Source organism: Microbacterium sp. (assembly GCF_031179285.1).
Classification (GTDB): domain Bacteria; phylum Actinomycetota; class Actinomycetes; order Actinomycetales; family Microbacteriaceae; genus Microbacterium.
In genome coordinates this window covers 1-43,601 of sequence record NZ_JAPSHY010000027.1, presented here as the reverse complement: position 1 = coordinate 43,601, position 43,601 = coordinate 1, and the positions used below count along the sequence as shown (strand labels likewise).

General features: G+C 68.7%; 46 protein-coding genes and 1 pseudogene. 29 read left to right on the top strand and 18 right to left on the bottom strand.

What is annotated here, in order from left to right; translation table 11 throughout:
* Nucleotides 1-249: 249 nt before the first annotated feature.
* The 3 genes from RIN18_RS14430 to RIN18_RS14420 are packed head-to-tail and all read left to right on the top strand — an operon-like array spanning nt 250 to nt 2,196.
* Complete coding sequence (locus RIN18_RS14430) at nt 250-972, top strand: winged helix-turn-helix domain-containing protein (protein WP_309104680.1); 723 nt, start codon at nt 250-252, stop codon at nt 970-972.
* A 41-nt stretch (nt 973-1,013) separates the two neighbouring features.
* On the top strand, nt 1,014-1,973 hold the full coding sequence (locus tag RIN18_RS14425) for a DNA-3-methyladenine glycosylase 2 family protein (RefSeq protein WP_309104679.1): 960 nt from the start codon (nt 1,014-1,016) through the stop codon (nt 1,971-1,973).
* A 19-nt stretch (nt 1,974-1,992) separates the two neighbouring features.
* Nucleotides 1,993-2,196 (top strand): hypothetical protein, encoded by a 204-nt coding sequence (locus RIN18_RS14420; RefSeq protein ID WP_309104678.1) that lies wholly within the window; start codon nt 1,993-1,995, stop codon nt 2,194-2,196.
* 14 nt (nt 2,197-2,210) lie between these two features.
* Here RIN18_RS14420 and RIN18_RS14415 read toward each other — a convergent pair whose 3' ends face one another.
* The 4 genes from RIN18_RS14415 to RIN18_RS14400 all read right to left on the bottom strand — a co-directional run bounded on the left by RIN18_RS14415 (nt 2,211) and on the right by RIN18_RS14400 (nt 6,077).
* Complete coding sequence (locus RIN18_RS14415) at nt 2,211-2,966, bottom strand: ATP-binding cassette domain-containing protein (RefSeq protein WP_309104677.1); 756 nt, start codon at nt 2,964-2,966, stop codon at nt 2,211-2,213.
* On the bottom strand, nt 2,963-3,997 hold the full coding sequence (locus RIN18_RS14410) for an iron chelate uptake ABC transporter family permease subunit (protein ID WP_309104681.1): 1,035 nt from the start codon (nt 3,995-3,997) through the stop codon (nt 2,963-2,965). Before RIN18_RS14410 ends, RIN18_RS14415 begins: the two co-directional genes overlap by 4 nt.
* A gap of 7 nt (nt 3,998-4,004) precedes the next feature.
* Nucleotides 4,005-4,991, bottom strand: a complete 987-nt coding sequence (locus RIN18_RS14405; protein ID WP_309104676.1) for an iron chelate uptake ABC transporter family permease subunit — start codon at nt 4,989-4,991, stop codon at nt 4,005-4,007.
* 69 nt (nt 4,992-5,060) lie between these two features.
* The gene (locus RIN18_RS14400; RefSeq protein ID WP_309104675.1) at nt 5,061-6,077 is read right to left on the bottom strand and encodes an ABC transporter substrate-binding protein; all 1,017 of its coding nucleotides are present in this window, start codon (nt 6,075-6,077) and stop codon (nt 5,061-5,063) included.
* A 105-nt stretch (nt 6,078-6,182) separates the two neighbouring features.
* Here RIN18_RS14400 and RIN18_RS14395 point away from each other — a divergent pair, with 105 nt between their 5' ends.
* The 5 genes from RIN18_RS14395 to RIN18_RS14375 all read left to right on the top strand — a co-directional run bounded on the left by RIN18_RS14395 (nt 6,183) and on the right by RIN18_RS14375 (nt 9,012).
* Nucleotides 6,183-6,950: a siderophore-interacting protein gene (locus RIN18_RS14395; protein WP_309104674.1), complete on the top strand. Its 768-nt coding sequence runs from the start codon at nt 6,183-6,185 to the stop codon at nt 6,948-6,950.
* Nucleotides 6,951-7,005: 55 nt separating this feature from the next.
* Nucleotides 7,006-7,410: a VOC family protein gene (locus RIN18_RS14390; protein WP_309104673.1), complete on the top strand. Its 405-nt coding sequence runs from the start codon at nt 7,006-7,008 to the stop codon at nt 7,408-7,410.
* Nucleotides 7,411-7,417: 7 nt separating this feature from the next.
* The gene (locus RIN18_RS14385; RefSeq protein ID WP_309104672.1) at nt 7,418-8,233 is read left to right on the top strand and encodes an acyl-CoA thioester hydrolase/BAAT C-terminal domain-containing protein; all 816 of its coding nucleotides are present in this window, start codon (nt 7,418-7,420) and stop codon (nt 8,231-8,233) included.
* A gap of 43 nt (nt 8,234-8,276) precedes the next feature.
* A complete protein-coding gene (locus RIN18_RS14380) occupies nt 8,277-8,675 on the top strand; it encodes a DUF1801 domain-containing protein (protein ID WP_309104671.1) in 399 nt (132 codons plus the stop codon).
* A gap of 70 nt (nt 8,676-8,745) precedes the next feature.
* Entirely contained in the window at nt 8,746-9,012 is a 267-nt protein-coding gene (locus RIN18_RS14375; RefSeq protein ID WP_309104670.1) for a thioredoxin family protein, read from the top strand.
* Here the strand turns inward: RIN18_RS14375 and thrC are convergent.
* The 4 genes from thrC to RIN18_RS14355 form a co-directional block, all read right to left on the bottom strand.
* Entirely contained in the window at nt 9,009-10,412 is a 1,404-nt protein-coding gene (gene thrC, locus RIN18_RS14370) for a threonine synthase (RefSeq protein ID WP_309104669.1), read from the bottom strand. The genes RIN18_RS14375 and thrC overlap by 4 nt on opposite strands.
* A 126-nt stretch (nt 10,413-10,538) precedes the next feature.
* Nucleotides 10,539-11,306 carry a 23S ribosomal RNA methyltransferase Erm gene (gene erm, locus RIN18_RS14365; RefSeq protein WP_309104668.1) on the bottom strand — a complete coding sequence of 256 codons (768 nt, stop codon included), beginning with the start codon at nt 11,304-11,306 and terminating at the stop codon, nt 10,539-10,541.
* Between the two features lie 394 nt (nt 11,307-11,700).
* Nucleotides 11,701-12,303, bottom strand: coding sequence for a response regulator transcription factor (locus tag RIN18_RS14360; protein ID WP_309104667.1), 603 nt, complete (start codon nt 12,301-12,303; stop codon nt 11,701-11,703).
* Nucleotides 12,300-13,505 (bottom strand): histidine kinase, encoded by a 1,206-nt coding sequence (locus RIN18_RS14355; protein ID WP_309104666.1) that lies wholly within the window; start codon nt 13,503-13,505, stop codon nt 12,300-12,302. The genes RIN18_RS14360 and RIN18_RS14355 overlap by 4 nt, the downstream gene beginning before the upstream one ends.
* A 153-nt stretch (nt 13,506-13,658) precedes the next feature.
* On the opposite strand from RIN18_RS14355, the gene RIN18_RS14350 reads away from it, so the two are divergent.
* On the top strand, nt 13,659-14,204 hold the full coding sequence (locus RIN18_RS14350) for a small multidrug efflux protein (protein ID WP_309104665.1): 546 nt from the start codon (nt 13,659-13,661) through the stop codon (nt 14,202-14,204).
* Between the two features lie 35 nt (nt 14,205-14,239).
* Here RIN18_RS14350 and RIN18_RS14345 read toward each other — a convergent pair whose 3' ends face one another.
* The 5 genes from RIN18_RS14345 to RIN18_RS14325 form a co-directional block, all read right to left on the bottom strand.
* Nucleotides 14,240-15,079, bottom strand: a complete 840-nt coding sequence (locus tag RIN18_RS14345; protein WP_309104664.1) for a sigma-70 family RNA polymerase sigma factor — start codon at nt 15,077-15,079, stop codon at nt 14,240-14,242.
* Nucleotides 15,080-15,093: 14 nt separating this feature from the next.
* Complete coding sequence (locus RIN18_RS14340) at nt 15,094-16,431, bottom strand: FAD-binding oxidoreductase (protein ID WP_309104663.1); 1,338 nt, start codon at nt 16,429-16,431, stop codon at nt 15,094-15,096.
* Between the two features lie 74 nt (nt 16,432-16,505).
* Complete coding sequence (locus RIN18_RS14335; RefSeq protein ID WP_309104662.1) at nt 16,506-17,678, bottom strand: glutamate--cysteine ligase; 1,173 nt, start codon at nt 17,676-17,678, stop codon at nt 16,506-16,508.
* Nucleotides 17,675-19,084, bottom strand: coding sequence for a M20/M25/M40 family metallo-hydrolase (locus tag RIN18_RS14330; protein ID WP_309104661.1), 1,410 nt, complete (start codon nt 19,082-19,084; stop codon nt 17,675-17,677). Before RIN18_RS14330 ends, RIN18_RS14335 begins: the two co-directional genes overlap by 4 nt.
* 86 nt (nt 19,085-19,170) lie before the next feature.
* On the bottom strand, nt 19,171-19,608 hold the full coding sequence (locus RIN18_RS14325) for an SRPBCC family protein (protein WP_309104660.1): 438 nt from the start codon (nt 19,606-19,608) through the stop codon (nt 19,171-19,173).
* A gap of 151 nt (nt 19,609-19,759) precedes the next feature.
* Between RIN18_RS14325 and RIN18_RS14320 the strand changes: the two genes are divergently transcribed.
* From RIN18_RS14320 to RIN18_RS14300, 5 genes are all read left to right on the top strand, one after another.
* Nucleotides 19,760-20,641, top strand: coding sequence for a manganese catalase family protein (locus RIN18_RS14320; protein WP_309104659.1), 882 nt, complete (start codon nt 19,760-19,762; stop codon nt 20,639-20,641).
* Nucleotides 20,642-20,651: 10 nt separating this feature from the next.
* Complete coding sequence (locus RIN18_RS14315) at nt 20,652-21,686, top strand: SDR family oxidoreductase (RefSeq protein WP_309104658.1); 1,035 nt, start codon at nt 20,652-20,654, stop codon at nt 21,684-21,686.
* A 147-nt stretch (nt 21,687-21,833) separates the two neighbouring features.
* Nucleotides 21,834-22,322 carry a DUF4383 domain-containing protein gene (locus RIN18_RS14310; RefSeq protein WP_309104657.1) on the top strand — a complete coding sequence of 163 codons (489 nt, stop codon included), beginning with the start codon at nt 21,834-21,836 and terminating at the stop codon, nt 22,320-22,322.
* Between the two features lie 24 nt (nt 22,323-22,346).
* Nucleotides 22,347-23,492 (top strand): zinc-dependent alcohol dehydrogenase, encoded by a 1,146-nt coding sequence (locus RIN18_RS14305; RefSeq protein WP_309104656.1) that lies wholly within the window; start codon nt 22,347-22,349, stop codon nt 23,490-23,492.
* Nucleotides 23,493-23,494: 2 nt separating this feature from the next.
* Nucleotides 23,495-24,058, top strand: a complete 564-nt coding sequence (locus RIN18_RS14300; RefSeq protein ID WP_309104655.1) for a hypothetical protein — start codon at nt 23,495-23,497, stop codon at nt 24,056-24,058.
* A 41-nt stretch (nt 24,059-24,099) separates the two neighbouring features.
* Here RIN18_RS14300 and RIN18_RS14295 read toward each other — a convergent pair whose 3' ends face one another.
* On the bottom strand, nt 24,100-25,530 hold the full coding sequence (locus RIN18_RS14295; RefSeq protein WP_309104654.1) for an MFS transporter: 1,431 nt from the start codon (nt 25,528-25,530) through the stop codon (nt 24,100-24,102).
* A 114-nt stretch (nt 25,531-25,644) separates the two neighbouring features.
* Between RIN18_RS14295 and soxR the strand changes: the two genes are divergently transcribed.
* Nucleotides 25,645-26,085, top strand: coding sequence for a redox-sensitive transcriptional activator SoxR (gene soxR / locus RIN18_RS14290; protein WP_309104653.1), 441 nt, complete (start codon nt 25,645-25,647; stop codon nt 26,083-26,085).
* Between the two features lie 12 nt (nt 26,086-26,097).
* Here soxR and RIN18_RS14285 read toward each other — a convergent pair whose 3' ends face one another.
* Nucleotides 26,098-27,018: an SDR family oxidoreductase gene (locus RIN18_RS14285; protein WP_309104652.1), complete on the bottom strand. Its 921-nt coding sequence runs from the start codon at nt 27,016-27,018 to the stop codon at nt 26,098-26,100.
* 102 nt (nt 27,019-27,120) lie between these two features.
* Here RIN18_RS14285 and RIN18_RS17655 point away from each other — a divergent pair.
* Both RIN18_RS17655 and RIN18_RS14280 read left to right on the top strand, forming a co-directional pair.
* Nucleotides 27,121-27,506 (top strand): annotated as a pseudogene (locus RIN18_RS17655) (epoxide hydrolase N-terminal domain-containing protein).
* Complete coding sequence (locus tag RIN18_RS14280) at nt 27,503-28,090, top strand: hypothetical protein (protein ID WP_309104651.1); 588 nt, start codon at nt 27,503-27,505, stop codon at nt 28,088-28,090. The pseudogene RIN18_RS17655 and the gene RIN18_RS14280 overlap by 4 nt, the downstream one beginning before the upstream one ends.
* Nucleotides 28,091-28,096: 6 nt before the next feature.
* Here the strand turns inward: RIN18_RS14280 and RIN18_RS14275 are convergent, their stop codons facing one another.
* From RIN18_RS14275 to RIN18_RS14265, 3 genes are read right to left on the bottom strand one after another with little or no spacing between them, the layout of a single operon-like run.
* Entirely contained in the window at nt 28,097-28,717 is a 621-nt protein-coding gene (locus RIN18_RS14275; RefSeq protein WP_309104650.1) for a DUF998 domain-containing protein, read from the bottom strand.
* 6 nt (nt 28,718-28,723) lie between these two features.
* Nucleotides 28,724-29,494 (bottom strand): ABC transporter permease, encoded by a 771-nt coding sequence (locus RIN18_RS14270; RefSeq protein WP_309104649.1) that lies wholly within the window; start codon nt 29,492-29,494, stop codon nt 28,724-28,726.
* Nucleotides 29,491-30,228 (bottom strand): ABC transporter ATP-binding protein, encoded by a 738-nt coding sequence (locus tag RIN18_RS14265; RefSeq protein WP_309104648.1) that lies wholly within the window; start codon nt 30,226-30,228, stop codon nt 29,491-29,493. Before RIN18_RS14265 ends, RIN18_RS14270 begins: the two co-directional genes overlap by 4 nt.
* Before the next feature lie 109 nt (nt 30,229-30,337).
* Here RIN18_RS14265 and RIN18_RS14260 point away from each other — a divergent pair, with 109 nt between their 5' ends.
* The 12 genes from RIN18_RS14260 to RIN18_RS14205 form a co-directional block, all read left to right on the top strand.
* Complete coding sequence (locus tag RIN18_RS14260; protein ID WP_309104647.1) at nt 30,338-31,438, top strand: histidine kinase; 1,101 nt, start codon at nt 30,338-30,340, stop codon at nt 31,436-31,438.
* Nucleotides 31,435-32,079 carry a response regulator transcription factor gene (locus RIN18_RS14255; protein ID WP_309104646.1) on the top strand — a complete coding sequence of 215 codons (645 nt, stop codon included), beginning with the start codon at nt 31,435-31,437 and terminating at the stop codon, nt 32,077-32,079. Before RIN18_RS14260 ends, RIN18_RS14255 begins: the two co-directional genes overlap by 4 nt.
* A 120-nt stretch (nt 32,080-32,199) precedes the next feature.
* Nucleotides 32,200-33,276: a LacI family DNA-binding transcriptional regulator gene (locus tag RIN18_RS14250; protein WP_309104645.1), complete on the top strand. Its 1,077-nt coding sequence runs from the start codon at nt 32,200-32,202 to the stop codon at nt 33,274-33,276.
* On the top strand, nt 33,273-34,232 hold the full coding sequence (locus RIN18_RS14245; protein WP_309104644.1) for a sugar ABC transporter permease: 960 nt from the start codon (nt 33,273-33,275) through the stop codon (nt 34,230-34,232). The genes RIN18_RS14250 and RIN18_RS14245 overlap by 4 nt, the downstream gene beginning before the upstream one ends.
* The gene (locus tag RIN18_RS14240; RefSeq protein WP_309104643.1) at nt 34,229-35,068 is read left to right on the top strand and encodes a carbohydrate ABC transporter permease; all 840 of its coding nucleotides are present in this window, start codon (nt 34,229-34,231) and stop codon (nt 35,066-35,068) included. The genes RIN18_RS14245 and RIN18_RS14240 overlap by 4 nt, the downstream gene beginning before the upstream one ends.
* Before the next feature lie 40 nt (nt 35,069-35,108).
* Nucleotides 35,109-36,404: a sugar ABC transporter substrate-binding protein gene (locus RIN18_RS14235; RefSeq protein WP_309104642.1), complete on the top strand. Its 1,296-nt coding sequence runs from the start codon at nt 35,109-35,111 to the stop codon at nt 36,402-36,404.
* 71 nt (nt 36,405-36,475) lie between these two features.
* Nucleotides 36,476-37,645, top strand: coding sequence for an ADP-ribosylglycohydrolase family protein (locus tag RIN18_RS14230; RefSeq protein ID WP_309104641.1), 1,170 nt, complete (start codon nt 36,476-36,478; stop codon nt 37,643-37,645).
* Complete coding sequence (locus tag RIN18_RS14225) at nt 37,642-39,009, top strand: ADP-ribosylglycohydrolase family protein (RefSeq protein ID WP_309104640.1); 1,368 nt, start codon at nt 37,642-37,644, stop codon at nt 39,007-39,009. Before RIN18_RS14230 ends, RIN18_RS14225 begins: the two co-directional genes overlap by 4 nt.
* Nucleotides 39,006-39,938 carry a ribokinase gene (locus RIN18_RS14220; RefSeq protein WP_309104639.1) on the top strand — a complete coding sequence of 311 codons (933 nt, stop codon included), beginning with the start codon at nt 39,006-39,008 and terminating at the stop codon, nt 39,936-39,938. The genes RIN18_RS14225 and RIN18_RS14220 overlap by 4 nt, the downstream gene beginning before the upstream one ends.
* Nucleotides 39,935-41,872, top strand: a complete 1,938-nt coding sequence (locus RIN18_RS14215; RefSeq protein ID WP_309104638.1) for an SUMF1/EgtB/PvdO family nonheme iron enzyme — start codon at nt 39,935-39,937, stop codon at nt 41,870-41,872. The genes RIN18_RS14220 and RIN18_RS14215 overlap by 4 nt, the downstream gene beginning before the upstream one ends.
* Nucleotides 41,869-43,056, top strand: coding sequence for a CoA transferase (locus RIN18_RS14210; protein WP_309104637.1), 1,188 nt, complete (start codon nt 41,869-41,871; stop codon nt 43,054-43,056). Before RIN18_RS14215 ends, RIN18_RS14210 begins: the two co-directional genes overlap by 4 nt.
* The coding region (locus tag RIN18_RS14205) for an aldolase/citrate lyase family protein (protein ID WP_309104636.1) at nt 43,053-43,601 on the top strand (549 nt) is incomplete at its 3' end. The genes RIN18_RS14210 and RIN18_RS14205, both read left to right, overlap by 4 nt.

Below are 43,601 nucleotides of genomic sequence, written 5' to 3'. Positions count from 1 at the left end.
TGACCACCAACGCACGCCCTTTGTCCGCCCAGGAGGCGAACGGGACTGCCGGGATGATGATGCCCGGTCGCGTTGGCATGTGTTGCCGAATGTGTCGCTGAACGATCAGCCACCCCGCCGGACTCGAATCCTCGCCATCTGCAAGGCCTGAGTCCCCGAGCATCCACCCTTGCTCGCTTCCCGGCTCGCCCGGTCATTCACGCAACGCATCAGAGCCGCATCGGCTCACGTCCTGAGGACCACATCATCATGTCGAACACCGCACTTCTCGAGCGTCCCGCCAGCAGCTCCCAGCCCCGCACGGTCCGTGCCCCGCAGGCTGCGACCTCCTCACCCGCGGCGGCACCCGCCGTCGCCGATCTTCCCTCCGCCCGATCCCCCCGGGGCTTCGCCCTCTACGTCGGCCTTGACGAGATCAAGGCGGCGGAGGCGGGCGTCAGCCTTCCCGTGCTCGTCGACGCGCTCCGCCGCACCCTTGCCGAACTCGCTCCGGGTGCCGAGACCCACGCCACCGTGGCCCTCGCACCGCACGGCTCGGGCGGTCGCGACCTCGATGTCGTCCGCCTCGCCCTGCAGGAGCCCGGTGCCATCGCCCGCACGAAGGCGGCGGCCGAGGAGGAGGCGACCGACGAAGACCGCGGAGTGACGGTCGACATCTCTCGCAAGCGCGTCGTGATCGACGGCGAGTCCGCGTCGTTCACCTACAAGGAGTTCGAGCTGCTGCAGTATCTCGTCCTCCGCGAGGGCCGCACGATCGAGCGCGCCGAGCTCGTCGGGGCGCTCTGGCAGGCCCAGGACGACGAGACGCCCGGCGAGCGCACGATCGACGTCCACGTCCGGCGCCTGCGCGCGAAGCTCGGCCGCTACGAGGACATCGTCCGTACCGTGCGCGGGATCGGCTACCGCTTCGATCGTCACGCCGACGTCGTGATCCGCTACGGTCACGGCACCCCCTCGCCCGACCGCTTCTGACCCACCGGGGCGGTGTCAGGTCCTGCGCGTAGGGTGGGCGCATGACGTTGACAGTGGATGCCGAGCCGGCCGACGCGGTCGACGCCGACGGGCCGCTCGAGACGACATACCGCCCCGCGCATCCGGTCGACCTCATCGCCACCGTCGGCATGCTCCGTCGAGGCAGGGGCGACCCGACGATGGTGCACGACGGTGCCGTCGTGTGGCGCGCCTTCCGCACTCCCGCCGGGGTGAGCACGCTCGCCCTCCGCGCGATCAGCGGCGAGATCAGGGCGACCGCGTGGGGTGCCGGGGCGGCGTACGCGCTGGAGCGGGTTCCGCGGCTCTGCGGCGCCGACGACGATGCGAGCGACTTCGACGCCTCCCGGCATCCGCTCATCGCCGATGCCGCCCATCGCAATCCGGGCCTGCGCCTGACCCGCACCGACGAGATCTTCGACGCGCTCGCCTGCGCGATCATCGAGCAGAAGGTGACCTCGATGCAGGCGTTCGGCGCCTGGCGGGCGCTCGTCTCACGGTTCGGCGAGCGTGCCCCCGGACCCACCCCGCGCGCGATGCATGCCGCACCGACCGCCGCCGTATGGCACCGGATCCCCTCCTGGGCATGGCACCGCGCCGGCGTCGAGCCTCCGCAGTCCAAGACCATCGTGCGTGCCGCTGAACGGGGCGCGAGCATCGAGCGAGCGATGCGGGCGGCGACCGGCGGAATGGACCGAGACCGCGTGCTCACGAGCCTGCCCGGGGTCGGGGTGTGGACGGCGGCGGAGACGCGCATCCGTTCGCTCGGAGACCCCGACGCGGTCAGCGTCGGCGACTACCACCTCGCGCACGAGGTCGGCTACGCGCTCACCGGGAAACGGGTCGACGACGACGGGATGCTGGCGCTCCTGTCGCCCTGGGAGGGGCAGCGTCAGCGCGTGATCCGCCTCATCTTCGCCAGCGGCGTGCACGAGCCGCGCCGAGGACCGCGGCTGGCGCCCGAGGACCATCGAGCGCGCTGAGACGCCTAGGCTGAGAATCATGAAGTCGACTCGCGCCGGTCTCCGCCTGCTCGTCTCAGCGGGGCTGCTCGTACTGGGCATCGTCATCGGGCTCATCCTGCAGAACGTCTGGCTCGGACTTCTCCTCGCCGCCGTCGTCTGGCTGGGCTGGTTCCTCGGGTACGAATCGCGCCGAGGCCGCAACGCAGGCGTCAACGACGAGGATCACGGCATCGAGCTCTGAGCGATCGCGCGCGATCAGTAGTACACCGCGAGAGGGCCGGACGGCCCGTCGATGACGCGGACGTCCGTGTCGAAGATGCGGCTGAGGACAGCATCCGTCATGATCTCCCCCGGTGTTCCGAACTCGACGACGCTGCCGTCCTTCATCGCGCAGATACGGTCGGCGTAGTGTCCGGCGAAGTTGATGTCGTGCAGCACGATCACGATGGTCCGCCCGAGCTGTTCCGCCGCACGCCGCAGATGCTTCATCATCTGCACGGCGTGTTTCATGTCGAGATTGTTCAGGGGTTCGTCCAGCAGCACGAACTCGGTGTCCTGCGCGAGCACCATCGCCACGTACGCGCGCTGCCGCTGCCCGCCGGACAGTTCATCGAGGTAGCGCCCCTCGAGCTCAGACAGGTCGAGGAACGCGATGGCGCGGTCGACGATCTCCTCGTCCGCGCGGTTCAGCCGTCCCTTGGAGTGGGGGAAGCGTCCGAAACCGACGAGCTGGCGCACCGTCAGCCGGGTGATGAAGTGGTTCTCCTGACGCAGGATCGAGACGATCTTCGCAAGATCCGACGAGCGGGTCGACGCGACGTCGTAGCCGGCGATCTCGATGGAGCCCGCATCCATCCCGGTGAGCCGGCCGATCATGGTGAGCAGCGTGGACTTGCCTGCTCCGTTCGGCCCGATGAGCGCGGTGATACCGCCGGTCGGGATGGCGAGATCGACCGGTCCGATCGAGACCTCGCTGCTGTACTTCTTGTGCACGGCGTCGAGCGTGATCACAGCCGCCCCTTTCTGAGGATGACGATGAGGAAGACGGTGCCGCCGACCAGCTCGATGAGGATCGAGACGACCCCCTGCGCATAGAAGACGTTCTTCATCACGAAGTACGCGCTCGCCAGGACCGAGAAGCCGGTGAGCACCGCGATCGGGAACACGACCCGGTGGTCGTACGTGTCGGCGAACTGGTACGCCAGCGTTGCGACGAGGAAACCGAAGAACGTCATCGGCCCGACCAGCGCGGTCGATGTCGCCATGAGCACGGCGACCAGGAGAAGCACGGTCATCTGCTCACGGCGATGGTCGAGACCGAGCGAGCGCGCGGCATCCGGCCCCAGCGCCATCACGTTCAGCCGGCGGGCGCGCAGCCACAACAGAGCGGATGCTGCCGCGCACAGCGGCACGGCCAGGGGCAGATACGATGCGTCGGCGTTGGCGATGCTTCCGAACAGGCGGGCGGCGAGCACATCGAACTCGCTCGGGGTGAGCAGACGCTGCATGAATGTCGAGATGGCCCCGAGTCCGCCGCCGATGACGATCCCGACGAGCAGCATGATCTGCAGATTCGCGTATTTTCCCGACAGCAGCCAGCCGTACAGAGCCATCGCGAGGGCGACCATCAGGGCGATCTGCAGCGCGAACTGCCAGAGCCCCTGAATGGCTATGAGTCCGGCGACGCCGAACAGGTACACCGAGGCGGTCTGCACGACGCGATACAGAGACTCGAACCCCATGATCGACGGCGTGATGATGCGGTTGGTCGTCACCGTCTGGAAGCTCACGGTCGCAACCGCCTGCGCGACGGCCACGACGGCCATGACCGTCACATTCGTCAGGCGCAGGTTCGCGATCCGCCAGAACTCGAGCGACCCGACGGGCATCGGATTGTCCCAGGCGAGCAGGCCGAAGGCTGAGCCCAGCGCGATCACGGCCAGCAGGCTCAGCACGACGACGGTCCGCCGGAGCGCTCGACGGCTGGCGAACGGCCCGGACGACCGCGCGCTGAGGCGCTCGGCGGCGGCCGCGGTCACCATCGTCCGCTCAGCCACGACGGCGCTGCCTGAGCAGGAGAAGGATGAACACGACCGAGCCGACGACTCCGAGGATGAGAGAGACCGGCACCTCGAACGGCGCGATGATCGTGCGCCCGATGAGGTCGCAGGCCGTGACGATGCCGATGCCCAGCAGGCACACCCATGGCAGGTTGCTGCGCAGGTCGTCGCCGCGGATCATCGAGACGATGTTCGGCACGATGAGACCGAGGAACGGCAGGTTGCCGACCACCACGGTCACGACGCCGGTCGTGACGGCGATGAGCACGGTGCCCAGCAGGATGACGCGGTTGTAGTTCACCCCGACGTTGGTGGCGATCTCCTCCCCGAGCCCCGCGACCGTCAATCGGTCGGCGACGACGAAAACGATCAGCCCGACGGCCGCGACGAGCCAGAGCATCTCGTATTGCCCGCGCAGCACCGAGGTGAAGCTTCCGGCGAACCAGACACCGAGACTCTGCAGCGCGTTCGCCTGGAGGGCGAGATACGTCGAGATCGATCCGACGACGGCACCGAGCATGATGCCCACGATCGGGACGATGAGCGACGAGCGGAGCGAGACCCGGCGCAGGAAGAGGAAGAAGACCATCGTGCCGATGAAGGCGGCGACGACGGCCGCCGTCATCCGCAGCGGGATCGACGGCTGCGGCACGAGCACCATGACGCTCAGCAGTCCGAGTCCCGCCCATTCGGTCGTGCCGGTGGTGGTCGGCTCGACGAAGCGGTTCTGCGTGAGCAGCTGCATGACAAGGCCTGCCATCGCCATCGCCGCCCCTGCGAGCACGAGCGCGATCGTGCGGGGAACACGGGTGATCTGGAACATCTCACCGCCGTCGGCTGCGCCGTGCACGTCGTAGGCGCCGGTGTACAGCGACAGCACGAGCAGGCAGGCAACGACCGCAGAGCCGACGATGAGCAGAGGGTCGAAGAGGCGTCCGCGGCGCCGTGTCGGCGCGTCAAGCGAGCGTGTGGTCATGAAGAGGTGCCGTACTTCCTGCGACGACCGATGCCGCGACGGCGGCGAGGCCGCCGCGGCATCCGGCGATCAGTCCGTGGAGTCCTTCTCGCCGTTCGCGCTCTTCTCGAGGGCGTCCGCGAAATCGTTGAGGAACGTGGTGTAGGTCTGGATGCCCTCGTTGAGGTAGGTGTCCGCCGGCATGTAGACCAGCTGCTCCTCCTTGATGGCGGTCACCCCGGCGAGCGCCTCGGAGTTCTCGAGGATCTCGGCGGCCTGCACGTAGTCCGGGGTTTCGGCCGCGAACACGGCGTCACGATCGAGCACGAGGATCCAGTCAGGATCGGATGCCGCGATCGCCTCGACCGAGATCTCATCTCCCTGATGGTCGTCGGACGCGTCGGCCACCTCGAGCGCGGGCATCAGGCCCAGAATGTCGTAGATCGGTCCGAGCGAGCGGCCGACCGTCGGCGCGAGGTAGCCGATGTCGCCACCGGAGGTGTTCACGGCCATCACGGTGGCGGAGCCGTCGTACGCAGTCTTCGCCCGCTCGACCGCGGCGTCGAAGTCCGCGACGAGTTCGGCCGCCTCGTCCTGCTTGCCGAAGATCTCGCCGAGCACCGTCACCTGGCGCTTGAGCTCGTCATCGAAGTCCTCGCCGTCACGAGGTTCGAGATCGATGATCGTCGCATCCGGCACCAGGGCGGCGATCGCCTCGTTGTGCTGGGTGAAGCGCTGGCCGCTGATGATGAGATCCGGCGCCACGGCGACGAGCGCCTCGAGATCCGGTTCACTGTGCAGGCCCAGGTCCACGATGTCGGCGTCGTCGACGTACGAGACCGTCTCGGGCATGAGGGCGATCGCGGCAGCGCTCAGCGGGATGTCCCAGTCGGAGAGCGTCTGGAAGGTGCGGTTGTCGAGAGCGACGACCGATGCCGGGGGCGTGTCGATCTCGTGGGTGCCCGTGTTGTCCTCCACAGTGACCGAGGCGGGTGCACTGGATCTCGGCTGCTGCGGTTCGGCGGCGGCACCGGAGGCGCACCCGGCGAGGGCGAGCACGGTGACGAGCCCGACGCTGGTCGACGTGAGGATTCTGGGCACGGACATGGAGGGACTCCTGTTCTGCGGGGGCGGGGATCGGCGCGAACGGCGCCCGATCGATGGCGGGTTAGGATCGCCTAACCTGCCATCAAGATAGGTTAGCCTTACTTTATGGGTGATACGAAATCCGGCTTCTCGATCGAACGACGCGGCCTCGACCTGCGCTTCCGCGCCGTCGCCCTGACGAGTCGGGAGTGGCTCGCTCAGGACTACGTGCGGGTGCGACTCTCGGGCGCCGATCTCGATGGTTTCGACTCGCTGGGATCGGACGATCACATGCGGCTGTTCTTCCCGACCGGGCCGGTCGGTTCGGTGGAGGAGCTTCGCGCCTCGCCGAGCCGTGAGTACACCCCGCTCGCGTGGGGTGACGACTGGCTCGAGGTCGAGTTCGCCGTGCACGGCGACGATGGGGTGGCAGCACCCTGGGCGGCGAACGCGCCGATCGGGTCGTCGATCGGCGTGGGAGGGCCGCGCGGGTCAGCGGTGCTCACCGGCCTACCCGGCTCGTGGTTCCTGGCGGGTGATGAGACGGCCATTCCCGCCATCCGCCGCTTCGCGGGTCTCATCCCCGAGGGCGCCGCTGCGCGCATCGTGATCGAGACCGTCGCGGCGAGCGGCAACGTGCCTCTCGACGCGCCCGTGGAGGTCGAATGGCTGCACCGGGGCACGGCGCCCGCCGGTTCCGCCCTCATCGAGTTGCTCGCCGGTCTGTCCGAAGACGACGTGGTGGGCGAGGATCCGTTCGTCTTCATCGCCGCCGAGCAGTCGATCGTGAGACCGGGCCGCGCACTGCTCGAGCGCTGGGGCGTCGACACGGGCCGGGCGATCGTGAAGGGCTACTGGAAGCGCGGCGAGGCCGAGTATCACGCGCCACACTGAGCGCAGCGGCATCCGCTCTGGTTCCCTGACGACATCTTCGACCAGACTGAGTGCCATGGCGACTTTCGATCACCTCGGCATCACCGTCGACGACGTTCTCGCGGCATCCGCACAGTTCGCCCCGGTCCTGGAGGCGCTCGGGTACACGCGCGGGCACGTCGCCGAGGATCTGGCGTACTGGCGCAAGCACGACGAGCCGGAGCTGCTGCTCTACCCCGCTCGCGAGCAGGACACCGGACCGCACGAGCACGGCCGCGTGGGCTGGCAGCATCTCGCGTACGCGGTCGATTCCCGTGATGACGTCGACCGCCTTCATGACATCGCGATCGCTGCCGGATGGACCGCCGTGCGTGCCCCGAAGGAGTATCCGCGTTTCAGCGAGCGTTACTACGCCGCCTTCGTCGAGGATGCCAACGGCATCCGCCTCGAGTTCATGCACGATCCGCACGACGAGGACTGATCCGACCGTGCCCGTCCCGTTCGCCCTCGTCTCCGACGACGACAGTTACGACGCCGTGCCGGAGCACCCCTCGGGCGGCGCGGTACTGGTGCTGGCCGGGTCGAGCGGCCGCATCGAGCGCGATCGCGCCGATCTGCTGGCGGCGCACGGCATCCGCGCGCGCGCCATCCGCTGGTTCGGCGGGAGAGGTCAGCGGACGGTGCCGTTCGAGGTGCCCCTGGAACTCTTCATCGACGAACTCGAGCGGCTGCAGCGTGAGAGTGACCGGGTCAGCATCATCGGCACCTCCTTCGGCGCCGAGGCCGCGCTCGTCACCGCGACCATCACCCCCGTCCATGCCGCCGTCGCGATCTCGCCGTCCAGTGTCGTCTGGGGCGGAGTGCAGGACGGCACCTGGTCGTCGCATTGGACCCACGAAGGCCGCCCGCTGCCGTGGGTGCCGTTCGAGCCGACGTGGACGCCCGACACCGACCCGCCCGAGTACCGCGGCCTGTACGAGGCGAGCATGCGACGGGATGCCGAAGCGACCGCAGCCGCCGAGATCCCCGCCGAACGCATCAGCGCGCCGGTGCTGCTCACCGCCGGGGGCGATGACCGCGTGTGGCCGAGCACCGAGTTCGCCTCGGCCATCTGCCGCCGACGCGAGCGACGCGGACTGCCGACGATGTCGTTCGGTGCGCCCGCAGCGGGCCACCGGATCCTGCTTCCCGGCGAGAGCGTCGCCGCCGCCGGCGGAGTCGCCATGCGACGCGGCGGCACGGAAGGAGCCGACCGCGCGCTCGGGCAACAGGTCTGGCCGATGCTCCTCGACATCCTCCGCTGATCCGATCGTGGCCCGCCGAGCGGCGACCCGGCATACTCGACCCATGACGCGTGCCACCGAGATCGAGCAGTATCACCAGGCGCTCGCGCCGAGCGACCGCGAGATCTGCGAGCTCCTCGCAGACGAGATCGAGCGCGCGCTGCCCGAGGCGACCGGGAAGATCTGGCACGCGCACCCGGTCTGGTTCATCGACGGCAATCCGATCGTCGGGTACAGCCGGCTCAAGGATGCCGTGCGACTGCTGTTCTGGAGCGGGCAGTCCTTCCGGAACGACGGTCTCACGCCCGAGGGCACCTTCCAGGCCGCCGAGGTCCGCTACGTCGACGCGTCCGACGTCGACACCGAGGCTCTCGCTCTCTGGCTGCAGGAATCGCGTGACATCCAGTGGGATTACGAGCACATCCGCACGAACCGCGGTCTGGTCAAGCGCACGCCGTTCTGACCGGGAACATCGTCACGCGTTCGCCGGTTGCACATCGGCAGAGGCGTCGACCGGCGCCGGGAAGGCGATGATGGAACTCACCCTCGTCACATCGGCCTTCTGCGGAGCCTGCTCGCGCACCCGGTCGGTACTGAAGGACGCAGTGCGGTTCCTGCCGGAGGCGACGGTCACCGAGATCGACGTCGCACGTGATCCGGACGCGGCCGAAGCCCTCGACATCCGCTTCACCCCGACCGTCATCATCCGCGATGCGGAGGGCACCGAGGTGTTCCGCGCCGAGGGCGTGCCGACGGTTCCTCAGGTGCTGACGGCTGCGGTGAAGGCTCTTCCGAGTTAGTGCAGGGCGTTCTTGGTGATGAACGCCCTGAGCGCCTGCTCGTCATCGTGCATCTCCGCGACGTACTGGGGCGCGTCGAGCATCTGCTGCAGGTCGGGCGAGTAGTCGAGGTCGATGCCGATCGCCTCGCGGATCGTCTCGGCGAACTTCTGCGGTTTCGCCGTCTCCAGCACGAGCATCGGCACCCCGGCCTCCACATAGGAGCGCGCGACCTTCACGCCGTCGGCGGTGTGGGGATCGATGACGTCGCCCGATGTCTCGTAGACGGAGCGGATGGTCGAGAGGCGGTCGGCGTGGGTGGATGTCCCGCTGACGATGCCGAACTCCTCGTCGAACCGCGCCTGCTCCGCTGAGAGATCGAAGTATCCCTGCTCGTCGAGTTCGCGCCAGGCGGCGACGACCCGTTCGGGATCGCGACCGACGAACTCGAAGATGAAGCGCTCGAGGTTCGACGCCTTCGAGATGTCCATCGAGGGGCTGGACGTGGCGAGCGTCTGCGCCGCGGCCCGTGGGCGGTAGACGCCCGTGCGGAAGAACTCGTCGAGCACGTTGTTCTCGTTGGCGGCGAGGACCAGACGCCTGATGGGAAGCCCCATCTGCTTGGCGAAGAACCCGGAGAGGATGTTGCCGAAGTTGCCCGACGGCACGGTGAAGTCCACCGGCGTCGGACCGCCGGCATCCGTCACCCGCAGCCATGCCCAGAAGTAATACACGACCTGCGCGGTGATACGGGCGAGATTGATCGAGTTCACGGCTCCGAGATGCTGCGAGCGCTTGAACTCCAGGTCGCCGGCCAGCCGCTTGACGAGGTTCTGACAGTCGTCGAACACGCCCTCGACGGCGATGTTGTGCACGTTCTCGTCATCGAGGGAGAACATCTGCGCGCGCTGGAACGCGCTCATGCGACCCTGTGGCGACAGCATGAACACGGCGATGCGGGCCTTGCCGCGAAGGGCATGCTCCGCGGCGGAGCCGGTGTCTCCAGAGGTCGCTCCCAGGATGTTCAGCACCCCGTCGCGCTGCTCGAGGGCGTATTCGAGCACCTGCCCGAGGAACTGCATCGCCATGTCCTTGAAGGCGAGCGTCGGCCCCTCGGAGAGTCCGACCAGGGTGAGGCCGTCGCCGATGGATCGCAGCGGCACGACGTCCTCGGGGAAGGCGGAGTACGCCTCGGCGCACATCAGCGCGAGAGCATCGCGCGGGATGTCGGTGGCGAACAGCCCGAGGACCTCGGTGGCAAGCTCCGGGTAGGTCAGGCTCCGCCACTGCTCCAGCGTGGCGGCATCGACGTGCGGCATCACCTCGGGAACGGCCAGTCCGCCATCCGGCGCCAGACCCTCGAGCAGGGTCTCGCTGTAGGGCAGCGGCTGCATGCCACCTCGGGTGGAAATGTACTGCACGGTGGCTCCTCGGTTCGCAGTCGTCGAGTGACGCGGGTGCGTCCATTCTCGCAGGTGCGGTACCGGGGTGACGGCGGTGGCCGCCGGTGTGCGCGCCGCAGCCGCGACGAGCACACCGGCGACGATTCAGCGCTGGCGCGAGAGCTCACGCCACAGCGCGGCCCACTGTTCGCCGTGGAGGTCGCGGGGAAGGCGGGCGCGCGAGGCTCCCGCCCGCGTCAGTGCCCGCCGTGCCGCATGCGCATCTGCGCCGGCAGCGCGCGCCACGATGCTCGCGAGGTTCGACCCTCGGCCGGTGAAGGCCGCGCGGACGAAGGCGTCATAGCGCCGTCGGTCCGGCGGAGTCACCAGCGGCGATCCCCGCCTGCTGATCGACAGCAGTCCCCCGTCGACGCTGGGTTGCGGCGAGAACCCCCACGCCGGCACGCGCCCTTCGAGCCGGAACTCGAACCAGGGTGCGGACTGCGCGGTGAGCAGAGTGCTTCCGCCGACACCGGCGCGCTTGCGCGCGACCTCCCACTGGGTCAGCAGCACCGCCTGCCGCCAGCCGGTGGACGTGAGAAGGCGCCGCAGGATCGGCGTGGTGAGGTGGAACGGGATGTTGCCGACGATGACGTCCGTGTCGAGCGGATGCCGTGTCGCATCGGCCGCCACCACGCGGACGCGTGGCAGCGATGCTCGCAACCGTCGAACACGGTGCTCGTCGATGTCGACCGCCGTGAGCGGTCGACCGAGGTCTGCGAGCGGGCGCGTGAGCGCGCCGTCACCGGCACCGAGCTCGAGGATCGGTCCGGTCGTCGCACTGACGAGGGTGATGATCCGGCCGAGAGTCGGCCGGTGCGTGAGGAAGTTCTGGCCGAGTTCGTGTCGGCCGCCATGGAGAGATCGGGGCATGAGTGCGCTCCAGAAGAAGGATCGGAGCACCTCGAGGGAGGGAACGCCACAGGGCGTGGAGAAGCTGCCCGTCCCGAGGTGCGGATGGCATCTCGGAGGACGGCGCGCTGATGCGTGCGAGCGAGCGCGCCGTCAGGCGCGGCGGTCGCGGAACGTGTAGAACGGCGCCGTCATCGGCGCGCAGGATATTGTTCCCATGCGATCAGCCTACCGGGCAACGGGCAGCCTCCCCAAGCGCGTGGTGCGCTCGGCGATGCTCGGCACGTCGAGCACCCGGACCACACCGAAGCGGTCCTGGCCCATGCTGACGCCGCGCACGCCGAACGGTCCCCGCTTCGCACGCCGCCAGGGCGGCCGCATCGACGGCCGGGGACCGACCTCTCCGAGTGAGCGGTCAGATCCAGCCGCGCTCCTCGGCGAGAAGGACCGCCTGCTGACGAGTGCTCACCGACAGCTTGCCCAGCACCGTGGAGATGTGGTTGCGCACGGTGCCCGGCGCGAGAGAGAGCGTCCGCGCGATCTGACCCGTGGTCTCGCCCCGACGGCCCGCGCGAAGGACGTCGAGTTCGCGGTCGGTCAGCGGAGAGCGTTCGTCGCTGAGTGCGTCAGCGGCGACCTCGGGATCCACGTAGCGACCGCCGGCAGCGACGCGGCGAATGATCGCCGCGACCTCGTCGGCGCCTCGGGACTTCGGCAGGAACCCCGCGACGCCCGAGGCCAGCGCCCGGCGGAGGACACCCGGCCGGGCATGACGTGTCACGACGATGCACCGGGTTGCGATCGCCCGGTTCAAGCGCTCCGAGACCTCGACGCCGTCGATCCCCGGCATCTCCAGGTCGAGCAGGCAGACGTCGGGCTGCAACCTGAGCGCCTCGGCGATCGCCTGCTCGCCGTTCTCGCACTCCGCGACGACCTCGATGTCGTCCTCGAGCCGCAGCAGAGCCGCCAGAGCTGAGCGGATCATCCCCTCATCATCGGCCAGCAGCACCCGGATCATCCCGCATCCTGACTGTCCGCGGGCACCATGACGATCACGGAGAACTCGTGCTCGTCTCGACGAACGTCGAGCGTGCCCTTCGCCTCGTCGACGCGGCGCCCGATACCCTCGAGCCCCGACCCGCGCCGCGCAGTATCGGCACCCGGGAGGACGTCGTTGGAGATCTCATAGCGCCACACGTCCTGCGTGCGCACCAGCGTGAGGCGCGCGCGCGTGCCGGCACCATGCCGCAAGACGTTCGTCGTCGTCTCCCTGATCACCGGGCCGAGATCGGATGCCGGTGCGCTGTCGGCATCCGCGGCGATGTCGGTCGTGACGTCGAGCCCCGCTGCACGCAGCAGGTCGCGCGCGTTGGCGAGCTCATCGCTGAGCGGCACCGAGCGGAAGCGGGTGGCCAGGTCGCGGGTGCCCTGGCGAGCCTCGTCGACGCTGACCCGCGCTGCGCGCAGCTGCGCCATGCCGGCATCGGCGTCGCGGGGCATGAGGCGCTCGGCGAGTTCGAGCTGCAGGGCGATCACCTGAAGGTGGTGCCCCTGCAGGTCGTGCACGTCTGTCGCGACCCGCAGCCGCTCCTGCGTCGCGGCGAGCTTGGCCTCCGATGCCCTCGCCCGGTCGAGGGCGATCAGCACGTCCCACCACCACAGTGAGCTCACGGTCATCGCGGGCAGCATGATCGTGTAAAACAGCGGCAGCCAGATGGCGACGCCGGCGGCCGGAACCCCTCTCGATGTGTCGATGAACGCCACACACACCAGGAGGAGGGTGATCGCGATCACGATGCGGTAGCGGACACCCCGCGGCCAGTTCAGGAGGACGACGAACTGCGCGACCGGCATCACGCCGAGCAACCAGCTCCCGCCGACGATCCCGGCCGCGCCCCCGAAACCGACCGCGACGAACAGCGGCATTGCGAGCGAGATCCAGGCGATACCCGGCTCGGCGTCGATGCGATGCCGGTAGGCCGCGAGCAACGGCACGGTCGAGGCGCACCAGATGAGCCCGCCGATGCCGACGACGAGGCCCGCAGACGTCCCCGGGGTCGCACCGAAGACGATCCCGGTCCAGAACAGGACGAGGAACAGCTCGAAGAACATCACGGCGCTCGCCGTGTACCACCAGGTGGCGGTGATGCCGCGCGCCAGTTGCCGGGCGCCGGGGACAGGCTCGGCCGCCTTGCTCGGCGCCGCGTTCTCAGTGCTCATGCGAACCACGATAGGAGCATGACAGATGTCAGGGATGCGACGGGTGAAGCACCCGTGCATCGGTGACAGCCCGGCACTGCCGCGGACGCTCGGCAAGCGGTGAACTGGATTCATCGCGGCGGAGACGTCGATCGCATCGAACCGGAGGACATCATGAATCTCATCGAATCGTTCCAGAATCTCGTCGCCCAGGTGCCCGAGCTCGTCCAGCCCCTGATCGTCGCCCTCGCGGGAGCAGTTCCGTTCATCGAGGGTGAAGGTGCGGCGACGATCGGGATCATCGGTGGCATGAACCCCGTCGTCGCCGCCATCGCCGGCATCGTCGGCAACTTCGTCTGCGTCGCCGTGCTCGTCCTGCTCAGCTCGGGCGCCCGCAAGGCGATCGTCACTCGTCGCCACCGCTCACGCGAACTCGTGACGGCAGGCGGCACCTCATCACTCGCGGACGATGGGGCGGCCGAGGAGTCGGGTCGCAAGGCCGCCCGGCGCGAGAAGTTCCAGCGCGCGTTCGAGCGCTACGGCGTGCCCGGGGTCAGCCTGCTGGGACCGCTCCTGCTGCCGACCCACTTCACGGCGACGATGCTCGCTGCGAGCGGGGTGAGCAAGGCGCGCGTCCTCATCTGGCAGGCGGTCGCCATCATCGGCTGGACGACCGTCATCACGGTCATCATCAGCGGTGCGGTCTACGCGATCCACTGATCCGGAGCGGGTCCTGGGCTGACCGCGAAAAGCGGTCAGCCCAGATTCCGCGTCTCCAGCAGCGTGATCGCGTCGCCGACCGAGGTGAAGAACAGCAGGGATGACGGTTCGCCGTCCTGGGATGCGAGTACCGCGAATCCCTCGCCGAGCTCGAGGATCTCGAAGGAGTATCCCTGAGCGAACCGGTGGAACTCCGCAGCGCTGGACGCCACCTGCTCGGCACCTCGGATGATCCGCAGTCCCTCCGCTCCCTGATCGATGTGGAACTCGACATCCGGATGCAGCACGCCGAGGAGACCACGGAAGTCGCCCGTGCGTGCAGCGGCGAGGAACGCGTCCACCACCGCGCGCCGCTGTTCCCGGCTCGCCCTCGCCCGGGGTTCGCTCGGCTCGGCCCCGCGAACCCGGTCGCGCGCGCGGCTGGCGAGCTTCCGCGCCGCGGGCGGCGTGCGATCGACGATCGGTGCGATCTCATCGAACGGCAATCCGAACACATCGTGCAGCACATAAGCGAGCCGCTCGTCGGGGCTGAGCTGCTCGAGCACGAGCATCAGTGCGTATCCGATCCGATCCGCCGACTCGACGCGGGAGTGCGCATCGGAATCGTCCGCCACGATCTCGCGGTCGGGAAGCTGCTCCAGCGGGTGCTCCTGCCTCCGGTTGCGAACTCGCAGCTGGTCCAGGCAGACCCGGCTCACGACCTTCGTCAACCACGCCCGGAGGTTCTCGATCTCGCCGTCGGCGCGCCCGAGACGGAACCATGCCTCCTGCACGGCGTCCTCGGCATCGGCGTGCGAGCCGAGCATGCGGAACGCCACCGCGGTCAGGTAGCGGCGATGCATGTCGAACTCGGCGGCGAGCGCGGTGGTTTCCATGTCTGATTCTCCGGTCAGTGCGCGGACGCCGGTCGGGCGCCGAAGTTGCGCGCGAACACGTCGGCGGGGTCGTAGGTCGCCTTGACCGCCGCCAGCCGCTCGCGCGTGCCCGCCGGATAGATCGAGGCTACGGCAGACGCCGACGTGCCGTCGAGCGAGTTCGCGTATGCACCCGTGACGAATCGCTCGAGATCGTTCCACACTTCGGCCGACCGCTCGCGGACGGCAGCGATCGCCGCCTCCGGCGCGACGGCGAAGGTCGAGATCATCAGCTCCGCCCCGCGGTGCGCGAAGGCCGTCGCGTCGGCCGGCACCGCGGCGAACGCGCCGCCCAGACTGTGCAGGATGATCGAGCCCGGCTGTGGCTGTCGTGCAGCTCGCGCAGCGGCGAGAGCGGCGGCATCGGCGGCATCCGGCGAGACGAATCCGTTGCGCACCGCGGTGCTGAGCCCCGAAGGGAGTTCCGCTCCGGGGTGCAGGATCTCGGCGTATGCTCGCCGGCCGGCATCCGTCGACAGCGGCGCGGTGATCGAGGTCAGCGCGCCGATCGCATCCACGAGATCTTCACCGTCCGACCGCACGAGGGTGACGGCGACCGGTGCCGCGATGCCTCCCGCCATGGGATTCGCCAGCACGACCGTGGAGCTGATCCCGTGCGGTGCCGTGCGCATGTATGCCGCCCAGCCCGCGACGACCGACTCGGCCTCCTCGGCGGGGAAGGTCAGCGCAGCGAACTCGACGCCGTCGGCGGGCTGTGCTTCGAACTCGAAGGCGGTCACGACGCCGTACGCTCCGCCGCCGCCGCGCAGCGCCCAGAACAGCTCGGGGTGCTCATCCGCATCGACGAAGAGAACCTCGCCGCTGGCGGTGACCAGTTCGGCCGCACGCAACTGGTCGAGCGTGAGTCCGTCGCGCCGCACCATCCAGCCGATCCCACCCGACAGGGTGAGTCCGCCGACACCGACGTCGGCGGTGTCGCCGGAGGTGATGACGAGGCCGAGCGGGGAGAGTGCCTCGACGACCTGCCGCCACCGAGCGCCCCCGCCGACACGCACCCGGCGTTCGGGCAGCACCTCCACGCTGTCGATGTTGCGGAGATCGATCACGACGCCGTCGTCGACGGTGCTGAACCCCGCGACGGAGTGACCGCCGCCGCGCACGGCCAGTGTCAGCCCGGACTCGACCCCGAAGCGGACGGCCCGAGCGACATCCGCGGTATCGGCGGGCCGCAGCACCACGGCCGGAGCGGCAGCCGCCATCCGAGTGCGAGCCGCATCCGCATAGTGGTCGGAATCCGCGGTGATGATCGTGCCACTGAACCCGGCCAGCTGGTCTTCGATCGCTGAAGTCATGTCGTCTCCTTCGCATCCCGCCGGAATGGCGGTTCATCAAGAAGACGGCTGCCGAGCCGAGAATGTGACAGCGATCACCCGCGAGGTTCGGAGTGCGTCCGCGCCACCGCCCCCGCGACGACACCCGACACGTCCAGACCCTTGGCGTGCATCCTTCGCTGCTGGGTCGCTCCGTTGCCGCGTTTCAGGATCGCGGACACTCCCCGGCGGACGGCGGCCGACTCCTCCTCCGAGGCGAAGTGATCTTGCACATGTGCGAGCAGCTCGAGCACGCACGCGCGCGCAGCACAGGGGCGGTGCGTGAGCGGGTTGATGAGATCCTGCGCCAGCCCCCACCGGCTCGCCCGCCAGGATGCCAGTCGCAGCAGCGCCGTCGGGACGTCGTCGGCGACCGCTCCCGCCTTCCCATCGGCGACGGCCCGCTCGACCAGCGCTCTGATGAGCACTGCCACCGTGACCGCGTCTTCCGGGGAGAGGCAGACATCGGCGATGCGGACCTCGACGGTGGGGGCATGAGATGACAGTCGCGCGTCGAAGTAGATCATGCCTTCGTCGAGGGCGACACCGGTGGCGAGGATCTCGCGGATGCTGTCGTCATAGCCTGCGGCGCTACCGAAGAGCTCATATGGGCCGGTGCAGGGCCAGCGGCTCCACGCCTGATAGCGATAGCTCGCGAAACCCGAATCCACGCCGCGCCAGAAGGGCGAGTTGGCACTGAGCGCCAGGAGGACCGGGAGCCACGGCCGGATGCGGTCCAGCACCGCGACGCCCTCCTCTCGCGAGGACACCGTGACATGAACGTGCATCCCGCAGGTGAGCTGTTCATCCATCGTCAGACCGAACCGCTTCTGCATCCGCTCGTATCGGGGCGCGTGGACGAGATGGGGCGTGCAGAGATCCGTCGCGGTGGCCAAGGCGACAGCGCGAGCACCGTGCTCCTGAGCGGCGGCGTCGGCCGCGCGGCGTCCGGCCAGCAACGCCGAGAGCAGCTCCTCGTGTGAGAGCAGCGGCGGACTCACGACCTCGATCTGCTCGCGCTTGACCTCGGTCTCGAGGGTCGAGCCGTTCGGCAGGACCAGCGGTCCCGCGCCGAGGATCTCCCCGGAGACGGGCAGTGGCAGGAACGACTCCGCGTCGACGAGGAGAAGCTCCTCCTCCACCCCGATCAAGCGCTGCGGAGGCTCCGCCACGCCGACAGGGATCGCGACCGGCGCGACGTCCGGCCCTTCGCCGACCTGCATGGTCATGGCCGCGCACCTGCTTCGAGTTCTCGCCACAGGTGCGCTATGGATGCCGCACCGTGAAGGAGCACCGACAGATCGATACTCTCGTCGCTCGCATGCCAATGATCCTCCGGCAGGCCGGTGCCGATGAAGTACACCGGCGCTTCGAGCCGGAGGGAGAGGAGGTCGGCGGGTCCGCCGCCGGCATTGCCCATGCGCCCCAGCACCGGCATCCCGTAGCCTCGCTCGAGCGCCCGCTCGAGTGCTTCGATGACCACCCCATCCGGTGACACATACGGTTCCTGGGCGATGTCCTCGTCGACCGTCAGCGTGTACTGCGCCTCCGCAGGCATCTCGGCGTCGAAGAAGGCCCGCAGCTGATCGGCGACGACAGGGATGCGCTGACCGGGAACGGTGCGGATGCTGAGCGACGCGGTCGCCTTCCGCGGGATGACCGAGCGCTCGATGCCCTCCGGGTCACCGGCGAGGAGAGAGATCACCTCGATCGCCGGCCGGGCCCACAGCCGTTCCTTCAGGGTGTAGCCCTGCTCCCCGATCACCTCACGGGTCTCGGTGCGTTCCGTCCACACCGCAGGGTCGTACGGCAGCGCCTCGAACTCCGCCTTGCGTCGCGTGGTCAGCGCAGTGACGTCGTCGTAGAAGCCCGGAACGGTGATGCGTCCCGAATCGTCGTGGAGCCTGCTGAGGACGTCGGCGAGCGTGATCGCCGGGTTGACGGTGACGCCCGATGCGACGCCGCTGTGCACGTCGCGCGCAGGACCGACGATCTCGAGCGTGGCCGTCAGGGTTCCTCGCATCGAGGTCACCGGTGCCGGCGCATCCGCGCGCCACTGGATCGTGTCCGAGAAGACGACGAGGTCGCAGGAGAGTTCTGACCTGTACCGGTCGAGCAGCTCAGCGAGGTTGGGCGAGCCGATCTCCTCCTCACCTTCGATGAGGAACTTGATGTTGACACCGGCGGACCCTGCGATCGTCGCGAGGTACGCTCGCAGACCCCAGACGTGTGCGAGCGCCTGCCCCTTCGCGTCCGACGCGCCCCGCCCGTACAGGCGACCGTCGCGTACCACGGGCGTGAAGGGCTCGGTCTCGTTCCACTCCTCCGGCTTGGCATTGCGGACGTCATGGTGGCTGTAGACCAGCACGGTCGGTGCGTCCGGGTCGCCCTTCCGTTCCGCGTACACGGCGGAGACCTCACCGGTTTTGAGGATCGAGACATCCATGCCGGCATCCCTGAGCTCCGCCGCAAGCCAGCGTGCGGAGCGAACGACCTCGATCTGCCGGTCGGGGTCGGCCGAGACCGACGGTATCGACACCCAGGTCTTCAACCGCTCGATGATCTCCGGCATGTTCTCCTGGAGGTGCCGCGCGATCGCCTCGGCCGCTTCCTCCCCCCGCGATGGTTGCGTCATGGGATCACTGTGGACGGTGATCCGATTCCGAGAACGGGGCTTGACGCCGGGCGAGGTCGACGGCTATCTCGATCAGCCCGGCGAGATCATTCCGCGGCGTTCTCCGCGAGGTATGCCAGACGTCGGAGTGTCTCGCTGTTGCGCCAGTGCAGGGCAGGATCGGTGAAGACACGGGGCACGAATGCTGCCGGGCCGCTCACCGCCTGCTCGTGAATACGGACCACGCAGCCGTCTCCTCTCGGACGTACCTCGATGCTCACGCGGGCTTCGCCGATCGGCCATCCCCGAGCCTGCAGGACGGCGCGGCGCGGCGGGTCCCATTCCACGACGCTCGTGGTGTCGTCGATGAGGATCGGCCAGGTGCCGAACGAGTGATGCAGCTTCGCCCCGGGCTGCGGCCACCGCCCTTCGACCTTGCGCATCCGCGACGCTCCGACCACCCACGCCGGGTACAGCCAGCCGTTGGCGAGCACGCGGAACACGTCCTCCGGTGTGCACGCCAGCACTCGGACGTTTCTGGCCATGTTCGCCTCCTGCCCTGCGGGAACCGGCGGCTCCGCTGCGTTCGTGATTGTCGCAGGCGAAGCCTCGGATGAGAAGCCCCTGTCGAGGATCACATCGGCGACGTGCAATGGCCGCTCCCAGACCAGACAGCAGTGAGAAAGGTGAGGAAACATGTTCTTCCATCGTCAGGAGCTTCAGCATTCGGCGACGCCGGATGCGCCAGACGCCGTGTACGCGCGCAAACTTCAAGAGGTGCTCGGCGGGCAGTACGGTGAGATCACCGTCGCCATGCAGTACCAGTTCCAAGCCTGGAACATGCACATCCCCGGCAAGTACCGCGACCTCGTCTTCGGCATCGGGGCCGAGGAGATGGGGCATGTCGAGATGCTCGCGGTGATGATCGCGCAGCTGCTCGAGAAGGCTCCCCTCGGCATCACCGAGGATGCCGTGCAGAACGACCCGACCGTCGCCGCGATCATCGGGGGCACGGATGTCCAGCACGGGATCGTCGCCGGTGCGGGCGCTCGACCGGTCGACAGCATGGGCAACCCGTGGTCGGGGTCGTACATCACTTCGAGCGGTAACCTTCTCGCCGACTTCACTGCCAACGCGAACGCCGAGATGCAGGGTCGCGTGCAGGTCGCCCGGCTCTACCATATGACCGACGATCACGGCGTTCGAGACCTGCTGAGCTTCCTGCTGGCACGCGACACCATGCACCAGAACCAGTGGCTCGCGGCGGTCGAGGAGCTGAAGGCCGAAGGCGCCGAGACGCTGCCCGTCCCGAGCAACTTCCCGATCGCCAAGGAGGAGCGCGAGGTGTCGTATCAGTATCTGAACTTCAGCGACGGCGCTGCCGCATCCGATGGCTCCTGGGCCTCGGGACCGACGCCGGACGGCATGGGCGAGTTCAGCTACCACGACGGTCCGACCACGACCGCCGAGATGCCGCCGCCCACCCGCCCTGACGCTCGCTTCTACGGCACCACCGATATGCCGAACGTCGTCGAGAAGGTGGCCGGTGCCGTGCAGGACGGCCTGAACAAGGAATGAAGCCCTGAGGATGCATACAGCACGTGGGCGCGGGGTCCGCTCGCGAGCGGGACTCCGCGCCCTGGCGGATCAGGTCGTCGTCATCACGGGGGGCTCGAGCGGTATCGGGCGCGCGACGGCGATCCGCATGGGGCGCGCCGGAGCGCGGGTCGTCGTCATGTCGCGCGACGAGCAGGGCTTGGCGGAGACCGTCGCCGAGATCGTCCGGAACGGGGGCGAGGCCAAGCACATCGTCTGCGACGTGACGGACCGCCTCGCCCTGCAGTCGGCGGTCGACCGCGTCGAGAAATGGTTCGGCAGGGTGGACACCTGGGTCGGCAATGCGGGCGTGCTGATGTACGGCCGCTTCACGGACACCAGCCCCGATGAGTTCCGCCGCATGATGGAAGTGAATTACATCGGACAGATCCACGGCATCCAGGTGGCTCTTCCGGCTCTGCACCGTGCCGGCGGCGGGGCGCTCATCTGCGTCACATCCGCGGAAGCCGTCGTGACGCTTCCGATGCATTCGGCATATGCCGCGTCCAAGCACGCGCTCGAAGGGGCACTCGACGGGCTTCGGCGCGAGTTGATCGATGCGAAGGAGCCGATTCAGGTGACCGCCGTGCGGCCCGCCGTGATCGACACCGCGATCTATTCGCACGCCCGCAACGTCATGAGGCGGCGCCCGAAGGCGCCCCGTCCCTACTACGGCCCTGACGTTGTGGCAGACGCAGTGCTGTTCGCCGCCGAGCATCCTGTTCGCACGATCCATGCGGGCGGTGGCGCTCGACTCTTCACGCTGTTGCAGATGCTCTTCCCGAGCGCCCTCGACGCCGGCCTCGGCCGGTTCGGCGTCGGCATGATGCATACCGGCGAGCCGACGCCTCCGAACGAGGGCAACCTCGAGCGATCGATGGGCGCGGCCGCGGGCGGTCTGCCCGCCCGTGGGCGCCGGTGGAGCCTTCACACGTGGCTCGCGGTTCACCCGAACGTGCAGCGCACGACCATTCTCGGAGCGGCCGGTCTCGGCATCCTCACGTTCCGAGCACGCCGCCGGACATGACGCACACCGACGAAGAACGCCGCATCCTCTGTGACCCGCTCGCGGCGTGAGCGCTACGACCTCGAGCGAGCGACGTCAAGACCCTCTTTGTTCCACGGCGAGCCGCGTTAGCGTCGCGATTCCAGCGCTCTATCAAGGAGGACGATCATGGACACCACGAACACGGCACATCACGGCGAATCACGGTCATACGCAGGAACGGCGATCCAGAAGACGGCACTCATCGTCGGGATCGTGTTCCTCCTCGTCGGCATCGCCGGATTCATCCCAGGTCTCACGCATTCGACGGAGCATCTGGCCGGCGCCGGTGCGCATTCCGATGCGCATCTGCTGGGCGTCTTCCAGGTATCGGTGCTGCACAACCTCGTGCACCTGGCCTTCGGCGTCGCCGGTGTGGCGGTCGCGGCTCGCGCCTCGGCATCTCGTGCCTACCTGATCTGGGGTGGAGTGGTGTACTTCGTCGTCTGGCTGTACGGTCTCTTCGCGGTCGGCAACGAGCAGATCAATTTCCTGCCGGTGAACGACGCCGACAACTGGCTGCACCTCGTTCTGGCCATCGGCATGGTGCTCCTCGGGGTCTTCGTCAACCGCCCGTCGGCGGTTCCCGCCGGGTCCGATACGCGAAGCCGGCGCTGACCGAGAGCACGAGGACCGATCACGATGAAGGCGATGGCGTACCGTGGCCCGTACAAGGTGAGGGTCGAGGAGAAGCCCGAGCCCCGGATCGAACATCCGAACGACGCGATCATCAGGGTGACGTCGGCGGGGATCTGCGGCTCGGACCTGCATCTGCTGCACGGCATGATGCCCGACACGAGAATCGGCCACACCTTCGGCCACGAGATCGTCGGCGTCGTGGAAGAGGTCGGCCCGAGCGTGCGGTCGCTCTCGCCGGGAGACCGAGTGATGGTGCCGTTCCACATCTCGTGCGGTTCGTGCTTCTTCTGCACCCGTGGCCTGTTCACGAACTGCCACAACGTCAACCCCAACGCCACCGCCGTCGGGGCGATCTATGGGTACTCGCACACCACCGGCGGCTACGACGGCGGGCAGGCAGAGCTCGTGAGGGTTCCTTTTGCCGACGTCGGGCCGTCGGTCATCCCCGACTGGCTGTCCGATCGCGACGCGCTGATGCTCACCGATGCGTTCTCGACGGGCTACTTCGGCGCTCAGCTGGGAGAGATCCGCGAACTCGATACCGTCGTCGTCTTCGGTGCGGGCCCTGTCGGCCTGGCGGCGGCGCGCTCGGCGTGGTTCTTCGGAGCAGGCCGAGTGATCGTCATCGACCACCTCGACTACCGACTCGAGAAAGCGCGGACCTTCGCGCACGCCGAGACCATGCATCTGGCCGAGCATCGCGACATCGTGCTCGCACTGAAGAGGGCAACCGGGTACCTCGGCGCCGACGTCGTGATCGATGCGGTCGGTGCGGAGGCGGACGGGGATGTGCTGCTTCACGTCGCGGCCAAGTTCAAGCTGCAGGGCGGGTCGCCCATCGCTGCGAACTGGGCGATCGACTCCGTGCGAAAAGGCGGACACGTGTCGTTGATCGGTGCATACGGCCCCGTCGTCACCTCGGTGAAGCTGGGCGATGCGGTGAACAAGGGACTCAGCATCCGCGGCAATCAGGCACCGGTCAAGCGGCAATGGCCGCGTCTGCTCGAGCACATCCAAGCAGGACACGTGAGCCCAGGAGAACTGCTGACGCACAGTTTCCGACTGGACGACATCGCCGAGGCGTACCACGTCTTCTCGTCGAAGCTGGACGACTGCATCAAGCCCGTGATCACCTTCGGAGGAGACTGAGCATGCCCTACGAAGCACAGCACCCGCAGCTTTCACCGTCTGCAGTCGAGCTTCGCGCCCGGGTACCCGGCTGGGGATCCGATGCGCCGGACGAGTATCGCCATACCGCCGACGAACGCGAGGATCTCGGACCGACCGGCGCCCACTGGAGCTTCCCTGACCGCCAAGCCGATGATCCGGCCCGAGAGCGCTCGATCGAGCATGCCATGCTGACGCCGGTCTACGGCACGGCGCAGCCGCTTCACGGTCTCTCGGGCGCGGTACGCCGGCTGGCGTACTCGACCCTGAGCGAGGCGCGCAACACCCGCTGGCTGCTGCTGATCCTCGGCGACCGGATCGAGGCGACAGGCGCCCACCTGCGTTCACTGTTCACCGTGCGACCGGACAACCCGCTCACGCAGACGGGGATCCTCAGTGAGCCTCACCGCCGCCCGATCGCTTCCCGCTTCGGACGGGGGCGGCTGGACCTGCGTCACAGCTGGATCGATCCGATCATCGTCGCAGGGCCGTGGATCGCCGCCGTCGCCGCGATCGTCGCCGTCGCGCGGCGCGCTCTTCGCCGCTGAACGGAATCACCGACACAGCTCCGTCGCGCACGCCGGCGGCGTCACGACCGGGCGTCCGCGGTGGACTCCGCCTGCGCACGCACCCCTGCGGCGGCGCGAACGGCGCTGAGCACACCGACGACCGAGATGCCGGCGAAGACGAACATCATCAGCCGTGCGGATGCGACGAGATCGGGAGCGGCGAGGTTCACCAGCACGCCGGCGAGGGCGGCGCTGAAGGCGTTGGCGATGATGAACACCGTGTTCACCGCCGCTGACGCCTTGGCGCCTTCCTCCTCGCCCGCCGTGCTTGCGAAGGCGGCGACCGTGAGGTGAGTGAACCCGAGCCCGATGCCGGCACCCGCGATGAAGAGTGTCACGAACCACAGCACGATGACGGCGATCGACGGACCTTCGTGCTGCAGCAACGCGTACGCCGCGAGCCCCGCGCCGACGACCAGCGGACCGGTGATGATGAGCGTCCGACGCGCTCCGTCTCGCGAGGCGTTGGCCGCGATCACCTGCGTGATCGACCATCCGAGTGACAGGGCGGCCCCCAGCAGGCCGGCGACGAACGGGACCATCCCGCCGATCTCCTGACCGAACAACGGGATGAACGCCTCGGTGCCGATGCCGAACGCGAGAACCGCGACGGACAGGTACACCCAGCGAAGGGGCGAACCGGCGGCGAACGTGACACGGGGAAGGATGCCATTGCCGATGCGGCCCTCGTGCCGGACGAACCAGACGCCGAGCGCGACTCCCACCATGATCGCGAGGGCGGTCGCCACCCCGGCGGGAACGATGCTCGCGATGCTGACCGCGGCGACCGCGGCGGTCAGCAGGACCAGTGATGCGGCAGGCAACCGCTCGCTCGACCGACCGCGCGCCGTCCTGGGCATGGCGCGCGTCACGACGATGCCGATGAGTGCCGCCACCACCGCGAGAACGATGAAAGCCGCGCGCCAGGCATCGAGCTGTCCGAACAGACCACCCACGACGGGGCCGACGATGTTCCCGACGCCCCACATCGCCGACACGAGCGCGGCAGCTCTCGCCCAGAGCCGCTCCGGCAGTGCGCGCTGGATCAGCGCGTAGCCGAGACCGGCCAGCAGCCCGCCGCCGAGTCCCTGCACGGCACGCCCGAACAGCAGCGCCGACATCCAGGGGCTCGCCGCGCACAGCGCCGACCCCAGAGCGAACAGGCCGAGCGCCAACAGGTACGCCCGCACGGCCCCCTGCTGAACGAGGATCCGGCTCACGAGCATGGAGCTCACCACGGATGCGAGCAGGAACGTCGTCATCGTCCAGGCATAGAACGCCGACCCCCCGATGTCTGCGACGATCGTCGGCAGCAGACTCGTCGTCAGGTAGACGTTGCTCGCCTCGAGCAGCACGCCCCCCGCGAGCACTGCGGCGATCGGCGCGTAGCGGCTGCCGAGCAGTTCACGCCATGTGCCGGTCGATTCGATCTTCTGCTGAGGATTCGCCATTCCGTTGGTCCTTCGCGTTCAGGTCGGGGCGGTCACCGCACCGGGGCGTCGCTCGTGCGGACGTCCACGCGTCACGCTATGACCTCAAGTAAGCTTGAGGTCAAGGAGGTATCGATGTCCCTGGATCCCGACGACCTCCTCGCCATCGGCGAGGTGTCACGACGAAGCGGCGTGCCGGTGTCGGCGCTGCACTTCTACGAGCAGCTGGGTTTGATCACCTCCACCCGCAGCTCCGGCAATCAGCGCCGCTATCGGCGGCACATGCTCCGTCGGATCTCCCTGATCGTGGTGGCCAAGCGACTCGGCATCCCGCTGAGCGATGTGCAGGAGGTGTTCGAGAGCCTTCCGCTGGATCACGCTCCTTCCCAGCGCGATTGGCAGCGCGTGGCCAAGCTGTGGCGGCAGCAACTGGAAGTGCGCCGGACCCAGCTCGATCACCTGCAGCGGGAGCTGACCGGGTGCATCGGATGCGGATGCCTCTCCCTGAAGGCCTGCCGGCTGCTCAACCCCGAAGACGAGCTCGCCGGCGATGGCCCAGGGCCCCGGCGCATCTGAGCTGCTCTCGCGTCAGCGGTACCCCGTGGTGTCGGCCGGTCCCCCGGCATCCTGCACCTCGCGCAGGTAACGCCAGCAGTCCGGGCGCGAACCGTCGACATCGGTGAAGCCGTAGTGCTGGGCGAGTTGGCCGCTGGAAACCGATGCCCCGTTCCATCGGAACCTGTCCGGGTCGGTCGCGAGCGATGCGACCGCGCGGCCGACGAAGCGAGGCGACTCCGAGATGGCGAAATGGGGTTCGCGCTCCGTGGCCTGTCGCCACGTGTCTTCGGTCACGCCGTACTCCTCGAGCATGATCTCTGAGCGCAGCCATCCGGGTGTGAGCGACACGGACGTCGCGCCGTGAGGCGCCACGTCCTTCGCATGCGCCCAGGCGAGCCGGTTGATCGAGGTCTTCGCAAGATCGTAGAAGGGCGACAGACGATAGTGCTCGGCGTTGTACTCGGCGGTCCCATCCGTCATCTCCACGAGCAGGCCGCCGGGGTTCTCGATCAGGAGGGGAAGAGCGTGATGCGCGGTGATCAGATGCGTGTCCACCGCCAGGTGCAGCATCCGCAGCCCCTTCTCCAGGTCGTGCTTCCACACCGGCGTGTCCCACTCGACGAGGTATTCACCACCCCAGATGTCGTTGACGAGCACGTCGAGCCGACCGTGTTCGGTGCGGATCCGAGCGACCAGCGTCGCCACCTCATCGGGAACCAGGTGATCCACCTGCACCGGGATGCCCGATCCGCCTGCGGCCGTGACGAGTTCGGCCGTCTCCTCGATGGTCTCGGGCCGACCGTACTCCGACCGCTCGGCGCGCGTCGTCCTGCCGGTGACGTACACGGTGGCGCCGACGGCTCCGAGCTCGATCGCGATCCCTCGCCCCGCACCGCGGGTGCCTCCGGCCACCAGCGCCACGATCCCCCGCCTCGCCTCGTTCGTGTTCACCCATGACCTCCCGCCCTCGATGCCGAATCCTCGAGGTCATCGTGCCCGCCACCACCGACATCGAGCATCGACGTACGCCTCGGGACGTGGCGTAATGGAGCGATGCGTCCTTTCTCGATCCATGTGTCCGATGAACAGCTGCTCGACCTGCGATCACGGCTGGCTAACGCGCGCTGGCCGGACAGCGAGACCGTCGACGACTGGTCGCAGGGGTTGCCGTTGAGCATCGCCGGCGACATGTGCACCTACTGGGAACACGAGTACGACTGGCGCGCCCGGGAGCGCGGACTCAACGCATTCCCGCAGTTCACGGAGGAGATCGACGACCTCACGTGCACTTCGTGCATGTGCGGTCGCAGAACCCCGGAGCCATCCCGATCGTCCTCACCCACGGCTGGCCGGGGGATGCGAGCGATTCGCCGCCGCCGGCAGCGACTGGGGCACGAGTATCAGCGCGAGTCTCGGCCTTCAGTTCCCGGACCGGGTGATCGGACTGCAGCTGATCCCGCCGCTCGCGGCACCCGACTCGTCGACGTTCGACTCGCTGACGGCATCCGAGCAGACCGCGCTCGACGATCTCGAGCGCGCCAACGCGGTCGAGTCCGGATACTCCGCCGTCCACGCCACGAAGCCGCAGACCATCGGCTATGCGCTCGTCGACTCCCCCGTGGCACTGTGCGCCTGGCTACTGGAGAAGTTCTGGTCGTGGAGCGACAATGGCGGAGACCTTCACAGCGTCATCTCCCGCGACGTGTTCCTCGACAACCTGATGATGTACTGGATCCCCGGCACCGGAGCATCCTCTGTGCGGATGTACTGGGAGAGCTTTACCGAGATCTGGGAGATCTTCAACACCGAGGTGCGTGATCGGATCACGGTGCCGGTCGGAGCCTCGATCTTCCCGCGCGAGAACCCCCGCACATCTCGGCGCTGGGCCGAGCGCCGGTTCGCCGACATCCGGCAGTGGCACGAGCTCGACCGCGGCGGGCACTTCGCAGCGCTCGAGCAGCCGGCGGTCGTGGCCTCGGAGATCGCCTCGTTCTTCCGCGACCTGCGAGGGCCGACACGATAGCGGCCCTCATGCGAATGTCGCCGCATGCAGGAAGATCGCGCTCACCCAGCTCCACCCGGTCGCGATCGTCAGCCTCTGCACCGATCCGGCGTACGGCCGATCCTTCTCCCACGCCGCTGCGAACGCGAAGAATCCCACGAGGGTCGCGACGGCGACGGCGAGCGAGTACCACCGCAGACCCCCGGCCGCGGGGACGAAGACCGCGATGAGCGCGGCCACCGGGATCACTGCGAACACCACTACTCCGGCGGAGTCATGCGCGGCATTCACGCGCGACGTGACGGACGGCGTCTCATCCGGCGTTCCGGGCGGATAGGCCCGCATGGGATCCATGGGGAAGATCCCGGAGAAGATCAGGGCGACGCCGAAGACGCAGACGGCCGCGCCGAGCAGGATGCTGTCGAGAATCCCACCCGCGACGACCGCGCCCGCTGCGACGCTGACACCGCACACCAGGAAGTTCGCGGTCTGGATCCATCCTCGAGGCCCAAGGGCGAGCGCACTGACGGGATGGCGAGCCGGGCTGTACCCGGGGCGGGTGCTCCCGTCGATGAGGAAGACGAGCACGAACAGCGCTGCCCCGCTCGCCCCGCACCACAGCAGCACCTCGCCGATCGGCCCTGTCACGAGCCGTCACTCCCACCGGAACAGCAGTCCGGCCACGGTGACGCCGACGACGACGGTGATGCCCAGGCTCACCAGATGCCCGGCCTCGATCGCGGCGCCCGCCCATGCCGCCGCGATCGCATCGACGGAAGCGCCGAACGGCAGCCATGCGCCGATCTCGGCGAGCGGCTCGGGAAGCGAACCCGGCCCGCCGAACATGCCACCGAGCGCGCCGAGGGCGAAGAACAGGATCAGGCCGATGGCGACAGCCGAGTTCGGCGTCGGAGCGACAGCGGCGACGATGAGGCCCACGCTGTACATGGCCGCCATCGCGAGGGCCGCGACGCCGATCACGCCGACGACGTCTCTGGGCATGCCGGCGTCGAAGAAGAGCATGGCGACCGCGAGTGCGAGACCGATCCCGAGGAGCGCCTGGGCGACACTCACGATGATCTGCGCGAGGAGCACCATCGCCGGAGAGGCAGGGGTCACTGCCAGCCGCCGAAGTATCCCGGTGCGCCGGTACATGGCGAGGAAGCTGGGCATGTTGACGATGCCGATCGTCGCCATGACCATCGTGAGCACCAGCGGGATGACGAACAGATCGAGGGCGGTGAGCCCGTCGCTGATCTCCTGACCGCCGGCGCCGGTGGCACTGGAGACGAGGATGAGCAGCGGCAGCCCCAGCGGCACGACGAGACCCGCGGTGTCTCTCGCGACCATCTTGGCTTCGCACAGCGTGAGGATCGACAGGGATCGGATCCCCGGACGATGGGCGCGGACTGTGATGGCGTTCATGCGGTGTCCTCCGGTTCTCTTGCGGTCAATCTCACGAACGCATCGTCGAGAGTGGCGGCGCCCGAGGTCGCGACGACTTCGGGCGGCGTGCCCTCGGCGATGACCCCGCCGGCGTCGAGCAGGGCGACGCGATCGCACAACCGCTGCACCTCTTCCATCGCGTGGCTGACGAGCAGGATGGTGACTCCGTCCCGCTTGAGCTGGTCGATCGTGCCCCACATCCGCCGCCGCGCCTTCGGGTCGAGGCCCGTGGTCAGCTCATCGAGTATCACCACCCGCGGCCTCCCCGCGAGCGCGAGAGCGACCGATAGCCGCTGCTGCTGACCGCCTGACAGCTTCTCGAACCGGGTGCGGCGGTGCTCCTCCAGATCCACCAGCTCCAGGAGTTCAGCACTCGGGCGCGGATCCGGGTAGAAGCTGCGATACAGGTCCAACAGCTCTCCTACCTGCAGGGCGTCGTGCAACACGGCGTGCTGCAGCTGCACACCGAGCACCTGGCGCAGCTGCGCGCGATCGTCGCGAGGATCGAGGCCGAGCACACGGACCCGCCCACGATCGGGTGTACCGAGTCCCGCGATCATCTCGACGGTGGTGGTCTTTCCCGCGCCGTTCGCACCCAGCAGGCCGAACGTCTCCCCTTCCTCAATTCGCAGGGAGACGTCTTCGACGGCCACGGCACCGCGGTAGCTCTTGGCGAGCCCTTCGGCGAGTATCGCCGGCTCTGTGGTGATCATTCCCTCACGCTATGCAGCCGCGCGCCCGCGTACCTGTGCCGGATGTCACCACCTGCGACCATGACTTTCAGCAGGGGTTCTCGGCGCCCGGTCCTCCTAGGCTGAGGGGATGCGGCGACTCGGAACGGAAGGCTGGGCCGGGATCGCGATGCTCGCTGTCTCGATCGGAGTGGCGTCACCGACGCTCTTCGGGATGACGGAGCCGATCATCCCGCGCGGGTGGTGGACGGTGCTCTTCGCCGGGTTCGTCATATCGATTCTCGCAGCGACCGCGGCGCTCGACTCGCAGCCTGTTCGTCGCGTCTCGCTCGCACTCGGCATTGCGTCGTCGTGGGTGCTGGTGCTCACCGCTCAGAGCACCGGACTGCTCCTGGTGCTGTTCGTCGTGACTGCCGCGGCGAGCGTCTATCTGATCCCACTCTGGGCGAGCTTCGTCGTCGTGGCGCTCAACACGGGGGTCATCGCGCTGCTGTCGACGCAGACCTCGCCGGAGCTCGGCAACCTGATACTCATCGGCTTCTACCTGCTGATCCAGACGGCCTCCGTGCTGAGCTCGGCCACGCTCATCCGGGAGCAGCGAATGCGCCGCGAACTCGCTGAAGCGCACGTCGAGCTGCGGTCCGCGAGCATCCTGCTCTCCGAATCCACTCGGAACGCGGAGAGGCTGCGGATCTCTCGAGACCTCCACGACCTCATCGGCCACCAGCTCACCGTGCTCACGCTCGAGCTCGAGACCGCTCGTCACATGCCGGACGAGAGCGCTCGCACGCACCTCGATCGGGCTGACCGTGTCGCTCGCGAGCTGCTGCGCGACGTCCGTGCGACCGTGGGACGGCTGCGCAGCGAAGCACCCGACCTCGAGCGTGCATTGACAGAGATGTCGGCGACGCTGCCGGGCCTGGCCGTGACCATCGACGTCGCCCCTGACGTGCGGGTCGACGAGGAGCACAGCGAGGCGCTGATCCGAGCAGCGCAGGAGATCATCACGAACACGCTGCGCCATGCCGATGCGCAGCAGCTCCGCATCGACGTCCGAGCCGAACCGGGATCCGTCGTCCTGCGCGCGGGTGACGACGGCCGCGGCGCTGCGAAGATCGTGCTCGGTAACGGACTGCGCGGCCTCCAGGAGCGTTTCGCCGTCTTCGGCGGCGATGTGAAGGTGGACGGGCACGGCGGATTCGCGGTGACGGCGCGGATGCCGGTGCCATGAGACGCGTCATCATCGTCGACGACCAGGCGCTCATCCGTCAGGGGATCGCAGGGCTCCTGGCCGTCGCCGGGATCGGTGTGGTCGCGGAAGCGGCCGACGGCCGCGCGGCCCTTCCGCTGATCGCGAGCGAGAGCCCTGACGTGGTCCTGCTCGACATCCGGATGCCCCGATTCGACGGCATCTGGACGCTGCGGCAGCTGCAGCAGCAGGGGATCGACGTACCGGTACTGGTCCTGACCACGTTCGACGACGACGCGCTGGTGCTCGATGCTCTGCGTGCCGGTGCTCGCGGCTACCTGCTCAAGGATGTGACGCTCCATCAGCTCACCCGAGCGGTGGAGACCCTTGCCGAGGGAGGGGCCCTCATCGCTCCGGCGATGACCGATCGGCTGCTGCGAGCGATCCGCTCCGATGCGGCGCGGATCGATACGGATTCCGCGACCCGGCTCGAGCTGACAGAACGAGAACTCGACGTCCTGCGCCTCGTCGCGTCCGGGTACAGCAACCGTCAGATCGCTGACGGGCTCTTCCTCGCGGAGGGGACCGTGAAGAACCACATCTCGGCCATCCTCTCGAAGCTCGGCGCACGCGACCGCACGAACGCGGTGCTGCGGGCCTTGAGTGACGGCATCCTCCCCTGAGTCCACTATCGCCGACAATCGCAGTCTCCCGCCGATCATGCCGCTTGACAGCGACCCGTCAGGGTGGCATCGTTCTGTACATCCGTTGGAAACGTTTACAGCACTCAAGGGAGAGCGCGCTTGGCCCGTGTCACCATCACCCAGGTCGCCGCACACGCCGGCGTCTCCGTGGCGTCCGCCTCGCGGGCGCTGAACGGGATGATCGCGAGCGCGGAGACGATTGCGAAGGTGAAGCAGGCCGCCGCGGAACTCGGATACGTCGCGGACGCGACGGCACAGTCGCTCAAGCGCGGCAAAACCCACCAGCTCGCCTACGCCGTCGCCGACATCGGAAACCCGGTCTACGTCGAGATGATGAGCGCGATCGAGCGCGTGGTGTCGGCTTCGGGCTACCGGCTGGTGCTGTCATCGACCGGCACATCGTCGTCGTCCGTCGACGTCGTGCGCGACCTCGGCCGCGGGTACGTCGACGGCATGATCCTCTCCCCGTTGCGCGTGACCGACGAGCTGCTCGCCGCCCTCGCCGCGACCCCCGTTCCCGTCGTCGTGCTCGGGCGGCTCCCCGACAGCGCGAACCTCGACACCGTGCGCGCCGACTCGCTCACCGCGATGCGACTCGTGGTGGACCACCTGGTCGCCGAGGGGCGCCGGCACATCGCGTTCGTGAACGGCCCGGCCGACACGACCCCGGGCACCCTCCGTCGCGAGGGCTTCGCCGCCGCTGTCACGGCCCACCCGCTCGTGTCGACGCGCAGCTTCAGTGCTGCGGACTTCACGATCGCGGCGGGATATGCCGCAGCGCGGGACGCCCTCGACGGCGACCACCGGCCCGACGCGATCGTCGCGGCGAACGACCTGATCGGCATCGGCGCCGTCCGCGCAGCCGAAGACCTCGGCCTGGTCGTCCCCGACGACCTCGCCGTCACCGGCGTCGACAACACCGAGCTCACCGGTGTCGTCCGCCCGGGTCTGACGAGCGTCGACCTCGGCGCCGAAGAGCGCGGTCGGGTCGCCGCCGAGCTGCTCCTCGCGAGGATCGCCGAACCGGCACGGCCCGCGCACACCGTCGCCGTCGCCCCCTCGCTCGTGATCCGAGGCTCTTCCGCATCCGGCATCCGACCGGCCGGCACCGGGTCGACCGCGCGCGACACCCCCGCAGGACCCGACCTCATCGATGACGAGAGGGCAGCCGGATGACCAGCACCGCCACGAACACCGAGACGAAGAACGACACGCGCACGACTGCGCCGAAGAAGAAGCACGTCGGCCATCGCACCCGCGCACAGCGTCGCGAAGCCATCGCCCTTGTCGTGCCGGCGCTGCTGCCGATCATCATCTTCTCGGTGATCCCGCTCGTCAGCGGGGTCGCGCTCGGATTCACCAATGCCACACTGAAGCGCAATGCCGAGATCGAGTTCATCGGATTCGGCAACTTCATCGAGCTGCTGGGTGATCACCGGTTCTGGGGCTCGTTCGGCATCGGGATCGTGTGGGCCGGCGCGGTCGCACTTCTCACGCTGATCTGCGCGATGGGGCTGGCGCTGCTGCTGAACAGCGACCTCCGGCTCAAAGGTCTCACCCGGGTTCTGGCGCTCATCCCCTGGGCGATGCCTCCGGTGGTCATCGCGATCGTCTGGCGGATGATCTACAACCCGAACTCCGGCCCCCTCAACGGTGCGCTCGAAGTCGTCGGCATCCCCGGGGTGAACTGGCTCGGCGACTTCTCCACCGCCCTTCCCGCCGTCATCGTGGTGGGGGTCTGGGCCGGGATCCCGCAGACGACCGTGCTGCTGCTCGCGGGCATGCAGTCGATCTCTGCCGAGCAGCACGAGGCGGCCGCCGTGGACGGCGCCGGGGCGCTGCGCCGCTTCTGGCACATCACCCTTCCCGCTCTCCGGCCCGTCATCATCGCGGTCACGGCGCTCGACTTCATCTGGCAGTTCAACTCGTTCGGGCTCATCTACGTTCTCACCGAGGGAGGCCCGGGCGGCCGGACGATGATCCCTCCGCTGTTCACGTACCTCGAGGCCTTCCGCAACCGTGAGATCGGGTACGCCTCCGCAATGGGGGACGTGCTCGTCATCGCGATCCTGCTGATCCTGTCGTTCTATCTGGTCAATCAGTTCCGCCAGACGAAGGGGGCACGCTCATGACCAACCGACGCCCCTGGTACGCCACGGTGCTGATGTACACGGCACTGGCAGCGTTCCTGCTCTTCCTCGGATTCCCGCTCCTGTGGCTGCTGTCGGCGTCGTTCAAGTCGACAGGCGAGCTGAACTCGCTCGCGGTGAATCTGCTTCCGGCGGAGTGGGATTTCACCAACTACACCTCCGCCCTCGAGCGGCAGAATCTGCTGCCTGCCGCTGGCAACTCCCTGCTGGTCTCGATCGCGACGATGATCATCACGGTGCTGCTGTCGATGCCGATGGCCTATGCGCTCGCTCGGCTCAAGGGGAGGCTGCGGGCGGCCGGCACGGTCTGGATCCTCACCAGCCAGGTGTTCCCGACGATCCTCATCATCATTCCGCTGTTCCTCGTTCTCCGCTCGATCAACCTCAATGACACGCTCTTCGGACTGATCCTCGTCTACGTCACCTTCACGCTGCCGTTCACGCTCTGGATGCTGCAGGGCTACGTCGCCGCGATTCCCGCCGAGCTCGAGGAGGCCGGTGAGATGGACGGCGCTTCACGGATCACGATCCTGCGCACGATCATCCTCCCGCTGCTCGCTCCGGGCCTCGTCGCCACCGCGATGTTCACGTTCGTCTCGGCCTGGAACGAGTTCTTCCTCGCTCTGGTCCTGCTGCAGAGCCCGGAGCTCTACACCCTCCCGATCGCGCTGCGCTCATTCCTGGGCGCCGAGGGGCAGACCCAGCTCGGCCCGCTGGCCGCAGGTGCGATCCTCGCGACGATCCCGTCGCTCATCATCTTCAGCATCCTGCAGAAGAAACTCACCGGCGGCATGCTCGCCGGCGCAGTCAAGGGCTGACCCCGGCCCCCGAGAATCACAAATGAGAAAGGCGAGCAACATGAACAGCATCCGAGGCATCGGCGCCATCGCTTTCGCCGGCGTCGCCCTCCTTGCCCTCAGCGGTTGTACGCAGGGCAGCGCCAGCAACGGATCCGGCGACGGGGAGGACGGCGCGATCACCCTCGAGTTCCAGTCGTTGTCCGACCAGCCGGCCACCCAGGAAGCCGTCAAGAAGATCGTCGACGACTGGAACGCCGAGAACCCCGATGTGCAGGTCGAGATCGTCCAGGCCGGATGGGACGGCACCTTCGACAAGCTGATCACCCAGTTCACGGGCGGGACGGCGCCGGACATCATCCACTTCGAGGCGAGCTCGATCGTGTCGTTCGCGGCCGACGGCTACCTCGCCGACCTGACCGACCTCATCGACGAAGAGCTGAAGGGCGACATCTCGGAGGGCATCTGGGACTCGGTCACCCACGACGACCAGATCATCGCGTACCCGTCGACGCTGCAGTCGTACATGGCCTTCGCGAACGCCGATCTGCTCGAAGCGGCCGGTGTCGAGATCCCGACCGGCGACACGATGACCTGGGAGGAGCTCCAGGAGATTGCCAAGGCGACGACCACCGGCGGCACCTATGGTCTCGGCTGGGGTCTCGCTTCGCCGACCGCCGCGATCATGAGCCTGTCTATGGGCTTCGACGGCAGCTACTTCTCGGGTGAGGGCGCGGACGCATCGATCGAGGTCGGCGAGAACGAACTCGCCGTGCCGGAGCTGATCCACGAGATGGCCTACACGGACAAGACGATCGAGCCCACCTCGCTCACCCAGTCGGGGTCGGATGTGCTCGCCTCGTTCTATGGCGGAAAGGTCGCCATGACCGTGCAGGGTTCGTTCCAGGCGACGAACATCGCGAACGATGCTCCCGAGGGCTTCAACTGGGTGGCGCTGCCACCTCTCGAGGGATCGGCGGGCGCGATCCAGGCTGCGAACCCGCAGACCTACTCGGTCAACATCGATTCCGAGTACGTGGAGGAGTCCGCTGATTTCCTCAACTTCTTCATGAGCGGCGACAACCTGGCGCAGATCGCCTACGCCGACGCCCTGATCCCGTCGTCGGAGTCGGCTCGCGCCGAGGTCGAGACGCTCGCCGCCGACAACCCGGCCTGGACGCAGGTGCTCGCCTCCGGCGAAGGACTTGAGGGACCCGCCTTCCTGAAGGTGGAGAAGTACACCGAATGGAAGGACACCATCGCGACGCCCGCCTTCCAGCAGTACCTGGCGGACCAGATCACCAGCGAGCAGCTGGCGACCCAGCTGTCCGACGGCTGGGCGGACATCGCCGGCTGATGACCCGTGCGGGGGCGGACGATCTGTCCGTCCCCGCACCTCATCGACGACCAATGCAAGAAGGAGTGGGAATGTTCGTGTTGCAGGACCGAGTGGCCGGAGTGCTCGCAGGAGCCGCCGTGGGCGACGCCCTGGGAGGCGCGACCGAGGGGTGGACTCCCGAGCAGATCGAGGAGCGCCACGGCGGCCGGGTCGAGGGTATCGTCGGTCCCTTCCTCGCGGACTGGAAGACGGCGCGTCCGATCGCGCCGTACCACAAGGGCGACGGGCACGTCACGGACGACACCCTCATGACCCATGCACTCGTCGAGGTCTACGCCAAGAGGCGGCGACACCTCGACGCCTACGACGTCGCGAGCGATCTCGTCCCGCTCATGATCGGCGAGCGGCGCTGGATCCCCGAGCTCGAGGATGACGCGCTCATCCTGCAGCGCGTCTTCCTCGCCGAGAAATGGATCGTCGCGAAGCTGCACTACGGTCATGCCGACCCTCGGGAGGCAGGCGTCGGCAACATCGTCAACTGCGGCGCGACGATGTACATGGCACCCGTCGGACTCGTCCACATCGGAGATCACCGCGCCGCATACGCCGAAGCGATCGACATCGCGGGCGCCCACCAGTCTTCATACGGACGCGAGGCGGCCGGCGTGTTCGCCGCGGCCGTGGCGGCGTCCGCAGCTCCCGACGCGACCGTCGCCGACGTGCGCTCCGCCGTGCTCGACGTCGCCCACGACGGCACCGCGGCGGCCATCCGCGCGGTGTTCGACGCCGTCGACGACTTCTCATCTGCCGGCGGCTCGGACGATCCTCGCGAACTCGCCCGCGTCGTGCGGGCCGCCGTCGCCCCCTTCGACACGGTCGGCGACCAGTACCGCGCTCCGGCGATGGATGCCCGGCTGCCGTCGCGGACCAAGTCCATCGAGGAGCTTCCGGTCGCGCTGGGCTTCGTCATCGCCCGCGGTGGCGATCTGCGCGCCGCGGTGCTGGATGCCGTCAACTACGGCCGCGACTCCGATTCGATCGCCACCATGGCCGGTGCCATCTGCGGAGGCCTCAGCGGCGTCGCCGCGGTGCCCCGCGAGTGGCTCACCGGCGTGACCGAGGCCAGCCGTCTCGATCTCGACGGCGTGATCGCCACGATGACCGACGTGGTGCAGGACATCGCGCGGGCCGATGCGGAGCGCGCCGCGCAGCGCGCAGCGGCGCTCACGGATCTGCTGGGCGCAGAGGCTGCCGCATGAGACTGACCTGGGCGCAGCCGGAAGACCTCGTCCCCGCCGAGGTGGCGGCTCTGCGAGAGCAGGGAGCCGGTGAGCATGAGCTCGACTCGATCGAGCGGCGATGGGCCGACGCGGGCGGATCGACGGTGCTCGCTCCGACGGGCGCCAGTGCGCAGCCTGCTCCCCCGGCTCTTCGCGCCCTTGCTCGAACGATCCTCGACGAGCTGCACACGCTGCAGGCGCCGAGTGCGCAGGAGCCGGATGACTGGGCCGACATCGCCGTCCTGCTCCCGCCTCCGGCAGCCGCACCCGCCGGCCAGGCGTCGTTCGACCGGGTGCACGGTGCGTGGCTCGGCCGTGCCGCCGGATGTCTGCTCGGCAAACCTGTGGAGAAGATCCCACGCGAAGGCATCGAGGAGATCGCTCGCGCGACCGGCAACTGGCCGATCGAGAGGTACTTCACCGCCGTCGGGCTGCCGTCGGAGGTCGCGACCCGCTGGCCGTGGAATCGGCGTTCGGCGCCCACGTCCCTGCTCGAGAACATCGACGGGATGCCGGAGGACGACGATCTGAACTTCCCCATCCTCGCGCTCGACCTGCTCGAGTCGCACGGCGATGACCTGACCACCGACGACGTGGCCCAGGCGTGGCTGGCTGCCCTCCCGGCCGGCCGAGTCTTCACCGCGGAACGCGCCGCGTATCGGAACATCCTCGATGCGCGCCCGGTGCCCGAGACCGCTACTCACCTCAACCCGTTCCGGGAATGGATCGGTGCCCTCATCCGAGCCGATGTGCACGGCTGGGCTCACCCGGGGGATGTGCGCGCCGCCGCAGCGTCGGCGTGGGTCGATGCCCGCCTCAGTCACACGCGCAACGGCATCTACGGCGAGATGTGGGCGGCCGCGCTCTGTTCCGCATCGCTGGTCGCCGAGTCGATCGACGAGGTCCTCGATGCCGCCGACACCGTCGTGCCGCCGGCATCACGCCTCGCGGGGGCTCTCCGCCTCGGGCGTGAGACGGGGCGCTCGCTCGCCGCGGGCTCGCTGACTGCGGCTGCGGCGCTCGACGTGCTCCATGCCGAGTTCGCGGGGATGCACTGGGTGCACACGCTCAACAATGCCGCCCTCGCCGCCTGCGCCCTGCAGGCCCACGGCGACGACTTCGGGGCAGCCGTGGCGTTCGCCGTGACCGGCGGGTGGGACACGGATTCGGTCGGAGCGACCGTCGGGTCCGTCGTCGGCGGGCTCGTGGGCGCTGACGGCATCGGCGATTCGTGGACAGCTCCGCTCAAGGACAGGATCGCGACCTCCATGCCCGGAGGGCCCGAGCGATCGATCCGGGAACTCGCCGCGCGCACGCTGCGCCTGTCGGAGGTGACGGCATGAGCGTCGTCATCGTCGGCAGCATCAACCAGGACGTCGTCGCCCAGGTCGAGCGCATCCCCGGGCCCGGCGAGACCGTGCTCGCCTCGTCGCTCCTGCGAAGCGGTGGCGGCAAGGGCGCGAATCAGGCGGTCGCCGCACGCCGAGCAGGTGACGCCGCCGTCGCGTTCATCGGCGCGGTGGGGATGGATGCCGACGGCGACGCGCTCCGCGCCGCTCTCATGACGGACGGGATCGACGTCTCGGGACTCTCCCGGGTCGACGCGCCGACCGGCACGGCCCTGATCTCGGTCGACGCGACGGCCGAGAACTCCATCGTCGTCGTCCCCGGCGCGAACGCGGCATCCGAGACTCTGACTGCAGAGCAGCGCTCGGTGCTCGCGTCGGCCCGCATCCTCCTCACCCAGCTCGAGATCCCGATCCCGCTCGTCGAGGACGCCGCACGCACTCGCCCCTCCCGCACCTGGCACCTGATGAATGCCGCCCCCTCCGCGCCCTTCATCACCGCGGCCGACACGTTGCTTCCCATGATCGACGTGCTCCTCGTCAACGAGCATGAGGCGCTCGACATCACCGGCGCCGACGATCTCGAGGTGGCGGTCACCGCCCTGGCCTCGCGCGTGCGCTCGCTCGTCGTCACCCTCGGACGGCACGGATCGCTCGTCCTGTGCGACGGCGATCGAGCGCAGGTGCCGGCGTTCCCGGCGGATGCGGTCGACACCACGGGGGCCGGCGACACGTTCTGCGGGATGTTCGCGGCGACGATCGCCGCCTCCGGTCGCACGCCCGACAGCGTCGACGTCGCCCTCCTCGCCGGTGCAGCGCGAGCGGGTGCCGCAGCCGCAGCGCTCGCCGTCACTCGTCCCGGAGCGCAGGACGCGGTTCCCACCGCCCCCGAAGTGGCGGCGCTGATGAAGGAGGCGAACGCGTGAGCTCGGGCTTCGATCCGCTGCGGCCCCGCGAACTCGATCTGCCGACGGCCGTTCCCCTGCAGGCGGACCTCTCGTCGGGCGAGGCGGCGATCGCACTCGATGACGCGAAGATCTTCGCAGGTCCGAACGATCCGGCCGATGCTCCCCGGTGGCGGGCGCAACTCACCGCCTGGCGGGACGGCGCCCGACGCCGCCACGGCGAACCCCTCCGCTACGGCGACCCCGCCTCGAGCTGGGCGAGCCGATGCTTCACCGTGGCGCAGGTGTGGCTGTGGGATGAGCTCTTCTTCGACTTCGAGGCCCAGCGATTCACGCCGGAGCGGTTCCTCGCCGACGCGCGGGAGCGCTTCGGCGGCCTCGACGGCGTCGTGCTGTGGCATGCGTATCCGGTGATCGGCATCGACGACCGCAACCAGTGGGACTTCTACGACGTGCCTGGTCTCGCCGACGTCGCCGCAGCACTCCGCGCCGCCGGGGTCGCGGTGTTCCTCGATTACAACCCGTGGGACACCGGTACGCGCCGGTCGGGCGATGACGCGGCGGAACTCGCCGCGACCGTCCGACGGCTCGGAGCAGACGGCGTCTTCCTCGACACATTGAAGAAGGCAGACCCCGAGTTGGTCGCAGCCCTCGACGCCGCGCGGCCCGGCATCGGCCTCGAGGGCGAATCGAAGCTCGCCACCGAGCGCATCGCCGACCACACCCTGTCGTGGGCGCAGTGGTTCGCCGACTCCGAGACCCCGGGTGTCCTGCGCGCCCGCTGGTTCGAACGCCGCCATATGCAGCACCACATCCGCCGCTGGCATCGCGATCACGCCGCAGAGCTGCGCTCGGCCTGGCTCAACGGCGTCGGCATCATGGTCTGGGAGGTCGTCTTCGGCGCCTGGGTCGGCTGGAACAGCAGGGATGCCGCGACACTTCGCCGCATGCTGCCGGTGCAGCGGGGTCTTCACCCCTGGCTCGTCGACGGGGAGTGGACGCCCCTCGCGGTCGTCGACGGCGCCCTGGTCGGCTCGACGTTCGAGCTCGACGGAGTCACGCTGCTCGTCCTCGCGAACACCTCGGACGGCGACGCGGTGTTCCGGCCGTCCGGCACCGGGTGGATGGCGCTGCATGCGGGAGACACGGCCGACCAGATCGTCGTGCCTGCCTCCGGCGTCGCCGCGGCCGTGCGGATGGGCGATGGTGTCGCCGTGCCGGTCGAGGTGACGACGGCTCAGTCCGCTCTCGCCGGCGAATCCGTCGAGCGCGACGCGGCGTTCCCTCACCGACGCGCTCACCGCCTGACGGCCCCGCGCTGGGAGGGTCCGCTCGCACCTGCCGATCCGACACCTGCGCCGGCCGTCACCGTTCCCGCCGGCGAGCACACGCTCACCGTGCGGTTCCGCATGCGTGAGACCGGCATGTACGACGGAGCCCCCTATGTCGACGAGTGGAAGCCGCTCCCCCCGCGCCTGCACGATCCGCGCACGCTGGAGCGGACCATCGAGCTCCGCCGTCCGGTGCGGGTCGACGCGCACGAGGTGAGCGAAGCCGAGTACGCGCGCTTCCTCGACGCGATCGGCGAGAGCGCCGAAGCGCGTGATCCCGAGCGACCAGCGACAGGCGTGACGTTCGCACGCGCTCGCGAGTATGCGGCCTGGGCGGGCGGGCGTCTGCCCACCGAAGACGAATGGCAGCTCGCCGCCGGGATGCCCGGCTTCGCCCGCCGAACGCCCGAGGTGTGGAACTGGACCGAATCCGAGCACTCCGACGGACGCACCCGTTTCGTCATGCTCAAGGGCGGCAGCGCTCATCGCAGCGAAGGTTCCGACTGGTACTTCGACGGCGGAGTGAAGCCCGCGGAGTTCAGCGCCAAGCTGCTGCTGCCGGGACTCGGGCAGGATGCCTCCCCGTCGATCGGCTTCCGCATCTGCCGGGAGGAAGACGAATGAGCGCGCTCGAAGGCCTGCGAGTGGTCGATGCCTCGACACTGTTCGCCGGGCCCATGGCGGCGATGCACCTCGGCGACATGGGCGCGCACGTGATCAAGGTCGAGCATCCGAACCGGCCGGACCCGGCTCGCGGCCACGGGCCGAGCAAGGACGGCCAGAATCTGTGGTGGAAGACGCTCGGACGCAACAAGCGCACGGCGGCGATAGACCTGCACACCCCGGGCGGACGTGAGGCGTTCCTGCGGCTCGCGCGCACCGCCGACGTGGTGATCGAGAACTTCCGGCCCGGCACGCTCGAACGCTGGGGGCTGGACTACCCCGTGCTGTCGGCGGAGAACACCGGCCTCGTGCTCGCCCGCGTCACCGGATTCGGGCAGATCGGACCATACCGGCGGCGCCCAGGGTTCGGCACGCTCGCCGAGGCCATGAGCGGATTCGCGTCATCGACCGGTGAGCCCGACGGCCCTCCCACCCTTCCGCCGTTCGGCCTCGCCGACGGGATCGCCTCGCTCGCCACCGCGTACGCGATCATGGTCGCCCTGCACGCCAGGGGTCGCGACGGCAAGGGGCAGGAGGTCGACGTCGCGATCATCGAACCCATCCTCGCGATGCTGGGTCCGCAGATCACCCGGTGGGATCAGCTCGGCACCGTGCAGCCGCGCACCGGCAACCGATCGGCCAACAACGCGCCCCGCAACGCCTACCGCACGGCCGACGGCTCCTGGGTCGCGGTGTCGACGAGCGCGCAGTCCATCGCCGAGCGCGTCGTCGCTCTGGTGGGACGCGCAGAGCTCGCCGACGAGGCGTGGTTCGCTTCCGGCGCCGGTCGCGCCGAGCACGCCGACCTTCTCGACGAGGCCGTCGGCGGCTGGATCGCACGGCACTCCCGTGACGAGGTCATCGACGCGTTCGAGAAGGCCGAGGCCGCGGTCGCGCCGATCTACGATGCCTCCGACATCGTCGCCGACCCGCAGTTCAACGCGCTCGGAACCGTGCACCGGATACATGACGACGACCTGGGCGAGATGGCGATGCAGGGGCCGCTCTTCCGTCTTTCCCGGGATGATGCGACGATCGCCTTCACCGGCCGATCCCACGGCGCCGATACGGACGCGGTGCTCGGTGAGCTGGGCTACTCGGCCGACGAACTCGCGGCACTGCGGGAGGAGGGCAGTATCGGATGACACGACCGATCATCGTGGCCCTCTATGCTCCCGCCGACAGGCCGGAGCGGTTCGAGAAGGCGCTCGACGCCGGGGCGGATGCCGTCATCGTCGACCTGGAGGATGCGGTGACGGCGTCACGCAAGGCAGATGCCCGCGCCGCCCTCCCCGAGTTCGCTGCGGCGTGGCAGGCGCGGGGCGAGCGGGCGCCCGCCGTGCAGGTTCGCATCAACGGCAGCGGATCATCCGAGTACGACGCCGATCTCGCAGCCATCGTCGATCTGCCGGCCGCGTTCGGCGTGCGGCTGCCGAAGACGCAGTCCGCGGCGGACGTCGAGGCCATCCTCACCGCCGCCCCCGGTCGCGCCGTGCACGCCCTGCTCGAATCGGCCCTGTCGATCGAGCGGGCCTTCGAGATCGCCGGCGCCGGTGTCTCCTCCCTCGCCACCGGAGAGGCCGATCTGCGTGCCGAGCTCGGCGTGCCGGCGGGCAGTGCCGGCGAAGCGGGACTGGCGTGGTCGCGCAGTCGCGTCGTCAATGCGGCTGCTGCTGCGGGCCTGCCGGCG

What these genes read in the sequence shown, in the direction of transcription:
- RIN18_RS14210 (WP_309104637.1), top strand. Translation starts at nt 41,869, where the DNA reads ATGAGCGCGCTCGAAGGCCTGCGAGTGGTCGATGCCTCGACACTGTTC.
- RIN18_RS14295 (WP_309104654.1), bottom strand. Translation starts at nt 25,530, where the DNA reads ATGGCGAATCCTCAGCAGAAGATCGAATCGACCGGCACATGGCGTGAA.
- RIN18_RS14405 (WP_309104676.1), bottom strand. Translation starts at nt 4,991, where the DNA reads ATGACCACACGCTCGCTTGACGCGCCGACACGGCGCCGCGGACGCCTC.
- RIN18_RS14325 (WP_309104660.1), bottom strand. Translation starts at nt 19,608, where the DNA reads ATGGCCAGAAACGTCCGAGTGCTGGCGTGCACACCGGAGGACGTGTTC.
- RIN18_RS14420 (WP_309104678.1), top strand. Translation starts at nt 1,993, where the DNA reads ATGAAGTCGACTCGCGCCGGTCTCCGCCTGCTCGTCTCAGCGGGGCTG.
- RIN18_RS14380 (WP_309104671.1), top strand. Translation starts at nt 8,277, where the DNA reads ATGACGCGTGCCACCGAGATCGAGCAGTATCACCAGGCGCTCGCGCCG.
- RIN18_RS14400 (WP_309104675.1), bottom strand. Translation starts at nt 6,077, where the DNA reads ATGTCCGTGCCCAGAATCCTCACGTCGACCAGCGTCGGGCTCGTCACC.
- RIN18_RS14345 (WP_309104664.1), bottom strand. Translation starts at nt 15,079, where the DNA reads ATGGAAACCACCGCGCTCGCCGCCGAGTTCGACATGCATCGCCGCTAC.
- RIN18_RS14230 (WP_309104641.1), top strand. Translation starts at nt 36,476, where the DNA reads ATGTTCGTGTTGCAGGACCGAGTGGCCGGAGTGCTCGCAGGAGCCGCC.
- RIN18_RS14255 (WP_309104646.1), top strand. Translation starts at nt 31,435, where the DNA reads ATGAGACGCGTCATCATCGTCGACGACCAGGCGCTCATCCGTCAGGGG.
- RIN18_RS14305 (WP_309104656.1), top strand. Translation starts at nt 22,347, where the DNA reads ATGAAGGCGATGGCGTACCGTGGCCCGTACAAGGTGAGGGTCGAGGAG.
- RIN18_RS14300 (WP_309104655.1), top strand. Translation starts at nt 23,495, where the DNA reads ATGCCCTACGAAGCACAGCACCCGCAGCTTTCACCGTCTGCAGTCGAG.
- RIN18_RS14375 (WP_309104670.1), top strand. Translation starts at nt 8,746, where the DNA reads ATGGAACTCACCCTCGTCACATCGGCCTTCTGCGGAGCCTGCTCGCGC.
- RIN18_RS14360 (WP_309104667.1), bottom strand. Translation starts at nt 12,303, where the DNA reads ATGATCCGGGTGCTGCTGGCCGATGATGAGGGGATGATCCGCTCAGCT.
- RIN18_RS14350 (WP_309104665.1), top strand. Translation starts at nt 13,659, where the DNA reads ATGAATCTCATCGAATCGTTCCAGAATCTCGTCGCCCAGGTGCCCGAG.
- RIN18_RS14225 (WP_309104640.1), top strand. Translation starts at nt 37,642, where the DNA reads ATGAGACTGACCTGGGCGCAGCCGGAAGACCTCGTCCCCGCCGAGGTG.
- RIN18_RS14425 (WP_309104679.1), top strand. Translation starts at nt 1,014, where the DNA reads ATGACGTTGACAGTGGATGCCGAGCCGGCCGACGCGGTCGACGCCGAC.
- RIN18_RS14430 (WP_309104680.1), top strand. Translation starts at nt 250, where the DNA reads ATGTCGAACACCGCACTTCTCGAGCGTCCCGCCAGCAGCTCCCAGCCC.
- RIN18_RS14265 (WP_309104648.1), bottom strand. Translation starts at nt 30,228, where the DNA reads ATGATCACCACAGAGCCGGCGATACTCGCCGAAGGGCTCGCCAAGAGC.
- RIN18_RS14395 (WP_309104674.1), top strand. Translation starts at nt 6,183, where the DNA reads ATGGGTGATACGAAATCCGGCTTCTCGATCGAACGACGCGGCCTCGAC.
- RIN18_RS14355 (WP_309104666.1), bottom strand. Translation starts at nt 13,505, where the DNA reads ATGAGCACTGAGAACGCGGCGCCGAGCAAGGCGGCCGAGCCTGTCCCC.
- RIN18_RS14310 (WP_309104657.1), top strand. Translation starts at nt 21,834, where the DNA reads ATGGACACCACGAACACGGCACATCACGGCGAATCACGGTCATACGCA.
- RIN18_RS14220 (WP_309104639.1), top strand. Translation starts at nt 39,006, where the DNA reads ATGAGCGTCGTCATCGTCGGCAGCATCAACCAGGACGTCGTCGCCCAG.
- RIN18_RS14240 (WP_309104643.1), top strand. Translation starts at nt 34,229, where the DNA reads ATGACCAACCGACGCCCCTGGTACGCCACGGTGCTGATGTACACGGCA.
- RIN18_RS14320 (WP_309104659.1), top strand. Translation starts at nt 19,760, where the DNA reads ATGTTCTTCCATCGTCAGGAGCTTCAGCATTCGGCGACGCCGGATGCG.
- soxR (WP_309104653.1), top strand. Translation starts at nt 25,645, where the DNA reads ATGTCCCTGGATCCCGACGACCTCCTCGCCATCGGCGAGGTGTCACGA.
- RIN18_RS14340 (WP_309104663.1), bottom strand. Translation starts at nt 16,431, where the DNA reads ATGACTTCAGCGATCGAAGACCAGCTGGCCGGGTTCAGTGGCACGATC.
- RIN18_RS14235 (WP_309104642.1), top strand. Translation starts at nt 35,109, where the DNA reads ATGAACAGCATCCGAGGCATCGGCGCCATCGCTTTCGCCGGCGTCGCC.
- RIN18_RS14245 (WP_309104644.1), top strand. Translation starts at nt 33,273, where the DNA reads ATGACCAGCACCGCCACGAACACCGAGACGAAGAACGACACGCGCACG.
- RIN18_RS14335 (WP_309104662.1), bottom strand. Translation starts at nt 17,678, where the DNA reads ATGACCATGCAGGTCGGCGAAGGGCCGGACGTCGCGCCGGTCGCGATC.
- RIN18_RS14270 (WP_309104649.1), bottom strand. Translation starts at nt 29,494, where the DNA reads ATGAACGCCATCACAGTCCGCGCCCATCGTCCGGGGATCCGATCCCTG.
- RIN18_RS14330 (WP_309104661.1), bottom strand. Translation starts at nt 19,084, where the DNA reads ATGACGCAACCATCGCGGGGGGAGGAAGCGGCCGAGGCGATCGCGCGG.
- RIN18_RS14390 (WP_309104673.1), top strand. Translation starts at nt 7,006, where the DNA reads ATGGCGACTTTCGATCACCTCGGCATCACCGTCGACGACGTTCTCGCG.
- RIN18_RS14410 (WP_309104681.1), bottom strand. Translation starts at nt 3,997, where the DNA reads ATGGTGACCGCGGCCGCCGCCGAGCGCCTCAGCGCGCGGTCGTCCGGG.
- RIN18_RS14315 (WP_309104658.1), top strand. Translation starts at nt 20,652, where the DNA reads ATGCATACAGCACGTGGGCGCGGGGTCCGCTCGCGAGCGGGACTCCGC.
- erm (WP_309104668.1), bottom strand. Translation starts at nt 11,306, where the DNA reads ATGCCCCGATCTCTCCATGGCGGCCGACACGAACTCGGCCAGAACTTC.
- RIN18_RS14260 (WP_309104647.1), top strand. Translation starts at nt 30,338, where the DNA reads ATGCGGCGACTCGGAACGGAAGGCTGGGCCGGGATCGCGATGCTCGCT.